Origin of the sequence: Streptomyces sp. NPDC090119 (assembly GCF_044747085.1) — a bacterium.
Taxonomy (GTDB): domain Bacteria; phylum Actinomycetota; class Actinomycetes; order Streptomycetales; family Streptomycetaceae; genus Streptomyces.
The window spans coordinates 782,156-838,718 of record NZ_JBIVDK010000002.1 but is presented as its reverse complement, the minus strand read 5'-3'; the positions used below and the strand labels follow the sequence as shown (position 1 = coordinate 838,718).

The window sequence follows — 56,563 nt, the reverse complement described above, 5'->3', positions numbered from 1 at the left end:
TGCTGCTCGGGGGAGTACGCGGGCAGGTTCAGGCCCGCGGCCTCGGGGCCGGAGCGCTGCATCATCGCCATGAAGTAGTCGCGGTCCGGGCCGATGGTCGCGGTCCAGGTGGCCGGTCCCTGCGGGCTCTGCGGAGCCTGCGGGTAGCCCTGCGACTGGCCGGTGCCGGGCTGCTGCGGGTAGCCGTAACCGCCGCCCTGGTTGCCCGAGGGGCCGTTCGGCGGCGGCGGGGAGATCACCCAGTCGTCGTCGGCGAAGGACGGGCCTCCGGCCGGGGTACGCCCGCTCTCCGGCGGGAAGCCGGTCGGCGCGGACGGGCCGGACGGCGGGGGAGCCTGCCGGGAGGGAGCCGCGCCGAAGGCGGAGGACTCGCGCCCGAAGGGAGCACCCTGCCCGGCGGGACCGTTGGGGCCGCCGGGGGCACCCTGGTTGCCGGGCCCGCGCTGGCCGTCGAAGCCACCGGGAGCACCGGGGCCACCGGGTCCGCGCTGGCCGCCGAAGTCACCGAAGTCACCGGAAGCGCCGGGGCCGCCAGAGCCGCCAGGGCCACGCTGGCCACCGAAGTCACCGGAAGTACCTGGGCCACCAGGACCACCGGGCCCACGCTGGCCACCGAAGTCGCCCGAAGCACCCGGACCACCCGGCCCGCGCTGACCGCCGAAGTCACCGGAAGCACCCGGCCCCCCAGGTCCGCCCTGGTTGCCCGGACCGCGCTGGCCTCCGAAGCCGCCCGCAGCCCCGGGGCCGCCAGGACCACCAGGACCGGTCGGGCCACCAGGACCGCTGGGGCCGCTCGGACCACCGGGACGACCGGGACCCCCCGGACCGCCGTAACCGGGCCCACCAGTGCTGCCAGGTCCACCCGGACCCCCGGGCCCGCCAGGAAGGCCGGGCTGCCCCGGCCCCCCCTGCTGACCAGGACCGGAACCAGGGCCGGAAGGACCGGAAGGACCCGGCCCGCCGGGACGGCCGGGCTGGCCCGGACCCTCGTCGAACCCCGGCGGAGGCCCCTGGCGGCGGTTGCCGAAGGGGGAGGGGCCGCCCGTGGTGGGCGGCGGGGAGGCCGGACGGCGCTCGGCGCCGAACGGCGTCGGGCCCGAGGGCTCGGTGTCGAACGGGGGTATCGGCTCGGCGGGCCGGTTCACCTGCGAGGGCCGCGAGCCCTGGTACTCGTACCCGTCACCGCCGCCGCCGAAGGGCTGGCTCGGCGGCTGGTAGCGGGGCTGCTGCTGCCGGGGCGGGGCCGCCGGGGTGTACGAGGTGGCGGTGTTGGTCAGGAAGTTCCACCGGCACTCCTCGCAGAAGGGCGCGCCGCCCTCACGGGGCGTACGGCACTGCGGGCACAGCTCGGCCTCCCCGCCGGACGCGGGGCGGGGCGGCGGGAACCCGTAGCCGCCGCCGGACGGGGGCGGGGGCGGAGGCACGGCACCGGCCATGCGGTGACCGCAGACCTCGCACCAGTCGTCGGAACCCGACTGGTGTCCGTTCGGGCAGGTCGGCATGTCGGTGGTACCCCTTCTGCTGAGGTATCGGTGTCTACAGGGGCCCTGTCGCCAGGGTCACTTCACTTCTTGACGCGAACAGTCTTCGTGGACCGGGTCTCGAGAGTCATCTCGTCGGCCTCCGCGACCTTCGCCTTCAACCGCACAGTACCGGTCGGGGCGTCGACCACGTCCACCACCTTCGCAAGCAGTTTCGCAGTATCGGCGTTCCCCGACACCCCCGCGAGCTGAACGGCACGTCCCAGTTTGGCCGTTGCTCCATCCATATCGCCCGCTTTGCGAAGGTCGAGACCTTCCTGGATGGCCTGTGCCAGTTCGGCCTGGCCGGTGTAGTGGGCCACTTGGGAGTTGAGCGAGGTCGAGGCCGCCATGTCGTCGGTCCACACGGCCCGTACGAGACCCTGGGCGCCGAGGTTCTGTACCTCTCTGTCCGGTTGGGCCGCCACCAGGGAGACGCGCGCGGCCAGCATCTCCTGGCCCACTCCGGCCGCCGGGACCTCCACACAGAGGTGGTAGTCGCGGGACTCGTCGCCCCAGGAACCGGTGGGGTAGTCCCCGGCGCGCGGGCCCGCCTCGGTGCGCCGCTCGGTCAACTCCTCGACCGTGGGCGCCACTTGCTTGACGAACTTGATGGTCGCGCCGAGCGGCGTCCACACCCGCAGGGCGACGTCGGCGACCTCCTTGCCCATCGTCGACTCCATGATCCGGGTGAAGTCGTCGGTGAGCTGGGCCGGGTCGGCGACGATGTCGGCGGTGCCGAGCAACGCCGAGGCGATGCCTGTGACTTCTTTCACTTCCCAGTCGGTGCCCACGCCCCGCGCGTCACAGGTGAACCGTCCGGCACACGCGTCGAGGGTGTCCTTCAGCTCCGCCGCCGACTCGTGCTCGTTGCGCCCGTCGGTCAGCAGGATGCCGTGCCGGATCGACACGTCCGCCCCGGCCAGCAGTCGGTCCGCCAGCCGCAGCCAGGTGCCGATCGCGGTGCCGCCGCCCGCGCTCAGCCTGCGCAGCGCCTGCTTGGCCTGGGCGCGGGTGGTGGCGTCGGCCACCGCGAGCCGCCCGCCGCCCGGATAGACCTCGCGGGCCACATGGGTGCCGTCGACGATCCCGAAGTGCGTCCCGTCGCGCAGGGTGTCGACGGCGGCGGCCGTGGCGTTCCGGGCGTTGCGCATCTTGGTCGGCGGGTAGTCCATCGAACCGGAGCAGTCCACCATGAGGACCACCGCGGCCGAGGCGGCCGGTGCCGCGGCGGTCGTACCGCCGCCGGTGGCCGTCACGGTCACGATGGCGTTGACCTCGCGGCCGTTCTCCGGCAGGAACTCGTTCTGGTAGACGTCCACCGCGAACCGCGGACCGCCCGGTCTGGCGAAATTGGCCATGCTGGTTCACATCCCCCTCGGACACGCCCCGCTCCCCGCGAGGCGGTGCGATCGGGCGGACCGGTCCCCTCCGCGTCCGCCCGTCCTTTCCCGTGCCTGTCCGTGCTTCCCTGCGCTTCCCCGTGCGCGAGGCCCCCGCGCCGTCCGGCGCGACAACGGCCTCAGGCCGATCCTGCCCCCTGCGGCGGCGCGGGGAACGGCACGACGGCCACTGTTACGTTGTCGTGGCCCCCGGCGTCCAGCGCGTGCCCCACCAGTACCCGCGCGGCGTGCAGCGGGCGGGCGGCCGCGTCCGGCGGCAGCACCTCGGCCATCTCCTCGGGCGTCTCGGCGTAGTTCCACAGCCCGTCGGTGCATACCAGCACCACACCGGACCGGTCGGGCTTGAACGACGCGGTGTGCGGCTCCAGTTCATACGCGTCGGCGCCGAGCCAGCCGGTGATGGCGTGGGCCCGCTCGTCGGCGTACGCCTCCGCCTCGTTCATCAGGCCGGCCGCCACCATCTGGGCCGCCCAGGAGTCGTCCTCGGTCAGCCGGGCCGCGGGCGCGGAGCGGTCGTCCGGCACCCAGTAGGCGCGGCTGTCCCCGACCCAGCCGACCACCAGCAGGCCGGAGGCGACCACCGAGGCGACGATCGTGCAGGCCGGGGCGTTCTGGTGCGGGGCGTGCTCGCGGGCGCCGTCGGGCTGCTCGGCGAGCGCGTCCACGGCCTTCGCGGCCGCCACGATCGCCTCGTGCATCGCCGCCTGCGGATGCGTGCCGCGCGGCAGGGCGGCCAGCAGCACGTCACCCGCCGTACGGGAGGCGGCGGTCGACGCCTCGTCGGGGCGGGTCGCGGAGGACACGCCGTCGCAGACCACGGCGAGGGTGGCGGGCGAGCCGTCGGGCAGCGCGGTGTGCGCCACGGCGAAGTCGTCCTCGTTGCGGTGGTGGCGCAGGCCCCGGTCGCTGATCGCGGCCACCGGACCCGACTCCCGCTCCATGTGGTCGCGTTCGCGGGGCTGGGCGTGCCCGCAGTTCTCGCAGTAGCCGTCGCCGTCCACCCGGCCCGCGCGGCAGGCCACGCACACCTGCGCGGCGGCGGCCTCGGTACGCGGGTCGGGGGCCTGCAGCGGGTACTCGTCGGGCTCGGTGGGCTCCGTCGGCTCGGTGGGTTCCGTGGGCTCGGTGGGTTCCGTGGGCTCGGTCGGCTCGCTCAGGTCGGCGCGCCGGTCGAAGCGCACCCCGGACGCGGCCGGTTCGGGTACGTGCAGCGGGGAGCCGCCGGAGTCGGTGCCGGGCACGTCCGCGGCCCGGTGGGCGCGCGGCTCGGTGCTGCCGGTGGTGACCGGCTCCGGCTCGGGCCAGTCGACGTCCCCGTCCGGCGCGCCGGTCATGGTCAGCGTCGGCTGGTCCGCGGGCGGCGCGGGCACGGCGGACAGGTCGTGTCCGCACGCGCCGCAGAAGAGGTCGCCCGGTTCGAGCGGCTCCGCGCAGCTCGGGCACTTGGGCAGTGCGGCCTGCTGGGGCATCTGTGACATGACTACACCCACGTCCGGGGGCGGTAACGGTTGGCCCGTTCCACCAGTTCGATCCTCTCCTCGCCGCCGGGCGCCAGCCGGGCCAGCGTGCGGTAGGCGCGCTCCAGTCCGAAGCGGAGGCCCCGCTCGTCCAGACCGCTGCCGAGCAGCACCCGCCCGCCGGTGACCGGTCGAGCGGTGTCCTGACCCCTGGAGAGTATCCAGTCCAGGGCGCAGCCGAGGACTTCGGCCGACAACCGCTCGCGTCGCGCCGGGTCCAGCCCGTACGCGTCCAGCGCCTCGACCTGGCCCGCCGCGGCGGTCAGGTCGTCCAGGAACGGTACGTCACCCGCGGCCGCCGTGCGTTGCCGCAGCCGTGCCCGCACCGCCGCGACCCGCGCGGCCGTGTAGTGGATGGACGACTCCGGCACCGACTCCAGGGTCCGTACGGCGCCCGCCCGGTCCCCGCTCGCCAGCCGCACCCGCGACAGGCCGAACGCGGCGCTGACGAAGCTCGGGTCGGTCGCCCACACCAGCCGGTAGTACTCGGCGGCGTTGTCCAGCTGGCCCAGCACCTCCGCGCACAGGCCGAGCGCCAGCTTGGGCGCGGCCTCGCCGGGAAAGGCGTCGTAGATCGCGTCGAAGGCGAGCGCGGCGCTCTCGAAGTCGCCGGTGACCAGGGCGGCCACGCCCCGGTACCAGACCACCCGCCAGTCGTCGGGCCGTTCCCCGTCCAGTCGGGCCAGCGTCGTCCGCGCGGCCTCCCGGTCGCCGTGCTCCAGCAGGGCGCGCACCCTTCTCAGCCGGGTCTCCACGCTCTGGCCCGGTGCCGCCTCCAGGGCGCTGAGCAGCTCGCCCGGCGCGGAGGCGACGAGGCCCGCGAGGAAACCGGCGTCCGGGTCGTTCGGGTCGACCAGCGGCACCGGCAGCGCCAGCGCGGCGGCCGGGATATCGACCGGCCTGACCAGCGCGGGTGGCAGGCCGGGCGGACGCCCCGGTCCGGGCAGCGCGCGGGCGCCGAGCCGGGACACGTCCCCGTCCAGCGCCGGGAACAACTCGGTGTCCGTGACCCGGACTTCGGGCCCGAACAGCGTGGACAGCGCGGGCCGGGCCTGCCCGGTGCTCAGCGAGACGACCTCGCGGAGCACGCCGGTCAGCTGATCGGCCATCTCCTGCGCGGAGGCGAACCGGCGGGCCGGGTCGGGGTCGGTGGCGCGGACCAGGAAGCGGTAGAAGGACTCGTAGCGCTGGAAGACCTCGATGGTGTCCGGGTCGGGCAGCGAGTCGGAGTGGACGGTGGTGTAGCCCTGGAAGTCGAAGGTGAGGACGGCCAGGGTGCGGCCCACCGTGTACAGGTCGCTGGCCGGGGAGGGGCCGACGTCGGCGACCTCGGGGGCCTGGTAGCCGACCGTGCCGTAGATCGCGGACTCCTCGTCGTCCACGCGGCGCACGGCGCCCATGTCGATCAGCTTGAGCTGGTCCTCGCTCTGGATGGCGTTGTCGACCTTGAAGTCGCAGTACAGCAGGTTGCGGCTGTGCAGATGACCGAGCGCCTCCAGCGCCTCGATGCCGTACGCGCACGCCTGCTCCACCGGCAGCGGGTCCCGCCTGCCGTCCGGGGTGCGGCGGCCGTTGGCGATCTCCTTCAGCGACTTGCCGCCGACGTACTCCATGACGATGTAGCCGTCGAGCGAGCCGGTGCGCTGGTCCAGGTGCTCGACGAAGTTGTAGATCCGCACGATGCCCGCGTGCTCGATCTCCGCCAGGAACCGGCGCTCGGAGATCGCCGCCGCCATCGCGTCCTGGTCACCGGTGTCCAGCAGGCCCTTGAGCACCACCCAGCGGTCGGACACCGCCCGGTCCACCGCGAGGTAGATCCAGCCGAGCCCGCCGTGCGCCAGGCACCCCGCCACCTCGTACTGCCCGTGCACGATGTCCCCGGCGCGCAGCTTGGGCACGAAGGAGTACGGGTGCCCGCACTTGGTGCAGAACCCCTCGGTGCGGCCCGGCCGTTCGCCGCGCGCCCGGCCCACCGGCGCCCCGCAGTCCGAGCGGGAGCAGTACCGCTTGCGCTCGGGCACCTGCGGGTCGTCCAGCACCATCGCGCGCGGGTCGGGCCTCGGCACCTGCGGCACCACCACCAGACCGGCGCCCAGCCGCCCGCGCCCCGACGGTCCGGACGCCGAGCCCGAGCCGCGCACCGACACCGAACGGCCGCCCGACTTCCCCGACACCGAGCGGGACAGCCGCCCCGACACCGAGCGCCGGGAGCGGGCGGACTGCGAGGAGCTGCGGGTGGCACCGCCGTTGATCCCGGTCGGCGCCGAGCCGACCGAACCCACCGGCTCCGGGGCCGGCGCGGCCTTCGGGGAGACCACCGGGGCCAGCCCGCAGGTGTCGCAGTACAGCCCGCCGCCGCCCATGTCCTCGTAAGCGCCCGCGCAGTCCGGCCGCTGGCAGGCACGCCGTTCCTCGCTCACTCCCCGTCCCCCTTGCCGTCCTCGGGCGCGTACTGCTCCGGGACCCTCGGCGGGGCCAGCAGTTCGGCCGCCGCCTGCTGGTAGCGCAGCACCGCCTGTTCGGCCACGCGCAGATCGCAGGGCGCGCTCCACAGCATCCGGCGGGCCGCGTCGTACCGCTCGATCAGCAGCCGGTCCTCGGCCAGGCCGTGCCGGGTGACCTTCGCGCGGTAGGCGTCCAGGCGGCCGCGCAGCTCGGCGCGGACCGCGAGCGGCGCGGTGACGGCCGTCAACGACTCGCGGGCGCGCAGCAGTTCGTCCTCCGCCCGCTGCTCCAAGGACTCCAGCAGCGGGGACAGGCGGTGCCAGCGGGCATGGCGGCGGTACTCCGCCGCCGTGGCCAGCTGTTCCTGCAGCACGGTCGGCGGGCCGCTGACCACCGGGACCTCGGTCGCGGCGATCTTCGCCAGCACCTCCCCGCGCGCGGTACGCGCCTCGGCCAGGGTGCGGTCGGCGCGGGAGAGCACGTCCCGCAGCCGGATCAGCCGCTCCTCGGCGTCCTGCCGGACGGTGAGCACCGCCTCGATCTCCCGGCGCACGTCCTCAAGGGCCCGCGCCTCCCGGTCGTACACCGTGGTGTCCGGGCGGCCGCCGCCGGGCGCGGAGCTGCCCCCGGCCGGCACCCAGTGCGCGAGCGGATCGCGGACGACCTCCTCGCGCAGCGCGGTCAGCGTGGCGGTGATGCCCTCCAGGTCGTCCCCGGAGGGGTGTTCGCCGGGACGGACGCCGACGGAGTGCGCCAGCCTGCGGGTGCGCTGCAACTCGGCGGCCAGCAGGTCGATGCGGGCGGGCAGCGCCGACCACACCGCGTCGGCGGCCACCACCATGTCCAGCGAGGACGCGTACAGCTCGTTCATCCGGTCCACCAGCGCGGCCAGCGTGAAGCTCTCGCTGAGCACGGCCGAGCCCGAGGCGCCGCCCGCCACCGTGACCGACTCCCCGCGCAGCAGACCGGTCAGCTCCACCAGGTCCTCCCGGCTGGACCAGCGGCGCCGGGCGCGGATCTCACGGGCCTCGCGCACGGCGGCCGTGTACGCGTCGAAGCAGGTCCACAGCAGGGTGATCGACGCCTCCGTGGCGGCCCACCGCTCCTTGGTGACACCGGTCAGCTCGGCGCCCTCGAGGAGGCGGCGCCCGGCATGGTCCTGGAGCGCGAACAGCGAGGTCTCGATGGCCTCGTGCTCCTGGCCGAGCCGCGCCAGCGCACGGTCCACCTCGTCCCGGTCCATCACCGGCCCGGCGGGGTCCGTGACGCCCATCGATCACCTCTCGCTGCTGTGTGGTCGGTATGGCCCGTGCGTGCTTCGCTCTAGCTCTCGCGCAGGTACTTCGGGGCGGGCGGTCTGGAGGAGCGCGCGTCCTTGCCCAGTGTGGCCGACAGCCACTTGTCGTACGACGCCTGCCAGCCGTCGGCCCGGTAGTCCACCAGGACGCGGTTGACGCGGCGTACGAGGTCGGTGGCGTCCTTCTTCATCGCCACGCCGTAGTACTCGGTGGTGAACGGCTTGCCCAGCACCCTCACCGTGGGGTCCTGCGCGGCCTGGCTGGCGGCCAGCGCGCCGTCGGTGACCACCGCGTCCGCCTCGCCCAGCTGGAGCCGCACCAGGCAGTCCAGCTGGTTGGGGACGGTCGCGGAGAAGTCGGTGGTGGCGGGCAGCGTCCCGCTCGCGCGGTCCGCCTTCAGCTTGCCGTAGGCGGTCGAACCGGCCGCCGTGCAGACCCTCTTGCCGGCCAGCGTGCCGTCGTAGCCCTTGATGGCGGAGGCGTCGGGGACGAGGAGCTGCTGGCCGGTCTTGAAGTAGGGGGCGGAGAACGCCACGTCGCGCAGCCGGTCGCAGGTGATGGTCATCGTGCGGACCACCATGTCGACCGTGCCTTCCTGGATCGCGGGGATGCGCTGGCTGGTCGGGATCGCCTTGAACTGGACGTCGTCCGGGCTGCCGAGGATGTCCTTCGCGATGCGGTGCACCAGGTCGATGTCGAAGCCCTCCAGCTCCGCGCCCTCGGTGTTGGGGTTCCGGTAGCCCCAGCGGTAGCTGTTCTGGTCGATGCCGACGACCAGCTTGCGCTTGTCGCCCTTGCGGGCCTTGATGGCGTCGATGGTCGGGCCGTCCGCGCCGGACGGGGAGGGCGTACGGTCCTGCGCCGCGCTCTCCACGCAGTCGTCCGCGCGGGCCGGGCTGCCCGTGACCAGGCTCCGGCCCGCCGGTCCCGCACCGGTCGCCGGGTGCGCCTGGGTACGGGGCAGCAGCAGCACGAACGCCAGTGCCAGCGCGCACAGCACCGCCATCGCGCCGACCCCGCCCCAGCCGCGCAGCCGGGTGCGCGTCCGCGCCGCCTCCATCGCCAGCCCCCCTGTCACCGGTACTCCGAAAGCCTGCGCCCGATGCCGAACACCGCGCCCGCCGCGCCCAGCACGCCGAGCACGGCCGCGCCCTCGGGCAGCCCGGCCATGGCGTCGCGGCCGTCGGCGGCGGCCCGGTCGAACTCCGTCTGCTCATGGCCGAGGGCGCGGGTCAGGCTGCCGTCCACGCCGTCGAAGGCCGCGCCGGTGGTGTCGTCGGCGCCGATCACCTGGTCCAGCGCGCGCTGGTAGTTGCCGCGCTCGTCCTCGGTCCGGGCCGCCTTGTGCCGCTTCTTCCACTCGGCCGAGTCGCCCAGGGCCGAGTCGACCGGCGCGCCGCCCTTGTCGTCGTCGGCGAGCCGCCGCGCCTCGGTGAGCCGGGTCTGAAGCGTGCCGAGGTCCCGGTCGAAGGCGTAGTAGTACGCGTCCTGCTTGACGCCGTTCACCTCCACGGTCTCCGCTCCGCGCGCCACCAGGCTCAGGTTCTCGTTGCCGCGCGCCTTCAGGGCGGCGATCTGGGCGTTGTGCAGCACGTTCAGTGAGCGGATTCCGTGGTCGTAGGAGCCGAACAGGCCGGAGCGGGCCACGGTGTGGCCGACGACCAGCCACAGCAGCACCACGACGGTCGCGGCCGACGCGGCGACCAGACCGTGGTTCAGGACGCGGTTGGTGCGGCGGTAGTCCCGGTACTGGGCCAGCCCCAGCGCGGCCAGCGCCAGCAGGCCGAGCGCGATCGCCGCCCAGGGGTAGGGGGTGGCGTCCGCGTAGTCGGCGTCCAGCCGCTGGTTCTCCTTGGTGTACAGGTCCTGGGCGGCCGGGAGCATCTCCGTCTGCATCTTCTCGTTGGCGTACCGCAGATAGGCGCCGCCCACCGGGTAGCCCTGGCGGTTGTAGACGCGGGCCCGCTCGATCAGGCCCTTGTACTCGGGCAGCAGCCGGTTCAGCTTGCGGACGGTGGCCTCGGAGGGGGAGCCCGGCTCGGTGTCGGCGGCGGCGCGGATCAGGCCGGAGGCGGCGGTACGGATGTCGTCCTCGTACCGCTCCCGGTTCGCGGTGGTCTCCCGCGGGCCCGCCAGGAAGCCGGTGGACGCGGCGGTGTTGGCGTCGGCCAGCGAACGGTAGATGGCGGCCGCACCCGAGCTGAGCGGCTGGCTCCGGGTCAGCACGTCGTCGGCGGCGGTCGCCCGCTCGCCGCTCTGCCAGGCGGTGACGGCGCCGAACGCGACGACCAGCAGGGCGAGTACGGCCCCGATGACCCGCAGCCGCCCCGGCTCGGTGGTCGCGGCGTCCCGCAGCCGCTCGGCGCCCTCGACGAACGCGGTGCGCCGCACGGGCGGCAGGCCGGAACCGCCGCGCTGGGCGGGGATCGTAGCGGTGGCAGAGGTGGCCGGTGGTGCGAACGCGGCTCTGCTCTGCGGCGGTTGTGTCACCCGACCTCCCCCATGGTCATCCGTTGGCCGCCAGTATCGCCGCCCCCGCCCCCCTTCGCACCAGCCTTCACCGCATCTTGATCGGATCGGGCAGAGAAGCGGGCTCTACCCCCTCTGTCCAGGAACACGCCGTACCATTCCCCGACGGTTCCCCACCGGTCATCACTGGGAGAACGAACACGCCATGTGGCCCGAACTGATCGCGACACTGCCCGAATCCGCGCCGCCCGCCTCCGAGGCCGCGCTCGCCGACTGCGCCACCGCGCTCGGGCACCCGCTGCCCGCCGACCTCACCGGGCTGCTCGCGGCGGCCGACGGCGTCACCGACGAGTACGGCACCGAACTCGTCTTCTCCGCCGAGCGGATCGCGGCGGAGAACCTGGCCCTGCGCGGCGGCGCCGGGTTCGCCGAGCTGTACAGGCCGTTCGACCCGCTGGTCTTCTTCGGCGAGACCGGCGGCGGTGACCTCTTCGCCCTCCTCGCCCGCATCGACCGGCCGGATGTGTTCGTCTGGGACCACGAGACCGACAGCCGTACCTGGGTCGCGCGGAGCCTCGCCGACTACCTGGAGCGGTCGGTCAGCGGGGCGCTCGACCGGTAGCCGACTCCCAGTGCGCGCGGGCCCGCGCCTGGGCGCCGGGCGGGGAGCCGAGGTGGTCCAGGCCCAGCAGGGCCGCGCCCAGGACGGGGGGAGCGGCCACCAACTGGACCTGTGCCAGGGGGGCTTGGGTGGCGAGGCGGGTGCGGATGCCCTGGTCGAGCTGGGAGTGGCCCGCCGTCAGGACGCCGCCGCCCAGCAGGACCGGGGTCGGCTCGCCGAGGAGGTCCAGGCGGGTCAGGGCGACCGTGGCCATCAGGGTCACCTCCTCCGCCAGCCGGTCGACCAGGGAGCGGGCCACCGGGTCGCCGTCGGCCGCCGTGGCGAAGAGGACCGGGGTCAGTTCGTGACGGCGGTCCCCGGCGAGGTGGCCCAGGTGCAGGGACTCGACCAGGGCGGCCGTCGTGGGGAGGCCGAAGTGGGCCGGGAGCGTGCGGGCCAGCTCGGTCGGCCCGCCCCGGCCGTCCTCCGCGCGGGCCGCGTGCCAGAGGGCGTCCTCGGCCAGACCCCAGCCACCGCCCCAGTCCCCGGAGAGTCTGCCGAGCGCCGGGAAGCGTGCCGTACGGCCGTCGGGGCGCATGCCGACGCAGTTGATCCCGGCCCCGCACACCACCGCCACGCCACGCGGCTCGGACACCCCCGCGCGCAGGATGGCGAAGGTGTCGTTGCGCACCTCCACCGAGCCACCCCAGGCCCGCGCGGTCACCGCCGCCGCCAACCGCTCCTCCTCCACCGGGAGATCGGCGTTGGCCAGGCAGGCGGAGACATGGGAGACGGACCCGACCCCCGCCTCTTTCAGCGCCCGCTCCACCGGTACGGCGAGCGCGTCCATCGCCCGGTCCACGCCGACCGCCGGTGGCCGGAAGCCCCCGCCGCGTGCCGTCGCCAGCACCTCGCCGACCGCGCTCACCACGGCCACGTCGGTCTTGCTGTTGCCCGCGTCCACGGCGAGGACGGTCCCGGTCAGGCCCACGCGAGGTGCTCCCGGTTGTGCGCGAGGAGGAGGTCGGTGAGCTTCTCGGCGTACGCGTACTGACCGACCAGGGGATGCGCCAGCAGCGCCCGGAACACCCGCTCCCGGCCACCGCGCAGGGCCGCGTCCAGCGCGAGTTCCTCGTACGCCGTCACGTTCGCCATCAGCCCCCCGAACAGCGGGTCGACGCCCGGCACCGGAAGCGGCTTCGCCCCCGCCGGGCCCACCGCGGCGGGCACCTCGATCACCGCGTCGTCGGGGAGGAACGGCAGCGTGCCCCCGTTGACCGTGTTCACCACCTGGTACGGGCTGCCCCCGCCGCCCAGCAGGGCCGCCGCCACGTCCACGGCCGCCTCCGAGTAGAAGGCCCCGCCGCGCCGGGCCAGCAGCGCGGGCTTCTCGTCCAGTGCCGGGTCGGCGTACATCGCCAGCAGCTCCCGTTCCAGCGCCGCGACCTCGGCCGCCCGCGAGGGCTTCACCCGCTGCTCACCCACCACCTCGTCGTGCAGGTAGTAGTAGCGCAGGTAGTACGACGGGATCGCGCCGAGGCGCTCCAGCAGCGGGCGCGGCAGTCGCAGGTCGGCGGCGACCGCGTCGCCGTGCTCGGCCAGGAGGCGGGGGAGGACGTCCTCGCCGTCGGGACCGCCGAGGCGGACGGCGGTCTCCCAGGTGAGGTGGTTGAGGCCGACGTGGTCGAGGTGGACCTCGCCCGGCTCGGTGCCGAGCAGCGCGGCGAACTTCCGCTGGAGCCCGATCGCCACGTTGCACAGGCCGACCGCGCGGTGCCCCTCCTTCAGCAGGGCGCGGGTGACGATGCCGACCGGGTTGGTGAAGTCGATGATCCACGCGTCCGGGTTGGCCCGCCGGACCCGCTCCGCGATGTCCAGGACCACCGGTACCGTGCGCAGCGCCTTGGCGAGGCCGCCCGCGCCGGTCGTCTCCTGGCCCAGGCAGCCGCACTCCAGCGGCCAGGTCTCGTCCCGCTCGCGTGCCGCCTGCCCGCCCACCCGGAGCTGGAGCAGCACGGCGTCCGCGCCCGCCACCCCGGCGTCCAGGTCGGAGGTGACGACGACCCGGCCCTCGTGCCCCTGCCGGGCGAAGATACGGCGGGCCAGACCGCCCACTAGCTCCAGCCGGTCCGCCGCCGGGTCCACCAGCACCAGCTCGGTCACCGGCAGCGTGTCCCGCAACCGGGCGAAGCCGTCGACGAGTTCCGGGGTGTAGGTCGAACCTCCGCCGACCACGGTCAGTCTCACGGGCGAACTCCCTCGCGTACGACGGGCTCCTCGGGCAGCAGGAACCTAGGCGCAGGCAGGAGAGTCCGTCAACGAAGCGCGCCTCTACTTCACCGGAGGCTTAGGGGTGGTCAGCGGGTTGCTCGCCAGGGACTGCGGGGAGGTGGAGTTGGCGAACGCCGAGGGCGCGGCGACGGTGGCCGAGGGGTCCGGGGTGTCCTCCGCCGGGACCACGGCCGTGGCACCGCCGACGATCGGGATGCTCGCCTTGTCGAAGGCCCGCTTGATCCGCCAGCGCAGCTCACGCTCGACCGACACCGACTTGCCCGGCATGGTCTTGGCGGAGACCCGGATGACCATGGAGTCGATCAGCACGCTGTCCAGGCCGAGCACCTCGATGGGGCTCCAGAGCAGCTCGTTCCACGGCTCCTCCTTGCCCATCTTCTCGGCGACCTCGTCCAGCACGGACTTGACCTTGTCCAGGTCCTCACCGGCGCGGACGGTGACGTCCACGTTGGCGGTGGCCCAGCCCTGGGAGAGGTTGCCGATGCGCTTGACCTCGCCGTTGCGGACGTACCAGATCTCGCCGTTGTCGCCGCGCAGCTTGGTGACGCGCAGGCCGACCTCGACGACCTCGCCGGTCGCCACCCCGGCGTCGATGGTGTCGCCGACCCCGTACTGGTCCTCGATGATCATGAAGACGCCGGACAGGAAGTCGGTGACCAGGTTCCGGGCGCCGAAACCGATCGCGACACCGGCGACACCGGCCGAGGCGAGCAGGGGCGCCAGGTTGATGCGGAAGGTGGAGAGCACCATCAGCGCGGCCGTGCCGAGGATGGTGAAGGACGCCACCGAGCGCAGCACCGAGCCGATGGCGGCCGAGCGCTGACGGCGCCGCTCGTTGTTGACCAGCAGCCCGCCGAACGCCGTGTGGTCCACCGCCTGCACGGTGCGGTTCATCCGCTCGATCAGCTTGGTGATCGCCCGGCGCACCACCGCGCGCAGCGCGACGGCGATGACCACGATCAGCAGGATCTGCAGCCCCATCGCCAGCCAGGTCGACCAGTTCTGCTCCACCCAGCTCGCCGCGTCCGCCGCGTTCTGCTGGGCGTCCTGGAGCGAGGGCACGGCCGGGTCCGAGCCCGATGGCGAGGGAGACGGCGAGGCTCCGGCGGCCAGCAGGGCGACGGGCAGGGACACGGCGGGTACCTCCATGGTGCTGCGGTCCGCTCCGGCGGGGGCGGGCAAGGTCACGGAAAGGTCACCGGAGGGACAGAACCACCACACTAACGGGGCATCGCGCGCCCACTCGCCGCTTCACCGGAGGCCACCTGCCCCGACCGCGCCTGAACAGGCCCTGCCGAGCGCGGGACACCGCTCATGTGGTCGAAAACACTTCGAGCCCGTTACCGGCACATGGTGGCGCTCGGAGCAGGCATGAGGGGAGACTGAACCAGATCGTCCCGGCGCGAGCCACGCGCCGCCGACGCCCAAGGAGGCCCCTGTGCCGCATGTCCTGGTCCTCAACGCGTCGTACGAGCCCCTCGGCGTCGTACCGCTCCGCCGCGCGCTCGTCCTCGTCCTGGAGAACAAGGCCGTCTCCCTCGAGGAATCCGGCGCCTATCTGCACAGCGCGTCCGTCACAGTCCCCGCACCCAGCGTGGTCCGGCTCAAGCGTTTCGTGCGGGTTCCCTACCGGGGGCCCGTTCCACTCACCCGGCGCGCGCTGTTCGCTCGGGACGGGGGCCGGTGCATGTACTGCGGCGGCATCGCGACCAGCGTCGACCACGTCATCCCGCGCAGCCGCGGCGGCAAGCACGTCTGGGACAACGTGGTGGCCTCCTGCCGCCGCTGCAACCACGTCAAGGCCGACCGGCACCTGGTCGAGCTGGGCTGGCGCCTGCGCCACCAGCCCGCCCCGCCCACCGGCCTGGCCTGGCGCATCATCGGCACCGGCCATAGGGACCCGCGCTGGCTGCCCTACCTGCAGCCCTACGGCGCGGACGCCGCCCTGGCCCGGATCGACGGCATCTCCGCCTGACGGTCCGGGCCTTCGCACACCCCGTGGCGGGCCCCGCACGCCCGGCCACGGGAGGTCAGCCTCCCGGGCGCTCCGGGCGCGCGCCGCGCAGCGCGTACAGCACGGTCCCCAGCGCGAAGGCGGCCAGCGCGGCGGCCCAGGCCCCCGGCTGCGGGCCGGGCTGCACCGGCCACGCCCACACCGTGGCGGCCCGGCCGCGCGCGCCGGAGGAGACCAGGCAGACGGCGGACACGTACGCGAGGGCGGGCAGCCAGCTCAGGCGCGCCCCGACGACCACGGCCGCGAGCGCGGTCACGCCCACGCAGCCCAGCGTGTTGCGGATCATCGCCGGGGCCCCGAAGGTCTCCGCGTGCCCGGCGACGGCCGGCGGCAGCAGCGCCGAGGCGAGCACGGTCAGGGTGAGAAGGTGCGCCAGCCGCCGCGGCCACCAGGGGCGTACGGCCGTACGGTCCAGCTCGGCGGAGTCGGAGTGCAGGCTCGCCCCGATCACGGCGGCGACCGCCAGCGGGGCCAGGACGATCACGGGCGTCCGGCGGGCCGGGTCCAGGAAGGCGTCCTGAGCCCCGGCCGCCCACACGGCGGCAACGGCGGTCGCGGCCAGCGCCGCCAGGGCCAGGGGGAGGGAACGGGAGCGGACGTAGAGCACGAGGCCGGGATTCACAGGGAAGGCACCCCCGCGTCGTCGCAGGCCGCGCGGGCCGTGAAGTAGGCGGACAGCCAGACCCGGCGCCGCTCCTCGTCCATGCCCGCCAGCTTCGCCCGGGCGGCCAGGCTCGCGCGGAGGTGGGCGCGCTCGGCCGCGTCGCCCCTGGCCTCGATGGCGTCGAATTCGCGGTAGGCCGGATTCGGCGCGAGATACGACATCACGGCGTCGTCCGCGAACGCCACCCGCTCGGACTGGCGCTCGCACTCGCCCCGGTTCATCAGTGCGGCGACCGCCTCGTACGCGTACTGGTCCGGACGGACCAGCCGCCCCCGGACGAGCGCCCAGCCGACCGGTGTCAGGATCGGCAGCTGTGCCTCACCGGAGCGCGGGCCGTTCTCCCGGTCCGCCCAGCGCACCGGCAGCCCCTCGACGCCCCGGAGTCTGCCGGTGATCCCGGACAGCGCGGTGGTGACCTGTGGAAGCACGGCCCCGTACCGGGCGTTGACACAGATCGCCGGGGTCGTGGACGTGTCGCACACCTGTCGGCGCAGAAGCGGGTCGGCCTGCCATGTGGCGTCCCCGCCCTGCACGAGCAGCGCGGCCCCCGTGAGGGCGGCGGCCAGCGGCAGCAAGGCGGTCGCCCGGCGCCGGGCCGCGTACGCCAGGGCGACGGCGAGGGCCAGGCCGAGCGTCCAGGCGGCCATGGCGAGCGGCTGCCACCACACGGGCCAGCTGCCGTTCAGCGTGAACGAGGCCGGGTCGAGCGGCTGGACGCCGTCATGCGGCACCACCCCGGCGAGCCCCGCGTACCCGGCCACGCCCAGCAGCGGGGCCGCGAGCAGGCTGGGGACGATCCGGCCCACCACGTGTCCCAGCAGCACCGCCGCCATCAGCGCGGCGGTGTCTCCCGGCACCAGGATCAGGTGCGGATGGTCACCCGGGGAGTACGGCCAGGTGGCGAGGGACGCGCAGGCGACGACGAGCAGGTAGCCGACGGCCACCCAGAGGGCGACCGGGACGGCACTGGCCAGCAGCCTGGTCAGAGGCGGGCGGACGGCCGTACCCCACAACTCCTCGGTGCGCCGCCGCCGCTCGCGGCCGCCGTGCCAGCAGCCGGCCGCCGCGGCGACCGGCACCGCCATCAGCAGACCGTCGTGCATCCGGCCGGCGGTCTCCGCCCAGTCGCCCTGCCATGTCCGGGCGGTGGCGATCATCATCACCCCGACCGCCACCATGACGGCGATCCCGGCGAGCGGTGGGAATCCCCGGACGGCCTCGGCGCGCAGCGGATGCGGGGCCGCCTTCGGCGTCGCCGCGGTGAGGGTGTCGGTCGTGGTCGTCACACCGTCTCCCGCGCGTCCGGGGCGCCCTGCGCACGGTGGGCCCGCAGCGCCGCCGTGTAGCCGCGCTCGATCGGGTGGTCGCCGGGGCCGTCGGAGGCCTCGCCGAGCCGGGTCAGGGAGGCGGGGGTGCCCTGGTAGGCGATCCGGCCCGCGTCCAGCAGGGTGACCTCCGTGCAGGCGGCGGCCACGTCCTCCACCAGGTGGGTGGAGACCACCACCGTGGTCGAGGCGCCGAGTTCGCGCAGCAGCTCGCGGAACTCCACCCGCTGCTCGGGGTCGAGCCCGGCGGTGGGCTCGTCCAGCAGGAGCACGCTCGGGTCGTTGACGACGGCTTGGGCGATGCCGACCCGGCGGACCATGCCGCCGGACAGCGTCCGGATCTTGGCGTCGGCACGGTCGGTGAGGCCGACGCGCCCCAACGCCCGCTCCACGGCGGCCGGGACCCGGTCGGCCGGGACCTCCTTCAGCCAGGCCACGTACGCCACGAACTCCCGCACGGTGAAGGCCGGGTAGTACCCGAACTCCTGCGGCAGATAGCCGAGCCGCCGCCGGATCTCGGAGCGCTCGCGCTGGTCGGCGCTGTCGTGGCCGAGCAGCTCGACGCCGCCGCCCGAGGGGCGGGCCACGGTGGCGAGCACCCGGATCAGCGAGGTCTTCCCGGCGCCGTTCGGCCCGAGCAGGCCATGGACGCCGGTGCCCAGCTCCAGATCGACGGAGTCGAGGGCGACGGTTCTGCGATGCCGGACCCGCAGGCCGGTGACGCGGATGGACAAGGGAAACCCCCAGAGGTCTGTATCAAGTGCGGTCGTACGCGATCAAGTGCGGTCGTACGTGCTCAAACGCGGTCGTAGGCGCTGCGGCGGGCCGCCAGCAGCAGGGCGCCCAGGGCGACCGCGGCCGCCCACGCGGACTGGGCCGGGGCGCCGTCCAGGCACCAGGCCAGCCGCTCGGTGAGCCGGGTGAGGACCTGGTCCGCCGGGGCCCCGGGCGCGGGCGCCACCACCGCGCACAGCCAGCCGCCCGCCGTCAGGGCGGACGCGGTACGGAATCCGGTGAGCGGGCCCAGCGCCAGGGTGGCCAGCGTCAGCGCCAGCCCCGGCAGCAGCCACGCGGCGGCGGCCGGGACGCCGGAGGCGGGCAGCAGCAGCCCGGTGAGGGTCAGCACCGGCAGGCTCACCCCGAGCACGGCCGCTGTCCGGGTCAGGGCCAGCCGGAGGCCGCCGCCCGGTGTGGAGGCGGTCAGCTCGTACAGCGGGTCGGCGTGCGGGCCGTAGGACAGGGCGACCCCGGCCACAGGCACCACCGGGGCGAAGGCCAGCAGCAGGGTGTGCGCCTCCGGGGCGCCGCCGAGGTGGCCCAGCAGCAGCGCGGCCCCGGCCACCAGCAGCAGGGCCGCCGACCAGGCACCGCGCACGGCGGGCCCCACCGCCCACAGCAGCCTGCTGAACCGGGTGGCGCCGGTCGCCGACCCCCGTACGGCGACCGGCGCCACCTCCGGCACGGCGGCGGCCAGCACCGCGGCCCGTACGTCCATGAGCACCGGGCCCGCCGCCGTCCCGCGCACCGCCTCCGAGACACGGGACGCGCACCCCGTGCAGGTCTCCAGGTGCTTCTCCAGGGACCAGGCGTCCGGCTCCGGCAGGGAGCCGTCGGCGTACCGGGCGGCCAGGGCGTCGCCCACGTGCCACTGCTTGCTCATGCCGGGCCTCCCAGCGGGGACGGGTTCAACTGGGCCAGCGCGGCCCGTAGTTCGGTACGGGCACGCCGGGCGCGGGACTTGACCGTGCCCTCGGGTATGCCGAGCAGCCGGGCCGCCTCACGGGTGGTCAGGCCGTCCACCACCGTCGCGCGCAGCACCTCGCGCAGCTCGGGGGAGATCCGGTCCAGGGCGGTGCCGACATCGCCGTACTCCAGAGCGGCCAGCACCCGGTCCTCCGCGGACGGCGCGAGGGCGGCCGCCTCCGGCTCCGGCACGGTCCGCGCGGCCCGCTCCTGGGCGCGGTGGGCGTCGACCAGGCGCCGGGCCGCGATCGTCCACAGCCAGCCGCCCGCCTCCTCGCCCCGGTGCGCGGCGGCCGAACGCCACACCGTGACGAAGGTGTCCTGGAGCACCTCCCGGACCACCTCCGGATCGGCGCAGCGCCGGGCCAGCCGGGCGTGCAGCCACCCCGCGTGCCGGTCGTACAGGTCGGCCAGCGCCGCCTGGTCGCCCGCCGCGACGGCCCGCAACAGCGCACCGTCGCTCTTCTCCCGGTGGCCCCCCATGGGGCGGAACAGTCTCACACCCCCTCTATCGCCCCGCCCCCGAGCGATGGATCACTCCCGCGCGCGGGCGTGGCCTCCGCGTCTCTGGGTAGGGCTGGGTAATCCGGCAAAACGCACCCGCCCCCCGTGACACCCCGTGACAAAGGAGGCTCTCGTGGCCGCAGCGGTTCACCTGTTCCTGCCCGCCCAGTGGAAACCCGAGGCGGAGACGCCCGCCGACTGCGCGTTCAGCGCGGAGAGCGCCTGCGTGGAGGCCCCGCTCACCAGCGAGCCCCCGCTGCCCGGCGCCGAGCCGCTGACCAGCGAGCCCCCGCTCGCCGAGATCGTCCCGCTCACCGGTGACGCCGACCCCGTCCCGGTCCGCTTCGGCCCGGCCGAGTAGATGGCCCCGGCGCTGGAGGACGAAGAGCTGCGCGCGCTCGCGGAGCTGCACGGCGTCGCCACCTCGTACAGCCCCGCCCCGGAGATCGTCGTCGCGGTGCCCGCCGCCGCCGTGACCGCCGCCCTGGCCGCCCTGGACATCGACGCGAGCACCCCGGCCGCCGTCCGCGCCGCGCTCGCCGAGCGGGAGCGCGAACTGCGGGAGCGGCTGCTGCCGCCCACCGTGGTCCGCTGGACCGGCCAGCCCGTCGCGGGCACCGGCACGCCCGCCCTCCCCGACCCCTTCGAGGTCCTGCCGCCCGGCACCCGGCTCGAGATCGACACCGAGCAGGGCGAGCGGCACACCGGCATCGACGACCTGCCCACCGGCGTCCACCACGTCACCGCCACCGCGCCCGACGGACGCACCGGCCACGCCCATCTCATCGTCGCCCCCGAGCGCCTCCCGGCCCCCACGGGCCGCTCCTACGGCCTGCTCGCCCAGCTCTACTCGGTGCTCTCGCACCGCTCCTGGGGCATGGGCGACCTCGGGGACCTCGCCGAGCTGGCCGCCTGGGCCGGACGCACCCACGGCGCCGGATTCGTGCAGGTCAACCCGTTGCACGCGGCCGTACCCGGCGCCCCCACCGACCCCTCCCCGTACCGCCCCTCCTCCCGGCGCTTCCCCGACCCGGTGCACCTGCGCGTCGAGGACATCCCGGAGTACGCCTACACCGAGCTGAACCCCGGCTTGCGCGAGCGGGCCGAGCGGCTGCGCGCCGACGTGCTCGACAAGGGCGCCCTCATCGACCGCGACGCGGTGTGGGAGCTGAAGCGCCAGGCACTGGAACAGGTCGTACGGCTCCCGCTCGGCCCCGGCCGGCAGGCCGCGTACGACGCCTTCCGCGCGGAGGAGGGCCAGGCGCTGGAGGACCACGCCACCTGGTACGCCCTCGCCGAGGAGCACGGCCCCGACTGGCGGACCTGGCCCGAGCCGCTGCGCGACCCCCGCTCCGCGGACACCGCGCGCGCCCGCGCCCGGCTCGCCGACCGGGTCGAGTTCCACACCCGGCTCGCCTGGCTCACCGACGGGCAGCTCCGCGCCGCCCAGCGGGCCGCTGAGGAGGCCGGGATGCCCATCGGGATCGTGCACGACCTCGCGGTCGGCGTGCATCCGGTCGGCGCCGACGCCTGGTCCCAGCAGGACCACTTCGCCGCCGGGATGTCGGTCGGCGCCCCGCCCGACGCCTTCAACGCGCGCGGCCAGGACTGGGGCCTGCCGCCCTGGCGCCCCGACCGGCTCGCCGAGTCCGGCCACGCCCCCTACCGCCAGCTGCTGCGCGCCCTGTTCCGCTACGCGGGCGCGCTGCGCATCGACCACGTGATGGGCCTGTTCCGGCTCTGGTGGGTCCCCGAGGGCAGCCCGCCCACCGACGGCACCTACGTCCGCTACGACGCCGAGGCGATGCTCGCCCTGCTCGCCCTGGAGGCGTCCCGCGCGGGCGCGCTGGTCATCGGCGAGGACCTGGGCACCGTCGAGCCCGGCGTACGGGAGACGCTCCAGCGGCGCGGGGTGCTGGGCACCTCCGTGCTGTGGTTCGAGCGGGACTGGACCGGCGACGGCCGCCCGCTGCCCCCCGAGGGCTGGCGCGAGGACTGCCTGGCCACCGCCACCACCCACGACCTGCCGCCCACGGCGGCCCGGCTCACCGGCGAACACGTCGACCTGCGCGAGAAGCTCGGCCTGCTCATCAAGTCCGGCGCCGACGAACGGGCGGACGCGGTCGCGGACACCGCCGAGTGGCTGGCCCTGCTCGGCAGCCTCGGCCTGCTGGACACCCCGGCCGCCGGGCTGCCCGGCAGCGACGAGGAGGCCGAGATCCAGGGCTTCCACCGGTTCCTGCTGCGCACCCCGGCCCGGCTGGTCGGCGTCTGGCTCCCGGACGGCATCGGGGACCGGCGCCCGCAGAACGTGCCCGGCACCTGGGACCAGTACCCGAACTGGCGCCTGCCGGTGTCCGACCCCCAGGGGCGTCCGGTGCCGCTGGAGGAGCTGACCGCGTCCCCGAGGCTGGGGGCGCTGCTGGCCTCGGTGCGGGCGGGGCTGGGGCACAGCGGGCCCTGAGAGCCCGCAGGGGCCGCGCGTACGGGCACCCCGGACGCGCGGCCCGTACGGCAGTTCGCTAACTTGGGGAACGTGGACAAGAAGAACGCACTGCGCGCCGGAGCCCTGGCGGCCGGCACGACGCTGATGATGCTGCTCATGTCGTCCCCCGCGCTCGCGATCACCCGCGACGACGGCGACGACCCCGGTGTCGGTCTCTCCGCCTGGGAGACCGTCGGCCTCTACGTGCTGATCCCGCTCGGCCTGTTCGTCCTCATCGCCGGTCTGGTGATGGTGCTGGACAAGTCGCGGCCGTCCTCCTCCAAGAACTGACGGACCCCACGGTCCCGCCCGCCGGGGGCGCCGGTCCGCCCGCCTCGCGCGGGGCTGGACGGCGCCCCCGGCGTACTTGTTTCCCCGTTCCCCCGAGGAGCCGCGGATGGCAGGCACCACCACCGGCGTCGTCGTAGTGGGCTGCGGCCCGACCGGACTGCTCCTCGCCGGTGACCTGGCGGAAGCCGGGGTCCCGGTCACCGTGCTGGAGAAACGCCCGCCCGGCATCAGCAACCTCACCCGCGCCTTCGCGCTGCACGCCCGCACGCTGGAGCAGCTCGACATGCGGGGCCTCGCCGACGAACTCGAGTCCCTCGGCCACCCCATGACCCGGCTCGGCCTCTTCGACGGCCTCACCCTCGACCTCGCCGAACTCCCCACCCGCTTCCCGCACGTCCTGGTGATCCCGCAGTACGAGGTGGAACGGGTACTGGAGCGCCGGGCGCGGGAGGCGGGCGCCGAGTTCGTCCACGAGGCCGAGGTGACCGCGCTGACCCAGGACGCGTCCGGGGTGACGGTCCTCGGACGGGGCATGGAGCCGCTGCGGGCCGCGTACGTGGTGGGGACGGACGGGATGCGCAGCGCGGTACGGGAGGCGGTGGGCCTGCCCTTCCCCGGAAGGTCGGTCATCCGCTCGGTCGTCCTCGCGGACGTACGCCTCACCGAGGACCCGCCCGACCTGCTCACGGCGGGCACGACGGGCGACGCCTTCGCCCTGCTGATCCCCTTCGGCGACGGCTACCACCGGGTCGTCGGCTGGCACCGCTCGCACGACGTCCCCGACGACGCGCCGCTCGACCTCCCCGAGATCCAGGACATCGTCCGCACCGCTCTCGGCCGCGACTACGGCATGCGCGACCCCCGCTGGCTGTCCCGCTTCCACAGCGACGAACGCCAGGCGCCGTCGTACCGGGCGGGCCGGGTCTTCCTGGCCGGTGACGCCGCCCACGTCCACTCCCCGGCGGGCGGCCAGGGCATGAACACGGGCCTCCAGGACGCGGCGAACCTGAGCTGGAAACTGGCCGCGGTGCTGTCCGGCCGCGCGGACGCGTCCCTCCTGGACACCTACTCCGCCGAACGCCACCCGGTGGGCCGCACGGTCCTGCGCAGCAGCGGCGCCCTGATCCGCCTGGCCATGGCGAACCGCCCCTGGACGCGGGGACTTCGGTCCGCCCTGACGACCCTGGTGACCCACTTCCCCGCCCTGCGCCGTAAGGCGATGCACCAGGTGACGGGCCTGGGCTACTCCTACGGCCCCGGCCCCCTGACCGGAAAACGAGCCCCGGACATCCCCTTGCCGGGTGGAACCCGCCTCTACGAGGCCCTGCGCACAGGCAACTTCGTCCTCCTGACCCAGACCCCGTTCGAGTCCACGAGCCGCCCCCACCTCACCACCTCGCAGTGGGCGGGCCCGCAGACCCTCCTGATCCGCCCGGACGGCTACATCGCTTGGTCGGCGAAGTCGCCGTCTCCAAGGGCGTTGGAGGAAGCCCTAGTTGGTTATGTAGGGGCGCCCGTTCACCCGACCTGAATCTCGTAGCGAAGCCGCTGCCGGTGGGCGGGCATCACCATCAGGTCCGCCTGGATGGGCCGGTCGGTGTCGTCGAAGGTGACCCTGCTCAGCCGCATGACGGGCTCGCCGGTGTCCAGGCGCAGGGTCTCGCGCTCGTCCGGACCGGGCATCCGGGCCGTCACGTCCTCGCGCACCCGGACGCCACGATGACCGAGTTCGGCGAGCAGCGTCACCGCCCCGCCGGGAATCTTGCCCCGCTCGGCGAGACGGGTGCCCCGAGCGATGGCGGCCGGGTAGTAGGTGTCGGTCAACTCGACCGGCAGGCCGTCCAGTTCGATGACCCGCCGTCGCACGACGACGTCTTCCCCAGGAGCCACCCCCAGCAGCCCGGCCACCTCGTCCGATGCGGGGACCTCCCCGGCATGCACGATCCGCTGGCCGCCCTTCCCGCCCCGCGCCGCCGCCTCCGCACCCCAGGCATCGGCCTGCCCCCGCTCCCGCGGCGTCAGATACGGCATCGACGTGCTGGTCCAAGTGCTGTCGCTCATGTGTCCTCCTGAGTCACGTGGCTATGCGACGGCGCCCGCGCGTTGAGCGAACGCCCGTACGCCGGGGAGGACGCGGTCATGCCGCAGCAGGGTGGCGGCCATGCTCTGGACGGAGCCACGGCGGACCTCCTGCGGCGCCGCCTGCTCGGCGGCCAGAAGCGCCCGGTAGCAGCGGTTGGGCTTGCCCCACTGGTCGAAGGCACGGGCGACGTCGATCCAGTACCGGGCCCGGCGTTCGGCGGTGGGCAACGCGGCCGGGTCGATCCTACGGGCGTGCTCGATGGCCTGGCCCGCGTCACCGAGCAAATAGCTGACCGACACCCGATGGAGAAGAACCTGGCTGGGCCCGAAGACGGTGCCGCGCAGCAGGGCGTCGCCGCCGAGTTGCCCGGCGGTGGCCTCGGCCTCGGCGATGAGGGCCTGCGCAGTGTGACGGTCGCCCTGCTTCGCCGCGGTGTAGGCGGCGGTGGCGTACAGGTTGCCCTGGACGGAGAGCCGGTTGGTGCGGTCGGTGGAGCGGTCCGTGGTCAGGTGCTGGGCGGCGGTGACGGCGACATCGGTGGCGCGTGCGAAGTGCCCTTGGCGGCGCCAGGCGGAGGAGACCATGCGGTGGGCTTCGGCGACGGTGAGCGCGTCCGCGCCGCCGAGGGCCGCGGTGAGGGCCCGGTCGGCGGTGACGGCGGCCATACCGTCCTCACCGAGCTTGATGCACAGGCGGGCTGCGGTGGTGTATAGCTCCGCGACGGCGGTCGTGGCCCGCACCGGGTCGCCGAGAGCTTGGGCCAGGGCGATCCGGCCGGGGAGCATCTGGGCGAGGGCGGTATATCGGCGGCACTGAAGTCGGCCCGAGAGGCGTCCACGGCCGTGGTGACTGTTGCCGGGGTGGGGTCCTGGTCCCAGGGGTGACCAAGGGGCCGGGGAACCAGGAGGTCTTCCAGCCCTGCCAGGCTCGGCCCCGCCGAGGCTTGAGCATCGGCAAACGGCCCGAGCACCGCACCGGCGGTGGCTCCGGCCAGTCCCGCCAGGAGCTTTCGGCGTCGCACCGGGTCATCTCCCTCATCGCCGAACGGGGCGTGCCTGCCTACCGTAGACGAGCTAGTCCGCCTGCCGGGCGTCGATCGTGTCTGCGCCCTCCTCCCAGGAGTGCTGCCCGGTGTGGTGGGCGAACAGGCAGCAGCCCTCGCTGGCGGGGCCCCGGGTGACGGTCGGGCAGTCCGGGAGGGTGAACAGTCCCACCTCGGACCTTCCGTTCCAGCGGAGCCACAGCGCGGTGCCACGCTCACCGGAGTCGTCGAGGAGGCCGTAGTGCTCGCCGTGGTCGTGTGCGGCCAACTGGCACTGCGACGCCGCGTCCACGTAGTCGGCCGACCAGTTCTCCTGTGCTTCCCTCATCAGGCGCAGTGGCACTCGGCGCCAGTGTGCGCACCGCATCACGGCATCATCCTCAGGGAGCCGACGGAGGTCCGCGCCGCGCAACGACGGCACGCACACGGCGGGAACCTGCCGGGGTTGTCCGGTGGCACCGGGTCCTTGCCCACACGTACCTCGGTGCGTGGGCCCCAAGTTCGGCCCGAGTCGAGGGAGACCCGTAGCGTCATTCGTACGTTGTCCTGTCCGTTCGCCATGGTCAGGAGCATCGCGATCCGCTGGCTCCACCAGAAAGGCCCAGTGGGTTACCCAACTTGGGTACGATCACCCTCGGTTCATCATGACCAACGATCCGTAGTGCTCATGCCGGAGCGTGCCCGATGCCCCAGCCACCAGGTTCGAAGGAACTCCCGGTCAGCCTTCTCACGGACCCGGCGATGATCGGGGCGTGCCGGGCCAGGGACTTCGCCCACGTCTTTCACCTGGTGAAGGTGCGTGCGGGCATCTATCCGTCGACGATCGCGCGGCGGTGCGACCTCACTCCCAGCCGGGTGGGAGAAGTGATGGCAGGGCGGCGGCACCTGCTGCACATGGACGTGATCGAACGCATCGCGGACGGACTGCGCATCCCCGGCCACATGCTCGGCCTGGCCCGGCGATCGTGGGAGACCCCGGAGATTCCGGCCGTCACTTTGCGCGAACGACCCGAGGACCCGCACCCTTTCGGCGTTCACCCGGCCGCAGGACTGCCCGGCGCGGACGTCGACAGCATCCTCGCGCTCGCGTCGGAGCGGGACATGAGCCCGTCCACGCTGGAGGCCCTCCACTCGTCCATCACGGACTACTGGCGCCGGGACGACGAGCACGGCGGCGAGGCCTTACGGCCGGCAATCGTCGGGCAACTCCGGTACGTCGTGGGTCTCCTCAGGGAGCAGCGGCCCACGCCCATGCGGGACGGTCTGCACAGTGTCGCCGCGGAGCTGGCCCGGCTCACCGGCTGGACCTACTTCGACGCACGCCAGTACCACCAGGCTCGCGCGTACTTCACCGAAGCCCTCGGCCTGGCCAAAGCCGTCGACGACTGTCAGCTCATGGCCAATGTCCTGGCCTGCATGAGTCTTCAGGCCACGTACCAGGACAAACCCGGGGACGCTCTCGCCCTCGTCAGCGCCGCCCAGGACCAAGTGCGAGGAGCCAGGGGGACGACACCGCGCGTGCTGGCCATGCTCGCTACGCGCGAAGCGTTCGCCCACGCCACACTGGGGAACCACATCGCCACCCATGCCGCGATCTCGGCAGCGCATCGCCAGTTCGAGCTGATCAGTGCGGGCGATCCGGATCCTGCGTGGGTCGCCTACTTCGACGAGCCGAAGCTGATGGTGGACACCGGCATCGCGCACGGACGCCTGGGCGAAGCTGCGGAAGCTGAGCCCATCGTGGAGAACGCGCTCCGGCACGAGTACCGGTCGAACCACCGGGGCCGCGCCTTCCATTCCTTCTGGCTCGCCCGTATCCAGCTCCAGTGCGGCAAGCTCGATGAGGCGTGCCACACGGCCATGGACGCCCTGGCTCCCACGGTGGCCGTCGGCTCGCAGCGAGTCGTCGGCCACCTCCGGGAGTTCTGCGAGCAGTTGGAGCCCCATCGCCGGGAACCAGTCGCCGTGGCGTTCGAGTCCCGGCTCAGGGAAGTTCTGCCCAGGCAGGTCAGCGGAGTGACTCGTCCATGAGTACGTAGAGCAGGCCGACCAGGGAGCCGCTGCTGACGATCTCTCGGCGGTCGATCATGCCCCGGATGTCGGCAAGGGGGACCCATTCGATGCGGTCCGACTCGTTCTTCTCGATCGGCGGGCCCACGTGTGTCGCTCCGTCGGCTCGGAAGACGTGGTGTTGGGAGTCGGTGATGCCGTTGGCGGGTTCGGCGTAGATCAGGGGCTTCATCGGGCCGGGTCGCCAGCCCGTCTCCTCCAGGACCTCACGGGCGGCCGCTTCGGCGGGGGTTTCGCCCTCCTCGACCAGGCCCATGGGCAGTTCCCACGCCCAGGTGTCCGTGATGAAGCGGTGCCGCCACATCATCAGCACCTCGCGGCGCTGGTTGACCACGGCGGCCACGGCCAGGTGCCGGAGCTTGACGACGTGGTGCTCCCAGCGGTTGCCGTCCGGCGTCTCCACATCGGTGAGCCACAGGTTGACCCACCTGTTCTCATAGATCGGGCGTTCCCCGTGGATCTTCCACTGCATCGCTGCGGCCCCTCTCGATCGGCCTTCAGGATCGCAGAGAAGCGGCTGACTTCGGCTAGGTTCGAGCCGGTTCGTGTCAGGGTGACGAAAGGGGGCGCCCGGCACAACGCCGGGCGCCCCATGCCTACCTCAGCCGAGCTACGCCGAAGCCGCGTCCGCCCGCTGCGCCTTCAGCGCCCGCTCCACGCCCGCGCGGGACTCGGAGATCAGGCGGCGCAACGCCGGAGTGGGTTCTACGGCCGTCAGCCAGGCGTCCGTCGCGCGGAGGGTCTCCTCGGAGACCTGGACCGACGGGTAGAGGCCGACCGCGATCTGCTGGGCCATCTCGTGGGAGCGGGAGTCCCAGGCCGTCTTCACGGAGTCGAAGTAGCGGTCCGTGTAGGGGGCGAGGAGTTCGCGCTGGTCGGTCTGGACGAAGCCGCCGATGACGGCCTCCTGGACCGCGTTGGGCAGCTTGTCGGACTCGACGACCGACGCCCACGCCTCGGCCTTCGCCTCGGCCGTCGGGCGGGCCGCGCGGGCGGTGGCCGCGTGACGCTCACCGGCGGCGGTACGGTCGCGCTCGTACTCCGTCGCGATCTCCGCCTCGTCGAACCGGCCCACCGCGGCGAGGCGCTCCACGAACGCCCAGCGCAGCTCGGTGTCGACGGCGAGGCCCTCGACGGTCTGCGAACCGTCGAGCAGCGCCTCCAGGAGGTCGAGCTGCTCCGGCGTACGGGCCGTCGCCGCGAACGCGCGGGCCCAGGCCAGCTGGTGGTCGCTGCCCGGCGCGGCGGTGCGCAGGTGGGCGAGGGTCGCCTCGGTCCAGCGGGTCAGCAGGGTCTCGCGGGCCGCCGGGTCGGCGTACAGGTCGATCGCCAGCTTGGCCTGCCGGTGCAGGGACTGCACGACACCGATGTCGGACTCCTTGCCGATGCCGGACAGCACCAGCGAGAGGTAGTCACGGGTGGCCAGCTCGCCGTCACGGGTCATGTCCCACGCGGACGCCCAGCTCAGCGCGCGCGGCAGCGACTCCGTGAAGTCACCGAGGTGCTCGGTGACGGCCGCGAGGGACTCCTCGTCCAGGCGGACCTTCGCGTACGACAGGTCGTCGTCGTTGAGCAGGATCACGGCCGGACGGCGGACGCCGGTCAGCTCGGGCACGGCCGTCAGCTCGCCGTCCACGTCCAGCTCGACCCGCTTGACCCGGACCAGCTTGCCCGCATCGTCCAGGTCGTACAGGCCGATCGCGATGCGGTGCGGGCGCAGCGTCGGCTCGCCCTTGGCACCGGCCGGGAGCGCGGGGGCCTCCTGGCGGACCGCGAAGGAGGTGATGACACCGTCCGCGCCGGTCTCCAGCTCGGGACGGAGGATGTTGATCCCGGCCGTCTCCAGCCACGCCTTCGACCAGGTCTTCAGATCGCGCCCGGAGGTCTCCTCCAGCGCGCCCAGCAGGTCGGACAGGCGCGTGTTGCCGAACGCGTGCCGCTTGAAGTACGCCTGCACGCCCCGGAAGAACTCGTCCTCACCGACGTACGCCACGAGCTGCTTCAGCACCGAGGCGCCCTTGGCGTACGTGATGCCGTCGAAGTTGACCAGCACGTCGTCCAGGTCGCGGATGTCCGCCATGATCGGGTGCGTGGACGGCAGCTGGTCCTGGCGGTACGCCCACGTCTTCATCGAGTTGGCGAACGTGGTCCACGAGTGCGGCCACTTCGAGCCCGGCGCCGACGCCTGGCAGGCGATGGAGGTGAAGGTGGCGAACGACTCGTTCAGCCACAGGTCGTTCCACCACTCCATGGTGACCAGGTCGCCGAACCACATGTGCGCCAGCTCGTGCAGGATCGTCTCCGCCCGCACCTCGTACGCCGCGTCGGTCACCTTGGACCGGAAGACGTACTGGTCGCGGATGGTCACCGCGCCCGCGTTCTCCATCGCACCCGCGTTGAACTCCGGTACGAACAGCTGGTCGTACTTCTCGAAGGGGTACGCGTAGTCGAACTTCTCCTGGAACCAGTCGAAGCCCTGCCGGGTGACGTCGAAGATCGCGTCGGAGTCGAGGAACTCCGCGAGCGAGGGACGGCAGTAGATGCCGAGCGGCACGGACTGCCCGTCCTTCTCGTACACGCTGTGCACCGAGTGGTACGGGCCCACGATCAGCGCCGTGATGTACGACGAGATGCGCGGGGTCGGCGCGAACGCCCAGACGTTGTCCTTGGGTTCCGGCGTCGGGGAGTTGGAGATCACCGTCCAGCCCTCGGGCGCCGTCACCGTGAAGCGGAACGTCGCCTTGAGGTCCGGCTGCTCGAAGTTGGCGAACACGCGCCGCGCGTCCGGCACCTCGAACTGCGTGTACAGGTACGCCTGTTCGTCGACCGGGTCCACGAACCGGTGCAGACCCTCACCGGTGTTGGTGTACGCGCAGTCGGCCACCACCCGCAGGATGTTGCGGCCGTCGAGCAGACCGGGCAGCGCGATCCGCGACTCCTTGAAGACCTCCGCCGGGTCCAGCGCGTCCCCGTTCAGCGTCACCTCGCGCACGGCCGGTGCGACCAGGTCGATGAAGGACTCGGCGCCGGACTCGGCCACGTCGAAGCGCACCGTGGTCACGGACCGGAAGGTGCCGCCCTCCTGCGCACCGGAGAGGTCGAGATCGATCTCGTACGAGTCCACGGTGAGCAGCTCAGCCCGCTGCTGCGCCTCTTCCCGAGTCAGGTTTGTGCCAGGCACGCGGTCATCTCCTCGTTATGTGTGGGTTGCGCCATCCTTCCACGGGAGATCCGCGAACGCGATGTCCTTATCCCGCCGGTCACCGGGCCCTCGCGGGACCAGTCTGGGACACATGACGACACACGCCACCACCCGTCACACCGCGCGCGCCATCGCGGACCAGGTCCTCGCGGAACTGCGGGCGTCGGACGACGCCGGACGCCCGATAACGGCCGTCACTGATACGGAGGGCGGCGCCCCGCTGCGCTGCTGTCTGCGCAGGAGCGAAGCGGGCGAGCGGATCGCCCTGGTCTCCTACGCGCCCCTGCGCCGCTGGGCGGCGGAGACCGGTGCCGAACCCGGCGCGTACGACGAGCAGGGCCCGGTGTTCATCCACGCCGACCCCTGCGGCGGACCGGCGCCCGACGGCGGGCTCGCCTTCACCGACGCCCACCGCGTCCTGCGCCGCTACTCCCACGACGGCCACATCCTCGGCGGCCGCCTGGTCACCCCGCCCGAGGACTTCGAGGGTGCACTGACCGAGGCGTTCACCGACCCGGAGGTGGCGCTGGTGCTCGTCCGGGCGGTGGAGTACGGCTGCTTCCTGTACGAGGTGCGCAGGGCATGACGAAGGGGGCGCGCACCGAGCCGGCACGCGCCCCCTCCCGAAAGCAGACTCAGCCCTTCAGCTCCGCCGCCACCAGCTCCGCGATCTGTACCGCGTTCAGCGCGGCGCCCTTGCGGAGGTTGTCGTTGGAGATGAACAGGGCGAGGCCGTGGTCCACCGTCTCGTCGGCGCGGATGCGGCCCACGTACGACGGGTCCTGGCCGGCCGCCTGGAGCGGGGTCGGGATCTCGGAGAGGGCGACACCCGGCGCCTGCGCCAGCAGCTCGGTGGCGCGCTCGACGGAGATCGGGCGGGCGAAGCGGGCGTTGACCTGGAGGGAGTGGCCGGAGAAGACCGGGACGCGTACGCAGGTGCCGGAGACCTTCAGTTCCGGGATCTCCAGGATCTTGCGGGACTCGTTGCGGAGCTTCTGCTCCTCGTCGGTCTCGTTCAGGCCGTCGTCCACGATGGACCCGGCCAGCGGGAGCACGTTGAAGGCGATCGGGCGCTGGTAGACGCCCGGCTCGGGGAAGTCCACCGCGTCGCCGTCGTGGGTCAGCTTGTCGGCGTCGGCGACGACCTTCTGCGCCTGCCCGTGCAGCTCGGCCACGCCCGCGAGACCCGAGCCGGAGACGGCCTGGTAGGTGGCGACGACCAGCGCCTCCAGCCCGGCCTCCTCGTGCAGCGGGCGCAGCACCGGCATCGCGGCCATCGTGGTGCAGTTCGGGTTGGCGATGATGCCCTTCGGGCGGTCCGCGATGGCGTGCGGGTTCACCTCGGAGACCACCAGGGGCACCTCGGGGTCCCGGCGCCAGGCCGAGGAGTTGTCGATCACGACCGGGCCCTGTGCGGCGACCTTCTCCGCGAGCGCCTTGGAGGTGGCGCCGCCCGCCGAGAAGATCACGATGTCCAGGCCCGAGTAGTCGGCGGCCGAGGCGTCCTCCACCGTCACGCCGTCCAGCACGGTCCCGGCCGAGCGGGCGGAGGCGAACAGGCGCAGCTCGGTGACCGGGAAGTCCCGCTCCTTGAGGATCTTGCGCAAGACCGTGCCGACCTGACCGGTGGCTCCGACGATTCCGACCCTCACGACGACTCCCTCTGTCTGTCCCAGTACCGGGTCACTTGCTTGACCGGCACTTTTCCATCATGCGGCCGACACAGGGCCGCGTGTCCAATTCTTTGCGCGGGTGTGCCCGATGTGAGGGACACCCGCGCCCGGCGGACGGTTCCGGACCTGCGGTTCCGTGCGGGTCGGGACCGCAGAAGTTCCCTCCCCCGGCCCCGTGGGCCGCAAGCCGTGCTGTCCGGCTCCCTGCCCGTCCGGCCTCCCGCCATACGGAGGTGTGACGCACGCCGCACACGCCGAAGGGGCGGGCGCCCACCAGGACGCCCGCCCCTCGGTCAGGAAGATCCTCCGGCTACGGCGTGACCTTCGCGATCTGCACACTCGCGCTGCCCGCGACCGTGCCGCGCGCGTTCACGAGCTGGACGCGGCCGAAGAACTCGCGGCCCGCCGGGGCCTCGGCGGCGGCCGTGACCTGGCCGGTCACCGTGGCGGAGGCGCCCGTGGCGAGCTTCACCGGGGCCGAACCGTCGACCGTGACCGCGCCGAGGGTGTCGGAGAAGAACACGTCCCGGTAGTCGTAGTCGGTGGAACCGGCCGGGACCGAGTAGCCCACGACCTCGACCGTGTACGTGCCCGCGGCGGGGGAGGGGATGGAGACGGCCTCCTCCGAGTCGCCGTCGGCGGACTTGCCGACCTCCTTGCCGGAGGAGTCGTACACCGCGAGGTCGAGGTCGGCGGCCGGGTCGGAGACCTTGCCGATGGCCACGTCCAGGGACTTGGCACCGGCCGGGACGTCGACCGTGGTGGTCGCGGTCTCGCCCTCCTTGATCGCCGGGCGGGCGGCCTTCGCGGAGCCCAGCGGGCCGCCGACCAGCTTGCCGTCGAGCGCGGCGTACTTGTTGGTGACCTTCCAGGACGCGGTGGCCGGGACGCCCACCTTGGCCTCGGGCACCGTCACGGTCTCCGGGTCGAAGACGGCGCCGAGCACGGAGACGTCCAGCTTGTAGGGGTTGTCCAGCAGGGGCGAGGTGCGGCGCGCCTCGACCTCGACCTCCCAGACACCGGCCTGCGGGTCGGCGTACGAGCGCACGTCGGCCTTGCAGCCGTTGCCGTCGAGGTAGTTGTTGTAGCAGTACGGGGTGCCGGTGTTGTCGACCGGAGTGCCGTAGGGGTGGATGGCGATGAACCGGGTCTGGCTGCCGGACTTCAGGCCGCCGATGGCCACCTCCAGCGACTTCGCGCCCTCGGGCACGGTCAGGAAGTACGAGCGGGTGCTGTTGCGCTGCACCGAGCCGGAGACGGAGCGGGTGTAGTCCACCGGGCTCGCCACCACGACCGTGCTGAGGATCTGCTTGTCGACGCCCACGGTCAGCGGGTCGTCCACGCGCAGGATCGCGCTCTTGAGCCCGGCCGACTTCGGGGCGGCCTCCACCTTGACGGTGACCGGCTGGTTCAGCGGCAGCTTCACCAGGGGGCTGCCGACGACGCGGAAGGTGTGCTCCGGGTCGTTGCCGAAGCTCAGCAGGTGCCAGATCGCGCGGTCGGCGCCGGTGGTGCGGGTGACCGTGACGTCGTACGTCTTGCGCTGGCCGGACTTCAGGCCGCCCTCGCGGTCGTAGAGGCCGGTGCCGAAGCCGGGGGTCTTCAGGGCGTCGTCGAGCGCGGTGTCGACCGGGGCCTTCACCGTGTACTCGTGCGCCGAGGCGCCGAGCCGGATCGCGGTCCAGGCGTCCACGACGTCGATCAGGCCGGAGCCCTCCTCGTACGCCTGCGCGCCCTTGATGTGGTGCGCGGTCGAGGTCAGCGCGGTGCGCAGCACGGCCGGGGTGAGGTCGATGTTCTTCTGCTTGGCGGCGCTGAGCAGCAGCGCGCTCGCGCCCGCGGCCTGCGGGGACGCCATCGAGGTGCCCTGGAGCATCGAGTACCCGGCGGGCAGGGTGTAGCCGGACTCGGCGACCGGGGAGCCGGGCAGCCAGGTCTGGGTGGTGTTGATCGCGGCGCCCGGCGCGGTGATGGTCGGCGTGAACCCGCCGTCCTCACGCGGGCCGCGCGAGGAGAACGGCATCAGGGCGTAGGGGGTCTCCACGGCCGAGCCGTAGTTCGACGCCCAGGTCTCCTTGGAGATCGCGGCGCCGACCGAGATGACCTTGTCGGCCAGGCCGGGGTCGCCGATGGTGTTGGCGCCGGGGCCGGAGTTGCCGGCCGAGATGACGAGCTGCACGCCGTAGGTGTCGATGAGCCGGGTGTACAGCTCGGCGCGGGCGTTGTTGCCGTCGTTCAGCGCCGGGAGGCCGCCGATGGACATGTTGACGATGTCCACGCCCCGGTTGGTCACCAGGTCGATCATGCCCTCGGTGAGGGCGACGTTGGTGCAGCCGCCGGACCAGGTGCAGGCCCGCGAGGAGACGATCTTCGCGCCGGGCGCGGCACCGTTCATCTTGCCGCCGAACAGCCCGTTGGCCGCGGTGATGCCCGCGACATGGGTGCCGTGCTCGGACTCGATCACGCCGATGTTGACGTAGTCGGCCTTGGCGCCCGCGGCGTTGTAGACGACGTCCTTGCGGACCTCGACCACGAACGGGATGCGCTCGACGACGTCCGTCTTCGGGTCGTCGGTGCCGAAGTAGCCGACCTGGTAGCCGTCCTTGTACGCCTTCATCGGCGCGTTGTTGCTGAAGTCCAGGTCGTCGTCAGTGTCGACGCGGACCGTGCCGGTGGCCGGGTCGTACAGCACGCCCCAGGCGTCGGTGGTGTCACCGTCGCGGTTGAGGTCGCCCTGCATGTCGCCGCCGGTGGTGGCGGACTCGTACAGGTAGTTGAACTTGTAGGCACCGGCCGGGGCCTTGAAGGTCTCCGCGGTCGCGCCGGAGCCGACGGAGAAGGAGGGGCCGGAGACCGCGGCGGTCATCCGCCGCCAGGTGCCGTCGCCGTCGCTCACCGGGTCGGTGGAGGTGACCCAGTCCACGATCTTGCGCTCACCGGTGGTGGTCTTCTGCAGCGCCGGGTGCCCGAGGTCGACACCGGAGTCCAGGATGCCGATGGTGACTCCGCGCCCGTCCGCCTTCGGGTTGTTCTTCACGAAGTCGACGGCGCCGGTCTCGAAGGACGGGTTGTACGGGTTCTTCGCCGGGGTCTTGCTGTCGGGCGCCGGGTAAGTGGCGGCCGTACGGGCGTTCTTGGCGTCCTTCGCGGTGTCCGCGCCCGGCGCCGGGTCGTCCAGCGGGATCTCCTGGCGCAGGTCGATCGCGTGCACCGAGGACAGCTTGGCCGCGGCGGCGATGACCGAGTCCGCCTGGGCGGTGGGGACGGTGGCGCGGACGTAGCCGACCTTGTCGAAGGTGCGGCCCACGGTGCCGGCCGCGTCCAGCTGCGAGGCGACCTGCTCGGTGGCGCCCGGCGCGGTGGCGATCATCATCGTGACGCTCTTGGCGCCGTCCGCCTTGGCCTCCGCGAGCCGGTCGGCGTCGTCCGGACCGAGCTTGCGGGGCGCGGACTTGGCACCCGGGTCGGCGGGCGGCGCGTCGGCGGCCAGCGCCATCGGCACGGGGCCGGCCGCACACAGGGCGGCCACCACGCCGACGGCCACGCTCAGACGCGCCAGGCGTCTCGGGCCGGATATCGGATCACGGTCGGGGGAGTGGGTCATCGCATCCCTTAGTCGGTGAGGGTTGTCCGCGAGGTCCAGTGCCGGACCAGCGCAGCCTTTCCCAAGCGACCGATTTTTGGGGTTCGTTGACCGAATCGAAATCCATGTATGGGGAAAACCCGCGATGCGATGTGTGCGGTTGGGGACCGAATAAGCACGAATTCACTCGGTTCCCCGGTGGAGCGCGCTAACGTCCCGGCATGCGACGTAAGTTGAGGGTGGCGGCCTACGCCGTGTGTGTCCGGGACGGACAGCTCCTGCTCGCCCGCTCGCCCGCGCCGGGCGGCGGCCACGAGTGGGTACTGCCGGGTGGCGGGGCCGAGTTCGGCGAGGACCCGTACGACACCGTGCGCCGCGAGGTGACCGAGGAGACCGGCTACCGGGTGGCGGTGACCGACCTGCTCGGTGTGCACACCGGCCGGGTGGTGCTGCCCGGCCGCTTCCCCGGCCGCGCGGTCGACCACCACGGCGTACGGCTGCTGTACGCGGCGCGTGTCACCGGCGGTGAACTCCGGTACGAGGTGGGCGGTTCCACCGACCTCGCCGCCTGGCACGACCTGGCCGCCGTGGCCGGACTCACCCGCGTGTCCCTGGTCGACACCGCCCTGCGCCTGTGGCGCGAACGCCCGCCCACCGGCCGCCTGGACGCGCTGAGCGAGACCGGCTAGCGGGGCAGCACCACCACGTACGCGGCCGGGTCGCGGTCACCGGCGGCCATCAGCGCCGTACGGACCACCGCGGCCTGCTGCTCCGCCGACTCCCGCAGCTTCCTCGGGGTGATGTGCACGACCGTGATCCCGAGCCGCTCCAGGTGCTCCCGCTTGCGGGCGTACTCCGACCAGGTCGCGTCCTCGTCCTGGCGCGGGGCCCGGGTGTCCAGCTCCACGGCGACCGCCTGCTCCGGCCAGTAGGCGTCGAGCCCGCCCAGATGGGGGCCGCCGGGCAGACGCAGGTCCACGTTCCACACCGGGTCGGGCAGCCCGTACCCGGTGACCATCCGGTACAGCCGGTCCTCGGCGGTCGCGCGGCCCTCGGCCACCAGCGAGTCCACCGCGTCCACCACATGGGCCCGGCCCATCAGCCTCGCCTCGGTCAACTCCCGTACCAGCGCGGCCGGATCGCAATGCCCGTCGCGCACCGCCTCGGCCAGCAGCCGCCGTACCGTGTCCGCGTCGCTCAGGTGGGCCACCGCGTCCGCCACCGCCCGTGCCACCGGCGCCACCGGCAGACCCGCCACCGGCCGGGCGACGGGGAGGTCCGGGGTGCGCACCACCCGCACGTACCCGGTCGAGCGCAGTCGGCGCAGCCTCGGGACGAGGACGTCGATCCGCTCCAGGGAGACCAGCGAGGGAGCGGACGGCAGGCCGTGCAGGGCCAGCGCGGCCGGGCCGGTGAGCATCGCCTCTGCGTAGGCGCCCCGGTGCGGGTCGCCCGCACCCGGCTGGGCGGGCACCCCCGGCACCGACTCGCGGGAGGCGTACAGCAGCGCGCCGTGCAGGCGCTCCTCGCTCGTGGGCGCCCCGGAGTGCAGCAGCACCACGTTGGGCAGCAGCAGCCGCCAGGGGCCGTCGGCCCGGCACCGCTCGTTCAGCTCGGCCGTCGTCACCCCGTGGGTGCGCAACTGGGCGGCGGTCAGGACCCGGCGGTGGACCTCGGTGAGGTGGCGGAGCGGGCGGGGGGAGAGCGGGGTGTCGTGCGTCATGGCTCTGGAATGCCCTACTTCCGGCCCACCCGTAACCGCTGTTACACAGCCGTCGAAAAATGCGGACAACACGGTACTAAAGGACGGGTGTTCGGGTGCCGAATAGGCCGCGAAAACCCCTGGTCCGTTCGGGGGAGGACCAGGGGTTACGGGTCGCGGTGCCCGGATTCCGTAACGGTCACCGGGCGACGAAGCTCAGGCCAAAGATCAGGCGTCGGCGTCGCACTCCTGTGCGCGCAGCGCCCGCGCCAGGTCGTCCCGCGCCTCCAGCACCAGCCGCCGCAGCGCCGGGGCCGCGTCCGCGTGCTCCGTCAGCCACGCGTCCGTCGCCGCCAGGGTCCCGGGCCGGTCCTGGTACGCCGGGAACAGGCCGCTGACGATGTGCATGGCGATCTGGATCGACCGCTCCCGCCACACCCGCTCGAGCACGGCGAAGTACTTCTCCGCGTACGGCTCCGTCAGCTCCCGCTGTCCCGGCCGGCCGAAGCCCGCGATGGTCGCCTCCACCAGCGCGTTGGACAGCGCGTCCGACTCCACGACCTGCGCCCACGCCTGGGCCTTGACCGCCGCCGACGGCCGTGCGGCCAGGCAGCGCACCTGGTGCCGCTTGCCCGACGCGGTGTCGTCGCGGGCCAGTTCGGCCGCGAGCACCTCCTCGTCGGCCACCCCGTGCGCGGCCAGCGGCTCCAGGAACGCCCAGCGCAGCTCCTGGTCCAGGGCCAGGCCCTCCACCGTCTCGGTGCCGTCCAGCAGCTCCTTCAGCAGGGCCAGGTCGGCCGGGCCGGAGGCGACGGAGGCGAAGAACCGGGCCCAGGCGAGCTGCTGTTCGCTGCCCGGACCGGCCGCCCGCAGCTCCTTCAGCGCGCCCTGCGCCAGCAGTTCGCCGCCCGTCGCCCGCCACTCGGGCGCCGCGTACCGCTCCAGGGCGGTACCGGCCCAGGCGTGCAGCATCTGCAGCACGCCGATGTCGGACTCCCGGCCCGCGAACCGCAGCACCAGCGCCACGAACTCCCGCGCGGGCAGCAGGCCGTCCCGCGTCAGGTTCCACAGCGCGGACCAGCACAGGGCGCGGGCGAGGGGGTCGGACAGCGCGCCCAGGTGCTCGCGGAGGGTGGCCAGGGAGGTCTCGTCGAACCGGATCTTGCAGTAGGTCAGGTCGTCGTCGTTGACCAGGACGAGGTCGGGAGCCTCGGCGCCCGCCGCGTACCCGGCGACCGTGCGGGGCCCGTCGACATCCAGCTCCTCGCAGGAGTACCGCTTCAGCTCCCCCTCGGGGGTGAGGCGGTACAGCCCCACCTTCACCCGGTGCGGGCGCAGTTCGGGATGCGACTCCGGCGCCTCCTGCACCACGGCCAACTCCGCGATCCGGCCCTCGTCGTCCAGCAGCACCTGCGGCGTGAGGGAGTTGACCCCGGCGGTCTGGAGCCAGGAGCGGGACCACGCCGACATGTCCCGCCCGCTGGTCTCCGCCAGCACCGACAGCAGGTCCGCCAGCCGGGTGTTGCCGTAGGCGTGCCGCTTGAAGTAGCGCCGGGCGCCCTCCAGGAAGGCGTCCTGGCCGACGTAGGCCACCAGCTGCTTGAGGACGGAGGCGCCCTTGGCGTAGGTGATGCCGTCGAAGTTGAGCTTGGCGTCCTGGAGGTCGCGGATGTCGGCGGTGATGGGGTGCGTGGAGGGGAGCTGGTCCGCGCGGTACGCCCATGCCTTGCGACGGTTGGCGAACGTCGTCCACGCGTCCGTGAAGCGGGTCGCGCCGACGTTGCCGAAGGTGCCCATGAAGTCCGCGAAGGACTCCTTCAGCCACAGGTCGTCCCACCAGACCATGGTGACCAGGTCGCCGAACCACATGTGCGCCATCTCGTGCAGGATGACGTTGGCCCGCGCCTCGTACGACGCCTGCGTGACCTTGCCCCGGAAGATGTACTCCTCCCGGAAGGTCACCAGCCCCGGGTTCTCCATCGCCCCGAGGTTGTACTCGGGCACGAACGCCTGGTCGTACTTCCCGAAGGGGTACGGGTAGTCGAAGTGCTCGTGGAAGAAGTCCAGGCCCTGCTTGGTGATCAGGAAGATGTCGTCGGCGTCGAAGTAGGGCGCCAGACCCTTGCGGCACATCGCGCCGAGCGGGATCTCCAGCTTGGACCCGTCCTCCAGCACCCGCTCGTAGGAGTCCGTGACGTAGTGGTACGGGCCCGCGACCACGCAGGTGATGTACGTCGAGATGGGCTTGGTCTCCGCGAACCGCCAGACGCCGTCGCTGAGTTCACCGGCGCCGTTGCTCCACGCCGTCCAGCCCTCGGGCGCGCGCACCTCGAAGCGGTAGGGCGCCTTGAGGTCGGGCTGCTCGAAGTTGGCGAACACCCGCCGGGAGTCGGCCGGTTCGTACTGGGTGTAGAGGTAGACCTCGCCGTCCTCGGGGTCCACGAAGCGGTGCATGCCCTCGCCGGTGCGGGAGTACGCGCACTGGGCGTCCACGATCAGCTCGTTGTCGGCGGCCAGGTCGGTGAGCGCGATCCGGGTGCCGTCGAACACCTCGCCGGGGTCGAGGTCGCGGCCGTTCAGGGACACCGAGGTCACGCTCGGCGCGATCAGGTCGGCGAAGCTCGTCGCGCCCGGCTCGGCGCAGCGGAAACGGATCGTGGTCACCGAGCGGAAGGTGCGGGGCTCGCCGTCGGACCCGCCCACGGCGGAGCGCAGGTCCAGCGCCACGTCGTACCCGTCGACGGACAACAGGGCGGCTCGCTCGCGAGCCTCGTCGCGGGACAGATTCTCACCGGGCACGGGCGGCACTCCCTTGGGGACGCAGGATCAGGCTCTGAACGGCACGATCCTGCCATGCGGCCCTGACCGGCGGCATCGGGGAATGGCGAGGCCGGGGGTGCTGTTGCCGCTGGAAAAGACCATCTCGCGAGGAGAGACATGTCCGAGACCGCGACCACGTCGGGCAAGACCCCGGTGGACTTCTGGTTCGACCCGCTCTGCCCCTGGGCCTGGATGACCTCCCGCTGGGTGCTGGAGGTGGAGAAGGTCCGTGACATCGAGGTGCGCTGGCACATCATGAGCCTCGCCGTCCTCAACGAGCCCCGGATCGACGAGCTGCCCGAGGAGTACCGGGAGATGCTCGCCACCAAGGCGTGGCAGCCGGTCCGGGTGGTCACCGCCGCCTGGCAGAAGCACGGCGCGGACGTCCTCGGCCCGCTGTACACCGCGCTCGGCACCCGTATCCACAACGAGGGCGAGGGCCCGACCCGCGAGGCCGTCGAGGGCGCGCTCGCCGAGGTCGGCCTGCCCGCCGACCTGATCGACTACTTCGACCAGACCGACTTCGAGTTCGACGCCGAGCTGCGCGCCTCCCACAAGGAGGGCATCGAGAAGGTCGGCCAGGACGTGGGCACCCCGGTCATCGCGGTCCCCGGCCCGGACGGCGAGCAGATCGCCTTCTTCGGCCCCGTGGTCACCCCGGCCCCCAAGGGCGAGGCCGCGGCCCGACTGTGGGACGGCACCGTCGCGGTCGCCTCGGTGCCGGGCTTCTACGAGCTGAAGCGCAGCCGCACGGTCGGCCCGGACTTCAGCAACCTTTAGCCAATACAGGAAGAAGCCCCCCGCGAGTCACGTCCTCGCGGGGGGCTTCCCTCATCCGCCCGCCGGTGAAGGTTGAGAAGACGATCACGAGGCGGGAGCCTTGTTGCAAGTAACTTGCAACTACACGCTAGCAACAAAACCCGCTCGCGGGTACGGGATGACACGAAGGCCCCCACGTGCGCACGTGGGGGCCTTCGGCGAAGGTCGGGGTCAGCGCCGGGCGCGCGCCCGCTGCCGGACGTACCCGGCCGCCGCCAGGGCCAGCGTCAGGCCGCCCGTGGAGTACAGCTGTACGCGCGTGTCGGGCTGCTCGGCCATCAGGACCAGGATCACCACCATGCCCAGCAGCGCGGCCCAGGTCAGCCACGGGAACGCCCACATCCGCACGGCGGGCGGCGCCTCACCGGCCCGCTCGGCACGGCGGCGCAGCAGCAGCTGGGAGACGCCGACGAAGATCCAGACGACCAGGATGACCGCGCCGATCATGTTCAGCAGCCACATGAACACGTCGTCCGGACGCCAGTAGCTCAGCAGCACACAGCCGAAGCCGAAGACGGACGACACCAGGACAGCGATCCGGGGCACCCCGCCGGACACCTTCGCCAGCACCTTCGGGCCCAGGCCCCGCTGGACCAGGGAGTGCAGCATGCGCGAGGAGCCGTAGATGTTGGCGTTCATCGCGGAGAGCAGCGCGGCCAGCACCACGACGTCCATCACCCGGCCCGCGCCGGGGATGCCGAGGGTGTCCAGGGCGGCGACGTACGGGCCGCGCTCCACGACCTCCTTCGAGTCCCACGGGACCAGGGTGACCACGACCGCCATCGAGCCGATGTAGAACAGCGCGATCCGCCACATCGTGGTGCGCACCGCGCTCGCCACGCCCCGCACCGGGTCCTCGGACTCGGCGGCCGCGATGGTGACCGTCTCCAGCCCGCCGTACGCGAACACCGACGCGAGCAGGCCGAGGACCAGGCCCTGGCTGCCGTTGGGCAGGAGGTCGGTGAGGTTCGAGGTGCCGGGGGAGTGGGTGCCGGGCAGTACGCCCGCGATGGCCAGCACACCGAGCAGCAGGAACGCGCAGATCGCGGCGACCTTCAGGGCGGCGAACCAGAACTCGAACTCGCCGAAGTTCTTCACCGCGGTCAGGTTCGCGCCGCAGAAGATCAGCATGAACAGCGCGACCCAGGCCCACTGCGGGGTCCCCGGCAGCCAGCCGCTGACGATCTTCCCGGCGCCGATGCCCTCCAGGCCGACCACCGTGCACTGCATGACCCAGAACGACCAGCCGACGGTGAACCCGGCCCACGGCCCGATCGCCCGCTCGGCGTGCGCGGAGAACGAGCCCGACGACGGGTACGCCGACGACAGCTCGCCCAGCATCCGCATCACCAGCAGGACCAGCAGGCCGGAGAGGGTGTAGGCGACCACGATGGACGGGCCCGCGGCGGCGATACCGGCGCCGGAGCCGACGAAGAGGCCCGCGCCGATCACACCGCCCAGGGCGATCATGGACAGGTGGCGCTGTTTGAGGCCGGAGGAGAGCGGGACGCCCTGCTGCTGCTCCTGCGGCGCTTGCGTGGTGGTGCTGGGCATCGGCGCGGCTCGTCCAGTGCGGTAGGTGGGTAAAAACTCCCCCAGTCTGGGCGAAGTCGGCCGCCGAGTACGGGATGTGTCCGGTATGCGGACGTATCGCTTACGGAATGCTTACGTCCGTTCACCGCGCGGCAGGGCGCTCGGTGACCGGTATCACGCCGCTTCCGGTGTAAGCCGCATCCTTTGTGCGAAGCCCACCAAGCCGCTGTTCACGCCTTTGTCGAGCACAGACGGTGATCGGTGCGTGCGGGCCGGTATAGCGTCCAGATGTTGTCACCTGTCCCTGTCCACACACCCGCGGAGTCCCCATGAGCACCGCCAGCGTCACCGCCCGGCCCGGCGCCGTCCTCGCCGACCTCCTTCCCTCCTCGCGCGTGCGCGACGCCGCCCTCGTGCTCGGCGGCGCGGCGCTCACCGGTCTCGCGGCCCAGATCGCGGTGCCGGTGCCCGGCTCCCCGGTGCCGGTGACGGGACAGACCTTCGCCGCACTGCTGGTCGGCTCGGCGCTCGGCGCCCGCCGCGGTGTCGCCGCCCTCGCGGTGTACGCCGCCGCGGGCCTCGCCGGGGTGCCGTGGTTCGCCCAGGGCGGCTCCGGCCTCTCGGTCTCCTTCGGCTACGTCCTCGGCATGCTGCTCGCCGCCGCGGCCGTCGGCGCCCTGGCCCGCCGCGGCGCGGACCGCTCGCCGCTGCGCATGGCCGGGACGATGCTCCTGGGCGAGGCCATCATCTACGCCGTCGGCGTCCCCTACCTGGCCCTCGCCGCCGACATGTCCGCCACGACGGCCATCGCGGCGGGCCTCACCCCCTTCCTCATCGGCGACGCCCTGAAGGCCGCCCTGGCGATGGGCGTCCTGCCCACGGCGTGGAAGCTGACGAACAAGAGCTGACCCCCCCCACACCAAAGAGCCCCAGGACCACGGTGGTCCTGGGGCTCTTTCATGCTCACGTCACGTCCGTGCGAAAGTGATCCACCGAGCGATCTCGGCGCACCGGGCGGCCGGGCGTCGTCCCGAGGGGGGCATGTCGTGCTTGGTTCCGATGTGATGCCGGTGGGGGCGTGGTGGGGGCTGGCCGCCATGGCGGTGGTCGTCCATCTGGGGGTGTACGTGCCGTGGATGCCGACACCGGGGACGAGGACGCAGGCGCTGCTCGCTCCCGTGGTCCTCGCCGTGATGGCCGCGGGCTTCCACGTGGGTGAAGGCCATGCCGTCTCCGGGTGCCTGGGCGCATACGTCGGGGCGATGCTCTCCATGACGCTGTGCGTCGCCGGCCGGCAGAAGGACGTGGCGCGATGGGCCGTGGCCAAAGAGGCGGGTGTCCCGGAAGCCGATCTGCCGCACATACCCGCGAGCGTGCCGATGAGGCTGATCCTCCTGGCACCGCTCCTCACCGGCGCGGGACTCGTGCTCGGCGGCTGACCGGACGACGCGGGTGACGGGAGACGAAAGGAGGGGGGAGGGAGCCCGGCCGGGCTCCCTCCCCCCTCACGCTGTCGTGGTGCCGAAGGCTAGGCCGCCGGGACCTTCTCCGGGTCCTCCGTGGCCGGGAGCTCCGACCGGCCCTTCTTCGCCGTGATCGACTGCTTGACGAAGGCGATGATCAGGACGACCGCCGCCACCATCAGGGACAGCAGGACCGTCTCGCGGCCGTCGTGCTCCGTGTCGGTCAGCATGTAGCCGAGGACGAAGACGATCATCGCGGCCGTGGCCCAGGTGAGGTACGGGTACAGCCACATCTTCACGACGAGCTTCTCCGGCGCCTCCCGCTGGATGATCTTCCGCATCCGCAGCTGCGAGAAGCAGATGACCAGCCACACGAAGAGCGCGACCGCACCGCTGGAGTTCACCAGGAACAGGAAGACCGAGTCCGGGAACTTGTAGTTGAAGAACACCGCGACGAAGCCGAACAGCACCGAGGCCAGGATGGCCGCCATCGGCACACCGCGGGAGTTGGTCTTGGCGAACGCCTTGGGCGCGTCACCCCGCTGACCGAGCGAGAACGCCATGCGGGACGCGGTGTACAGACCCGAGTTCAGGCAGGACAGCACCGAGGTCAGCACGATGAAGTTCATGATCTGACCGGCGTGCGCGATACCGAGGGAGTTCAGCGCGGCGACGTAGGAACCGTCGGTCTTGATCGACGGGTCGTTCCACGGCAGCAGCGAGACCACGACGAGGATCGAGCCCAGGTAGAAGACCGCGATGCGCCAGATGATGCTGTTGGTCGACTTGGTGACCGCGCGCTGCGGGTTCTCCGACTCACCGGCCGCCAGCGTGGCGATCTCGGAGCCCATGAAGGAGAAGACGACCAGCAGTACACCGGTGAGGATCGCGCCCGGACCGTGCGGCAGGAAGCCGCCGTGGGCGGTGAGGTTGGACAGGCCCGCCTTGTCGGTGTGGGCACCCGGCAGCACACCGAAGATCGCGAGCGCGCCGACGACGATGAACGCGCCGATCGCCACGACCTTGATCCCGGCGAACCAGAACTCGAACTCACCGTAGGAGCCGACGGAGACCAGGTTGGTGGCCGTGAGCACCAGCATCACGATCAGCGCCCAGCCCCATTGCGGGACGGCCGGTATCCAGCCCTCCAGGATCTTCGCGCCGGCCGTCGCCTCGACGGCGAGCACCACGACCCAGAAGAACCAGTACAGCCAGCCGATGGAGAAACCGGCCCAGCGGCCCAGCGCACGGTCGGCGTGCGCGGAGAAGGAGCCGGAGGTCGGGTTCGCCGCGGACATCTCGCCCAGCATCCGCATCACGAGGACGACGAGCGTGCCCACGAGGGCGTAGGACAGCAGGATGCCGGGGCCCGCCGTGGCGATACCCGTACTGGAGCCGACGAAGAGGCCGGCGCCGATCACACCACCGATGGCGATCATCGACAGGTGGCGGTTCTTGAGACCTGCTTGCAGCCCGGAACCTTGGGACATGGGCGGAATTCCTTTGCGCCAGGTGGAGCGGTTCCCGTACGGACGGCGAAGCAGTCGTACGTCGTCGTACGGGCCCTCGTACGAGCGGTGTACGAGGCGGTCCAGTGAATCTGAGGGGAACGAATTCGGGAACCTCTGAATCCGGATTGTTACTTGAGGTTCCCTTGAGGTTCTATGGTCTGCCTCACATATCCCCTGTCGAACCCGGAGCTGCTGCCCGCAATCAGGCGTGACACACTCGGTGCATGCGCGTGTATCTCGGCTCCGACCATGCGGGCTACGAACTCAAGAACCACCTCGTCGAGTGGCTGAAGGCGGCGGGGCACGAGCCCGTCGACTGCGGGCCGCACATCTACGACGCCCAGGACGACTACCCGCCCTTCTGCCTGCGGGCGGCTGAGCGCACGGTGGCCGACCCCGGCTCCCTCGGCATCGTCATCGGCGGTTCCGGCAACGGCGAGCAGATCGCCGCCAACAAGGTGAAGGGGGTGCGCGCCGTCCTCGCCTGGAGCGAGGCCACCGCCGCGCTCGGCCGCGAGCACAACGACGCCAACGTCATCGCCGTCGGCGCCCGGCAGCACACCGAGGACGAGGCGACCAAGTTCGTCGAGATCTTCCTGAACACCCCGTTCACCGGCGAGGAGCGCCACGTCCGCCGCATCGACATGCTCGCGGACTACGAGAACACCGGCGACCTCCCGCCCGTCCCGGCGCACCACCCCCAGCAGTAGCACCGCGCCGCCCCCGCCGCCGACCCGCGGCGGGGGCCCGCGCCCCCAGGAAGGACGCCCGGCCTTGCCAGAAGGGCACACGATCCACCGGCTGGCGCGGGACTACGCCGAGCGCTTCCGCGGCACCACCCCGCTGGTCACCAGCCCCCAGGGCAAGTTCGCCGACGCCGCCGAGCTGCTGGACGGCGCCGAGCTGACCACCACCGACGCCCACGGCAAGCACCTCTTCCTCGGCTTCCGCGACAGCGACTGGGTCCACATCCACCTCGGCCTCTTCGGCAAGGTCGCCTTCGGCCCGGCTCCCGCGCCCCCGCCGACCGACACCGTCCGGCTCCGCCTCGCGAACGACACCTCCTACGTCGACCTGCGCGGCCCCACCACCTGCGCGCTGATCACCGACGCCGAGAAGCGTGCCGTCCACGACCGCCTCGGCCCGGACCCGCTGCGCCCCGACGCCGACCCGGCCGCCGCCTACCGGCGGATCAGCCGCAGCCGCACCTCCGTCGCCGCGCTGCTGATGGACCAGAAGACCATCGCCGGGGTCGGCAACGTCTACCGCGCCGAGGTCCTCTTCCGGCACGGCATCGACCCCTACCGCACCGGCCGCGACCTCACCCCGGCCGAGTGGGACGCGATCTGGGCCGACCTCGTGGCGCTGATGCGCGACGGCGTCCGCGACAACCGCATCGACACCGTCCGCCCCGAACACACCCCCGAGGCGATGGGCCGCCCGCCCCGCGTCGACGACCACGGCGGCGAGGTCTACGTCTACCGTCGCGCCACCCTGCCCTGCCACATCTGCGGCACCGAGATCCGCACCGCCGACCTCGCCGCCCGCAACCTCTTCTGGTGCCCCGCCTGCCAACTCGGCTGACCCGTGCGCCCCATGCGCATCCGTGAACCGGGCGTGCGCCCCGTTCCGTCGTGCCAGGCCCGCGGCCCGACGCCGAACAGGGCGGGGAATTTCCGCCGGGTGGCAGCGCGACGGCCGTTCGTGCCGTTCACTGTGTAGTCGGACCGCGTGGTCGTGACGCGGGGCCGGAACGCGAACCGGAGCCTCGCACGGGGGACAAGTGGGACCTCCCGTGCCATGCGGCCGGTTGGATGGATAGGGTCCCGAACTGATGGCAGCAGGACGAGAACGGCGCGCGAAGGCCGAGACGTTCACGGCCCGGTGGAAGATGCAGTGGCACCGGGTCCGCGTCGCGCTGCGCAGAAGCGCCGTGGACTACTTCCGCGGCGACGGCCCCGACTGGATCGCCCTGGTCGGCCTGCTCCTCACCATTCCCGCCCTCATGGCCCTCACACTGGCCAACTCCGTCTGGATCTCCCCGGCCACGCTCGTCATCCCGATCGTCGCGGGCGGACTGGTACTGCGCCCGGCCAGCCTCCTCGGCCTGTACGCCACGGCCGCCGCCGCCCTCATCGTGGAATCGGTGCAACTCGGCCCGTACACCGAGGGACCGTCCCGGGTCACCCCCGGCATCGTGCTGGTCGTCGCCGCCTGCGGCCTCTTCGGGCTGCTGACCGCGCAGTTCCGCAGCCGGGTCGGCGTGCCCTGGCGGCGCGGCGGCACCATGCTCTTCGACCTGCGCGAACGCATCCGGGCCCAGAGCGAGCTGCCCAAGCTGCCCCGGGGCTGGCACCAGGAGATGGCGCTGCGTCCGGCGGGCGGCCAGTCCTTCTCCGGTGACTTCGTCGTCGCCGCCCGCACCAACAACGGCCGCACCCTGGAGGTCGTCCTCACCGACGTCTCCGGCAAGGGCATGGACGCCGGTTCCCGCGCCCTGCTGCTGTCCGGCGCCTTCGGCGGCCTGATCGGCTCACTGCCCCCGCACTCCTTCCTGCCCGCCGCCAACGGCTACCTGCTCCGCCAGGACTGGGACGAGGGCTTCGCCACCTCCATCCACCTGGTGCTCGACCTCGACTCCGGCGACTACGAGCTGTACTCCGCGGGCCACCCGCCCGGCCTCCAGCTCAGCGCGGGCACCGGCCGCTGGGAGGAGACGGCCGCCGAGGGACCGCTGCTCGGGGTGTACGACGGCGCCCAGTTCGACTCCAAGAAGGGCACCCTGCGGCCCGGCGACGTCCTGATGCTCTTCACCGACGGCCTGGTGGAAGCCTCCGACCGGGACATCGCCGAGGGCATCGACCGCCTCACCGGCGAGGCGGACCGCTATGTCGCGGGCGGCTTCCACGGCGCCGCCTGGCACCTCATCGAGGCCGTCGCCAAGGACGTCAACGACGACCGCGCCCTGCTGCTGATCTGCCGCGAGGCATCCGCGCCCGTCCGCTGAACTCCCGGTGCGAGACTGGCCCGATGACACCGCTCACGCTCGCCCAGGTCGAGGACCTCGCCCGCCGCGCCCACGCCGGACAGACCGACAAGGCGGGCCGCCCCTACACCGAACACCTCGCCGCCGTCGCCGAGGGCGTCCGGGCCCGCGGCGGTGACGAGGAACAGATCGCGGCGGCCTGGCTGCACGACGCCGTCGAGGACGACGCGCTCACCGAGGAGTGGCTGGCCGGTGCCGCGCTCACCGAACGCACCAAGGCCATCGTGCTCGCCCTCACCAAGCGGGCCGGAGAGGCGCCCGAGGAGTACGCGCGCCGCATCCTCGCCACCCCGGGTGCCCCCCTGGTCAAGCACTCCGACCTCGCGCACAACGCCGACCCGGCCCGCCTCGCGGTGCTGGACGAGCCCACCCGTACGCGACTGGCCGGGAAGTACGCACGGATGCGCGCGCTTCTCGGCCAGTCGGAACAGGAATGAGGGGAGGCGCTACACGCTCGCCTTCTCCCGCACGGGCTGCCTCCTCGGCTCCTCATGCTGACGCTCCCGCGCCTGCTGGGCGGGGTCCTGCTTGAACGCCCACTCCAACTTCGGCTCCATCACGAAGCGGAACACCCGGCGTACCGGAGCCGTGCACAGCACCGTGACGACCGCGACCGCGAAGGACGTCACCAGGATCGCGCCGAGCGGGCTGTGCAGCCAGTGCGCGTCATACCAGCCGTGCCAGCGGGTGTACTTGAGGACGAAGCCGTGCAGCAGATAGCCGCAGATCGTGCCCGTGCCCAGCGAGGTGAACCACATCCGGCGCCCCGGCACCCAGGCCAGGAAGCAGGCCGTCAGGACCACCGAGCAGGCGAACAGGGCCAGCGCCATCAACGGCCCGTACCACCACGGGGCGCCCATCTCCTGGGCGGCGTCACGGCGGTAGAACCAGCCGAAGTTCAGGTGGGGCACCACCAGCCAGGCGAAGGCCAGCGCACCCGCGAAGACCGGCACCGAGGCGATCCGCATGGCGCGGGTGCGCACCCGCCGGAAGTGCTCCGGCTTCAGGCACAGCCCCAGCACGAAGCAGGGCAGGAACTGCAACAGCCGCTGGAAGTCCAGGTCGTTGCTGATCGCGGGGGAGACGGTGGCCAGCATGGCGATGCCGAGGGCCAGCGGCAGCGGCCAACGCACGACCTTCCACAGCGGGGTGGTCAGCCGCCACACGAACAGCGCCGCCAGGAACCAGCACAGGAAGTACGGGTCGAGCAGGGTGACCCCCGTCTCGGAGTCCTCGCCGAAGTGGTCGCGGAAGAGGGAGTAGACCGTCTCGAAGACGACGTACGGCACGGCGACACCGGTGATCAGCCGCTTCAGCCGGTCCGGCCGCATGTCGAAACTGCGCGAGAAGTAGCCGGAGATGATGATGAACGCCGGCATGTGGAAGGTGTAGACGAAGATGTAGAGCGCCCGGAGTATCCGGCTGTCGGAGTACAGCGCCTCCCACGAGTGCCCCATCGCCACCAGCACGATCGCCAGGTACTTCGCGTTGTCGAAGAACGAGTCGCGCTTCCCGGCGGATCTCTCCGGCACCGGCTGGGGAGCCGGGAGCGGGCGCGCGCGGGTCTGGCCGGGGGACGGGGAGGCGTCGAACATCTCAGGCACCCTAGCCTCGCGTGTGTGAGTCCGTAAAACCATCCAGGTCATTCACGTTTATCGGCTTCGGATACCCCGGAAAGCGCACAACTTGCCGATGCGATCAGGGTGATGGCGAGCACAATAGGGCGGGATCTTTGTTGCTGGATGTCCCGATTAATCCAGCCTAATTAGGTCATGGTCGACCGGTCGCCGCGCAATTCGAATTACCTGCCCCGCCGATGTGTGGGTATGGAAATGATGTTGGGCAATTACCGTCGCCGACACCCCTGGTGGGGCCCGGTGTCGGCGGCCGGGCCGGGCCTCGCGACGGGACGGTTGGCCGACGATGTGTCACGAGCCGCATACAGAGGGCTGGTTGGTGGCACGATGGTTCTGGCGGAGGTGTGCTGCACGGTGCCTCCAGGCCGGGAGAGCGAACCGACCGAGGGTGTGATCAGTTGTGGCCATTTCACTGTCCGTCGTGCTGCTGTTGGCGATCATCCTGGTGGTGTTGATGCGAGGAGGGAACATCAAGGCGGGCCCGGCCATCGTGGCCATCCTCTTCGGTTTCTTCCTCGCCTCCACCGGGATGGCGCCCTCCATCAGCCGCTTCCTCAACTCGATAGCGGAGATGGTCAACTCGATCAGCTTCTGAGGGGGGGCGAAGCGCCCCCGGAAACGGCTCAGGGGCCCGGCACCGCCGAAGCGGTTGCCGGGCCCCTGAACCATGAAGAGCGGGCGACGGGAATCGAACCCGCGTAGCTAGTTTGGAAGACTAGGGCTCTACCATTGAGCTACGCCCGCGAGGAGCGCACCGCGCGTCGATGACCGCGGTACGTGGAGCATCGTAGCGGGTACCTCGGCGCGGAGGCCAACCTGACGTGCCACGGAGCACCCGCGGCACGTCACCGGAGTGCCGCGCGCGACGCGGAGACGCGCCCGTCCGGGGCATGTACCCTACGACTCGCACCAGACGGGGTGTGGCGCAGCTTGGTAGCGCGTCCGCTTTGGGAGCGGAAGGCCGTGGGTTCAAATCCCGCCACCCCGACCACTTGGCCCACGGTGTCGTGAAGATCGCCTTTTGGGGCGCTGACCGGCTGCGGTTACTATGCAGGTTGCGCGCCCGTGTGTCCGGCCTCATGGCCTGCTACTCCTCCGGGCGGCTATCCGCCGGGACCGTCTGGCTCCGGCAGAACCCCAGAAGTCAGCCACAAGGAGACCGAACCGTGAAGAGCGCCGTGGAGACCCTGAACCCGACTCGGGTTCGGCTCACTGTCGAGGTGCCCTTCGAGGAGCTCAAGGACAGCCTCGACGCGGCGTACCAGAAGATCAACCAGCAGGTCACGGTGAAGGGCTTCCGCAAGGGCAAGATCCCGGCCCGCGTCATCGACCAGCGGTTCGGTCGTGGTGCGGTGCTCGAGGAGGCTGTCAACGACGCGCTCCCGAAGTTCTACACCGAGGCGGTCAACGAGGCCGAGCTGACCCCGCTGGGCCAGCCCGAGGTCGACATCACCGAGCTGAAGGACGGCGAGACGCTGAACTTCACCGCCGAGGTCGACATCCGCCCGACCCTGGAGATCCCGGACTACTCCGGCATCGAGGTCGAGGTCGACGCCATCGAGGTCAGCGACGAGGACGTCGAGAAGTCGGTCGAGCAGCTCCGTGAGCGCTTCGCCTCCACCTCCCCGGTCGAGCGTGCCGCCGAGGACGGCGACGTCATCACGATCGACCTCGAGGCCAAGGTCGACGGCGAGGTCCTGGAGGACGGCGTCGCGAGCGGCGTCTCCTACACCATCGGCTCCGGCGAGCTGCTCGACGGCATCGACGACGCCGTCAAGGGCCTGTCCGCCGGCGAGGAGGGCACCTTCACCTCCGAGCTGAAGGGTGGCTCCGCCGCGGGCCGCGAGGCCGAGGTCACCGTCAAGGTCACCCAGGTCGCCGCCCGCGAACTGCCCGCGCTGGACGACGACTTCGCGCAGCTCGCGTCCGAGTTCGACACCCTGGACGAGCTGAAGGCCGACAGCACCAAGCGCCTGGCCAACATGAAGCAGTACGACCAGGCCACCCAGGCCCAGGAGCGCGTGCTCGACAAGCTCCTGGAGCTGGTCGAGGTCCCCGTCCCCGAGAAGCTCCTCGAGGACGAGGTCAACACCCGCAAGCACAACCTGGAGCACCACCAGCTCGGCCAGATGGGCCTGACCCTCGACAAGTACCTGGAGATCCAGGGCAAGACCGCCGAGGAGTTCGACACCGAGACCCGCGAGGCCGCGGTCAAGGGCATCAAGACCCAGTTCGTCCTCGACGAGCTGGTGAAGAAGGAGAACCTCGGCGTCAACCAGGAGGAGCTCACCGAGCACCTCATGCGCCGCGCCGCCTCCTCCGGCATGTCCCCCGACCAGTTCGCCCAGGCCGTCGTCGAGGGCGGTCAGGTTCCGCTGCTCGTCGGCGAGGTCGCCCGCGGCAAGGCCCTGGCCGTCGTCGTCGAGGCCGCCACGGTCAAGGACACCAACGGCGAGATCGTCGACCTGGACGACGAGGACGAGGAGACCGAGGAGACCACCGAGGTCACCGAGGTCACCGAGACCACCGACGAGAAGACCGAGGGCTGACCCCGAGGTACGTCGACCTGACAGCAGGCCCCCGGGAGCGAGTCTCCCGGGGGCCTGTCGCATCACCACACAGCACTACGCCCCCGGCGAACACCTGCTTCCACGGGATTCACCCGGGGGAGCAGAGCGTTAGGGTCCATGAATACGAGGGGCAGGGGAGCCCACCCGAGCCCCCCGCGAAGCCCCGGCAGGACAATGCAGGACGACGTGAGACGGCCCGGCGCCGTCGTAAGACGAGCAGGTGGATACGTGACGAATCTGATGCCTACCGCCGCCGGCGAGCCCTCCATCGGTGGTGGCCTCGGTGACCAGGTCTACAACCGGCTGCTGGGCGAGCGGATCATCTTCCTCGGCCAGCAGGTCGACGACGACATCGCCAACAAGATCACCGCACAGCTGCTCCTCCTCGCGGCCGACCCCGAGAAGGACATCTACCTCTACATCAACAGCCCCGGCGGCTCGGTGACGGCCGGCATGGCGATCTACGACACCATGCAGTACATCCCGAACGACGTGGTCACGATCGCGATGGGCATGGCGGCCTCGATGGGCCAGTTCCTGCTCACCGGCGGCGCGGCCGGCAAGCGCTTCGCGCTGCCGCACGCGGACATCATGATGCACCAGGGCTCCGCGGGCCTCGGCGGTACGGTCTCGGACATCAAGATCCAGGCCGAGTACCTGCTGCGCACCAAGAAGCGGATGTCCGAGCTGACCGCCCAGCACTCCGGCCAGACCGTGGAAGCGATCATCCGAGACGGCGACCGCGACCGCTGGTTCACCCCGGAAGAGGCCAAGGAGTACGGTCTCATCGACGAGATCATCACGCACGCCTCGGGTGTTCCGGGAGGCGGCGGCACCGGCGCCTGACCGGCCCGGCAACGCCACGCGACGACGCCACCGACAGCTCCCAGAACGCCACCAGGACGGTGAACACCCCATGAGCAACTTCTCCGGCGCCAGCGGCATGTACGAGGGCCCGCGCCCCGACAGCCGTTACATCATCCCGCGCTTCGTCGAGCGCACCTCCCAGGGCGTCCGCGAGTACGACCCGTACGCGAAGCTCTTCGAGGAGCGCGTGATCTTCCTGGGCGTCCAGATCGACGACGCCTCGGCCAACGACGTCATGGCGCAGCTGCTGTGCCTGGAGTCGATGGACCCCGACCGGGACATCTCGATCTACATCAACAGCCCCGGCGGTGACATGACGGCCCTGACGGCCATCTACGACACCATGCAGTTCGTGAAGCCGGACATCCAGACGGTGTGCATGGGCCAGGCGGCCTCGGCCGCGGCCATCCTGCTCGCCGCCGGTACCCCCGGCAAGCGCATGGCGCTGCCGAACTCGCGGGTGCTGATCCACCAGCCGGCGGGCTCCACGGGGCGCGGTCAGCTCTCCGACCTGGAGATCATCGCCAAGGAGTTCACCCGGATGCGTGAGCAGCTGGAGGACATGCTGGCCACGCACACCAACCGGCCGATCGAGAAGATCCGCGAGGACATCGAGCGCGACAAGATCCTCACGGCCGAGGAGGCGCTGGAGTACGGCCTCGTCGACCAGATCATCTCCACCCGCAAGATGAACAACGAATCGGTCCGCTGACCGCGGTTGCGCACGTCCGGGCCTTCTTGGCAGGGTGCACGTCAAAGTGAACCCTGCCAAGGGGGGCCCGAACACGGTGCCCGGCAAGGTACCGTCGACATAAGGCAGCACCAGGAGCCGCTGGATCTTCAGTGACCAGTCGTCTCCCAGGCGAAGGGGAAGCACACCGTGGCACGCATCGGTGACGGCGGCGATCTGCTCAAGTGCTCGTTCTGCGGCAAGAGCCAGAAGCAGGTCAAGAAGCTCATCGCAGGTCCCGGTGTGTACATCTGCGACGAATGCATCGATCTCTGCAACGAGATCATCGAGGAAGAGCTGGCCGAGACCAGCGAGGTGCGCTGGGAGGAACTCCCCAAGCCCCGCGAGATCTACGAGTTCCTCGAGAGCTACGTGGTCGGTCAGGAACCGGCCAAGAAGGCCCTCTCCGTCGCGGTGTACAACCACTACAAGCGCGTCCAGGCCGGTGAGAACGGCGGCGGCCAAGGCCGCGAGGACGCCATCGAGTTGGCGAAGTCCAACATCCTCCTGCTCGGCCCCACGGGCTCCGGCAAGACCCTGCTGGCCCAGACCCTGGCCCGCATGCTCAACGTCCCGTTCGCCATCGCGGACGCCACCGCGCTGACCGAGGCGGGGTATGTCGGCGAGGACGTCGAGAACATCCTGCTGAAGCTCATCCAGGCCGCCGACTACGACGTCAAGAAGGCCGAGACGGGCATCATCTACATCGACGAGATCGACAAGGTCGCCCGCAAGAGCGAGAACCCGTCGATCACCCGCGATGTCAGCGGCGAGGGCGTCCAGCAGGCGCTGCTGAAGATCCTGGAGGGCACCACCGCCTCGGTGCCGCCGCAGGGCGGACGCAAGCACCCGCACCAGGAGTTCATCCAGATCGACACGACGAACGTGCTGTTCATCGTGGGCGGCGCCTTCGCCGGACTGGAGAAGATCATCGAGGCGCGGGCGGGCGCGAAGGGCATCGGCTTCGGCGCCACCATCCGCTCCAAGCGCGAGCTGGCGGCCAAGGACATCTTCGAGGACATCATGCCCGAGGACCTGGTGAAGTTCGGGATGATCCCCGAGTTCATCGGCCGTCTCCCGGTCATCACCTCGGTGCACAACCTCGACCGCGAGGCCCTGCTGAAGATCCTCGTCGAGCCGCGCAACGCCCTGGTCAAGCAGTACCAGCGGCTCTTCGAACTCGACGGTGTGGAGCTGGACTTCGAGCGCGAGGCGCTGGAGGCCATCGCGGACCAGGCCATCCTCCGCCAGACCGGCGCGCGCGGTCTGCGCGCCATCATGGAGGAGGTCCTGATGTCGGTGATGTACGAGGTGCCGTCCCGCAAGGACGTGGCCCGCGTCGTCATCACGGCCGACGTCGTCCACTCCAACGTCAACCCGACGCTGATCCCGCGGGACTCCCGAGGGCGCGGCCAGGGCGAGCAGAAGACCGCGTAACCCCCGCAGCACGAAGAAGGGCCCCGGCCGACCGGCCGGGGCCCTTCCTCATGTGCGCGCGGTCACGCCTTGACGCGCACCGCCGAACGGAACTTGGCGGTCAGCTCCGCGTCCTGCGCCGGGTCGCTGGTGCGACCCGCCGCCAGGGTGGCGATGTCCATCGGCATCACGAAACCGACGGTGCTGTGGTCGCCCCACACGCAC

49 protein-coding genes and 2 tRNA genes (2 of these 51 cut by a window edge) are annotated in these 56,563 nt (G+C 72.1%); 22 read left to right on the top strand and 29 right to left on the bottom strand.

Going from position 1 to position 56,563, the window contains the following annotated elements:
• The 7 genes from ACIPPM_RS11190 to ACIPPM_RS11160 form a co-directional block, all read right to left on the bottom strand.
• On the bottom strand, positions 1-1,502 hold the 5' portion of the coding sequence (locus tag ACIPPM_RS11190; RefSeq protein ID WP_401445765.1) for an FHA domain-containing protein. 292 nt of this gene lie to the left of the window's left edge; the window shows 1,502 of its 1,794 coding nt (coding positions 1-1,502); it begins with the start codon at positions 1,500-1,502; its stop codon lies beyond the left edge, outside the window.
• Between the two features lie 62 nt (positions 1,503-1,564).
• The gene (locus ACIPPM_RS11185; RefSeq protein WP_401445762.1) at positions 1,565-2,881 is read right to left on the bottom strand and encodes a VWA domain-containing protein; all 1,317 of its coding nucleotides are present in this window, start codon (positions 2,879-2,881) and stop codon (positions 1,565-1,567) included.
• A 161-nt stretch (positions 2,882-3,042) separates the two neighbouring features.
• Complete coding sequence (locus tag ACIPPM_RS11180) at positions 3,043-4,401, bottom strand: PP2C family serine/threonine-protein phosphatase (RefSeq protein ID WP_401445759.1); 1,359 nt, start codon at positions 4,399-4,401, stop codon at positions 3,043-3,045.
• A 2-nt stretch (positions 4,402-4,403) separates the two neighbouring features.
• Complete coding sequence (locus ACIPPM_RS11175) at positions 4,404-6,803, bottom strand: tetratricopeptide repeat protein (RefSeq protein WP_401446440.1); 2,400 nt, start codon at positions 6,801-6,803, stop codon at positions 4,404-4,406.
• 53 nt (positions 6,804-6,856) lie between these two features.
• On the bottom strand, positions 6,857-8,158 hold the full coding sequence (locus tag ACIPPM_RS11170) for a hypothetical protein (protein WP_401445757.1): 1,302 nt from the start codon (positions 8,156-8,158) through the stop codon (positions 6,857-6,859).
• A gap of 50 nt (positions 8,159-8,208) precedes the next feature.
• Positions 8,209-9,243, bottom strand: a complete 1,035-nt coding sequence (locus ACIPPM_RS11165) for a glutamate ABC transporter substrate-binding protein (RefSeq protein ID WP_401446437.1) — start codon at positions 9,241-9,243, stop codon at positions 8,209-8,211.
• A gap of 14 nt (positions 9,244-9,257) precedes the next feature.
• Entirely contained in the window at positions 9,258-10,673 is a 1,416-nt protein-coding gene (locus ACIPPM_RS11160) for a hypothetical protein (protein ID WP_401445754.1), read from the bottom strand.
• 184 nt (positions 10,674-10,857) lie between these two features.
• On the opposite strand from ACIPPM_RS11160, the gene ACIPPM_RS11155 reads away from it, so the two are divergent.
• Positions 10,858-11,274 (top strand): SMI1/KNR4 family protein, encoded by a 417-nt coding sequence (locus ACIPPM_RS11155; protein WP_401445751.1) that lies wholly within the window; start codon positions 10,858-10,860, stop codon positions 11,272-11,274.
• On the opposite strand, the gene ACIPPM_RS11150 is transcribed toward ACIPPM_RS11155, so the two are convergent.
• The 3 genes from ACIPPM_RS11150 to ACIPPM_RS11140 all read right to left on the bottom strand — a co-directional run bounded on the left by ACIPPM_RS11150 (position 11,252) and on the right by ACIPPM_RS11140 (position 14,694).
• Entirely contained in the window at positions 11,252-12,244 is a 993-nt protein-coding gene (locus ACIPPM_RS11150; RefSeq protein ID WP_401445749.1) for an N-acetylglucosamine kinase, read from the bottom strand. The genes ACIPPM_RS11155 and ACIPPM_RS11150 overlap by 23 nt on opposite strands.
• Positions 12,235-13,500: a 6-phospho-beta-glucosidase gene (locus ACIPPM_RS11145; protein ID WP_401445747.1), complete on the bottom strand. Its 1,266-nt coding sequence runs from the start codon at positions 13,498-13,500 to the stop codon at positions 12,235-12,237. Before ACIPPM_RS11145 ends, ACIPPM_RS11150 begins: the two co-directional genes overlap by 10 nt.
• An 84-nt stretch (positions 13,501-13,584) precedes the next feature.
• A complete protein-coding gene (locus ACIPPM_RS11140; protein WP_401445744.1) occupies positions 13,585-14,694 on the bottom strand; it encodes a mechanosensitive ion channel family protein in 1,110 nt (369 codons plus the stop codon).
• A 289-nt stretch (positions 14,695-14,983) separates the two neighbouring features.
• Here ACIPPM_RS11140 and ACIPPM_RS11135 point away from each other — a divergent pair, with 289 nt between their 5' ends.
• On the top strand, positions 14,984-15,520 hold the full coding sequence (locus tag ACIPPM_RS11135) for an HNH endonuclease (RefSeq protein WP_388993734.1): 537 nt from the start codon (positions 14,984-14,986) through the stop codon (positions 15,518-15,520).
• 55 nt (positions 15,521-15,575) lie between these two features.
• Here the strand turns inward: ACIPPM_RS11135 and ACIPPM_RS11130 are convergent, their stop codons facing one another.
• The 5 genes from ACIPPM_RS11130 to ACIPPM_RS11110 all read right to left on the bottom strand — a co-directional run bounded on the left by ACIPPM_RS11130 (position 15,576) and on the right by ACIPPM_RS11110 (position 19,774).
• Positions 15,576-16,181, bottom strand: coding sequence for a hypothetical protein (locus ACIPPM_RS11130; RefSeq protein WP_401445741.1), 606 nt, complete (start codon positions 16,179-16,181; stop codon positions 15,576-15,578).
• Positions 16,178-17,509 (bottom strand): hypothetical protein, encoded by a 1,332-nt coding sequence (locus ACIPPM_RS11125; RefSeq protein WP_401445738.1) that lies wholly within the window; start codon positions 17,507-17,509, stop codon positions 16,178-16,180. Before ACIPPM_RS11125 ends, ACIPPM_RS11130 begins: the two co-directional genes overlap by 4 nt.
• The gene (locus ACIPPM_RS11120) at positions 17,506-18,282 is read right to left on the bottom strand and encodes an ABC transporter ATP-binding protein (protein ID WP_401445736.1); all 777 of its coding nucleotides are present in this window, start codon (positions 18,280-18,282) and stop codon (positions 17,506-17,508) included. Before ACIPPM_RS11120 ends, ACIPPM_RS11125 begins: the two co-directional genes overlap by 4 nt.
• Before the next feature lie 62 nt (positions 18,283-18,344).
• Positions 18,345-19,208 carry a zf-HC2 domain-containing protein gene (locus ACIPPM_RS11115; RefSeq protein WP_401445734.1) on the bottom strand — a complete coding sequence of 288 codons (864 nt, stop codon included), beginning with the start codon at positions 19,206-19,208 and terminating at the stop codon, positions 18,345-18,347.
• Entirely contained in the window at positions 19,205-19,774 is a 570-nt protein-coding gene (locus ACIPPM_RS11110; RefSeq protein WP_401445732.1) for an RNA polymerase sigma factor, read from the bottom strand. Before ACIPPM_RS11110 ends, ACIPPM_RS11115 begins: the two co-directional genes overlap by 4 nt.
• A 154-nt stretch (positions 19,775-19,928) precedes the next feature.
• On the opposite strand from ACIPPM_RS11110, the gene ACIPPM_RS11105 reads away from it, so the two are divergent.
• From ACIPPM_RS11105 to ACIPPM_RS11090, 4 genes are all read left to right on the top strand, one after another.
• Positions 19,929-20,156: a hypothetical protein gene (locus tag ACIPPM_RS11105; RefSeq protein ID WP_393598710.1), complete on the top strand. Its 228-nt coding sequence runs from the start codon at positions 19,929-19,931 to the stop codon at positions 20,154-20,156.
• The gene (gene malQ / locus ACIPPM_RS11100) at positions 20,157-22,259 is read left to right on the top strand and encodes a 4-alpha-glucanotransferase (RefSeq protein WP_401445731.1); all 2,103 of its coding nucleotides are present in this window, start codon (positions 20,157-20,159) and stop codon (positions 22,257-22,259) included.
• Between the two features lie 72 nt (positions 22,260-22,331).
• On the top strand, positions 22,332-22,571 hold the full coding sequence (locus ACIPPM_RS11095) for a hypothetical protein (protein WP_401445730.1): 240 nt from the start codon (positions 22,332-22,334) through the stop codon (positions 22,569-22,571).
• Positions 22,572-22,677: 106 nt separating this feature from the next.
• Entirely contained in the window at positions 22,678-24,102 is a 1,425-nt protein-coding gene (locus ACIPPM_RS11090; RefSeq protein ID WP_401445728.1) for an FAD-dependent monooxygenase, read from the top strand.
• Here ACIPPM_RS11090 and ACIPPM_RS11085 read toward each other — a convergent pair.
• The 3 genes from ACIPPM_RS11085 to ACIPPM_RS11075 form a co-directional block, all read right to left on the bottom strand.
• Positions 24,090-24,632 (bottom strand): GntR family transcriptional regulator, encoded by a 543-nt coding sequence (locus ACIPPM_RS11085; protein ID WP_401445727.1) that lies wholly within the window; start codon positions 24,630-24,632, stop codon positions 24,090-24,092. The two genes, ACIPPM_RS11090 and ACIPPM_RS11085, sit on opposite strands and share 13 nt — an antisense overlap.
• Positions 24,633-24,653: 21 nt before the next feature.
• Complete coding sequence (locus tag ACIPPM_RS11080; RefSeq protein WP_401445725.1) at positions 24,654-25,439, bottom strand: XRE family transcriptional regulator; 786 nt, start codon at positions 25,437-25,439, stop codon at positions 24,654-24,656.
• 288 nt (positions 25,440-25,727) lie between these two features.
• Positions 25,728-26,024 carry a hypothetical protein gene (locus tag ACIPPM_RS11075; RefSeq protein ID WP_401445724.1) on the bottom strand — a complete coding sequence of 99 codons (297 nt, stop codon included), beginning with the start codon at positions 26,022-26,024 and terminating at the stop codon, positions 25,728-25,730.
• 356 nt (positions 26,025-26,380) lie between these two features.
• On the opposite strand from ACIPPM_RS11075, the gene ACIPPM_RS11070 reads away from it, so the two are divergent.
• Positions 26,381-27,727: a helix-turn-helix domain-containing protein gene (locus ACIPPM_RS11070; RefSeq protein ID WP_401445723.1), complete on the top strand. Its 1,347-nt coding sequence runs from the start codon at positions 26,381-26,383 to the stop codon at positions 27,725-27,727.
• Here the strand turns inward: ACIPPM_RS11070 and ACIPPM_RS11065 are convergent.
• Both ACIPPM_RS11065 and pepN (ACIPPM_RS11060) read right to left on the bottom strand, forming a co-directional pair.
• Positions 27,705-28,238, bottom strand: coding sequence for an NUDIX hydrolase (locus tag ACIPPM_RS11065; RefSeq protein WP_401445722.1), 534 nt, complete (start codon positions 28,236-28,238; stop codon positions 27,705-27,707). The genes ACIPPM_RS11070 and ACIPPM_RS11065 overlap by 23 nt on opposite strands.
• Positions 28,239-28,376: 138 nt before the next feature.
• Complete coding sequence (gene pepN / locus ACIPPM_RS11060; RefSeq protein ID WP_401445721.1) at positions 28,377-30,947, bottom strand: aminopeptidase N; 2,571 nt, start codon at positions 30,945-30,947, stop codon at positions 28,377-28,379.
• Between the two features lie 112 nt (positions 30,948-31,059).
• Between pepN (ACIPPM_RS11060) and ACIPPM_RS11055 the strand changes: the two genes are divergently transcribed.
• Positions 31,060-31,554: a DUF1203 domain-containing protein gene (locus ACIPPM_RS11055; RefSeq protein WP_401445719.1), complete on the top strand. Its 495-nt coding sequence runs from the start codon at positions 31,060-31,062 to the stop codon at positions 31,552-31,554.
• 49 nt (positions 31,555-31,603) lie between these two features.
• On the opposite strand, the gene ACIPPM_RS11050 is transcribed toward ACIPPM_RS11055, so the two are convergent.
• Both ACIPPM_RS11050 and ACIPPM_RS11045 read right to left on the bottom strand, forming a co-directional pair.
• Positions 31,604-32,620 carry an aspartate-semialdehyde dehydrogenase gene (locus ACIPPM_RS11050; protein WP_393606871.1) on the bottom strand — a complete coding sequence of 339 codons (1,017 nt, stop codon included), beginning with the start codon at positions 32,618-32,620 and terminating at the stop codon, positions 31,604-31,606.
• Positions 32,621-32,951: 331 nt separating this feature from the next.
• Positions 32,952-36,245: a S8 family serine peptidase gene (locus tag ACIPPM_RS11045; protein WP_401445715.1), complete on the bottom strand. Its 3,294-nt coding sequence runs from the start codon at positions 36,243-36,245 to the stop codon at positions 32,952-32,954.
• A gap of 200 nt (positions 36,246-36,445) precedes the next feature.
• On the opposite strand from ACIPPM_RS11045, the gene ACIPPM_RS11040 reads away from it, so the two are divergent.
• The gene (locus ACIPPM_RS11040) at positions 36,446-36,913 is read left to right on the top strand and encodes an NUDIX hydrolase (RefSeq protein ID WP_401445713.1); all 468 of its coding nucleotides are present in this window, start codon (positions 36,446-36,448) and stop codon (positions 36,911-36,913) included.
• Here ACIPPM_RS11040 and ACIPPM_RS11035 read toward each other — a convergent pair.
• Complete coding sequence (locus ACIPPM_RS11035) at positions 36,910-37,947, bottom strand: hypothetical protein (protein WP_401445711.1); 1,038 nt, start codon at positions 37,945-37,947, stop codon at positions 36,910-36,912. The two genes, ACIPPM_RS11040 and ACIPPM_RS11035, sit on opposite strands and share 4 nt — an antisense overlap.
• Positions 37,948-38,154: 207 nt before the next feature.
• Positions 38,155-40,725 carry an aminopeptidase N gene (gene pepN / locus ACIPPM_RS11030; RefSeq protein WP_401445709.1) on the bottom strand — a complete coding sequence of 857 codons (2,571 nt, stop codon included), beginning with the start codon at positions 40,723-40,725 and terminating at the stop codon, positions 38,155-38,157.
• Between the two features lie 138 nt (positions 40,726-40,863).
• On the opposite strand from pepN (ACIPPM_RS11030), the gene ACIPPM_RS11025 reads away from it, so the two are divergent.
• Entirely contained in the window at positions 40,864-41,526 is a 663-nt protein-coding gene (locus ACIPPM_RS11025) for a DsbA family protein (RefSeq protein ID WP_401445706.1), read from the top strand.
• Between the two features lie 210 nt (positions 41,527-41,736).
• On the opposite strand, the gene ACIPPM_RS11020 is transcribed toward ACIPPM_RS11025, so the two are convergent.
• A complete protein-coding gene (locus ACIPPM_RS11020) occupies positions 41,737-43,119 on the bottom strand; it encodes an amino acid permease (RefSeq protein WP_401445704.1) in 1,383 nt (460 codons plus the stop codon).
• A 308-nt stretch (positions 43,120-43,427) separates the two neighbouring features.
• On the opposite strand from ACIPPM_RS11020, the gene ACIPPM_RS11015 reads away from it, so the two are divergent.
• Both ACIPPM_RS11015 and ACIPPM_RS11010 read left to right on the top strand, forming a co-directional pair.
• A complete protein-coding gene (locus ACIPPM_RS11015) occupies positions 43,428-44,006 on the top strand; it encodes a biotin transporter BioY (protein ID WP_401445701.1) in 579 nt (192 codons plus the stop codon).
• Between the two features lie 138 nt (positions 44,007-44,144).
• On the top strand, positions 44,145-44,537 hold the full coding sequence (locus tag ACIPPM_RS11010; RefSeq protein WP_401445699.1) for a hypothetical protein: 393 nt from the start codon (positions 44,145-44,147) through the stop codon (positions 44,535-44,537).
• 89 nt (positions 44,538-44,626) lie between these two features.
• Here the strand turns inward: ACIPPM_RS11010 and ACIPPM_RS11005 are convergent, their stop codons facing one another.
• Positions 44,627-46,051, bottom strand: coding sequence for an amino acid permease (locus ACIPPM_RS11005; RefSeq protein ID WP_401445696.1), 1,425 nt, complete (start codon positions 46,049-46,051; stop codon positions 44,627-44,629).
• A 245-nt stretch (positions 46,052-46,296) separates the two neighbouring features.
• On the opposite strand from ACIPPM_RS11005, the gene ACIPPM_RS11000 reads away from it, so the two are divergent.
• The 4 genes from ACIPPM_RS11000 to ACIPPM_RS10985 all read left to right on the top strand — a co-directional run bounded on the left by ACIPPM_RS11000 (position 46,297) and on the right by ACIPPM_RS10985 (position 49,555).
• The gene (locus ACIPPM_RS11000) at positions 46,297-46,782 is read left to right on the top strand and encodes a ribose-5-phosphate isomerase (protein WP_401445694.1); all 486 of its coding nucleotides are present in this window, start codon (positions 46,297-46,299) and stop codon (positions 46,780-46,782) included.
• A 64-nt stretch (positions 46,783-46,846) separates the two neighbouring features.
• Positions 46,847-47,656 (top strand): Fpg/Nei family DNA glycosylase, encoded by an 810-nt coding sequence (locus ACIPPM_RS10995; protein WP_401445692.1) that lies wholly within the window; start codon positions 46,847-46,849, stop codon positions 47,654-47,656.
• A 250-nt stretch (positions 47,657-47,906) separates the two neighbouring features.
• Positions 47,907-49,079, top strand: a complete 1,173-nt coding sequence (locus ACIPPM_RS10990) for a PP2C family protein-serine/threonine phosphatase (protein WP_401445689.1) — start codon at positions 47,907-47,909, stop codon at positions 49,077-49,079.
• Between the two features lie 23 nt (positions 49,080-49,102).
• A complete protein-coding gene (locus tag ACIPPM_RS10985; protein WP_401445686.1) occupies positions 49,103-49,555 on the top strand; it encodes an HD domain-containing protein in 453 nt (150 codons plus the stop codon).
• A 9-nt stretch (positions 49,556-49,564) separates the two neighbouring features.
• On the opposite strand, the gene ACIPPM_RS10980 is transcribed toward ACIPPM_RS10985, so the two are convergent.
• Positions 49,565-50,713 carry an acyltransferase family protein gene (locus ACIPPM_RS10980; RefSeq protein ID WP_401445684.1) on the bottom strand — a complete coding sequence of 383 codons (1,149 nt, stop codon included), beginning with the start codon at positions 50,711-50,713 and terminating at the stop codon, positions 49,565-49,567.
• Between the two features lie 442 nt (positions 50,714-51,155).
• Here ACIPPM_RS10980 and ACIPPM_RS10975 point away from each other — a divergent pair, with 442 nt between their 5' ends.
• Entirely contained in the window at positions 51,156-51,350 is a 195-nt protein-coding gene (locus ACIPPM_RS10975) for a hypothetical protein (RefSeq protein WP_030814126.1), read from the top strand.
• 78 nt (positions 51,351-51,428) lie between these two features.
• On the opposite strand, the gene ACIPPM_RS10970 is transcribed toward ACIPPM_RS10975, so the two are convergent.
• Positions 51,429-51,499, bottom strand: a tRNA-Gly gene (locus ACIPPM_RS10970).
• A gap of 170 nt (positions 51,500-51,669) precedes the next feature.
• Here ACIPPM_RS10970 and ACIPPM_RS10965 point away from each other — a divergent pair.
• From ACIPPM_RS10965 to clpX, 5 genes are all read left to right on the top strand, one after another.
• Positions 51,670-51,746: transfer RNA gene (locus ACIPPM_RS10965), tRNA-Pro, on the top strand.
• A 175-nt stretch (positions 51,747-51,921) separates the two neighbouring features.
• Positions 51,922-53,304, top strand: a complete 1,383-nt coding sequence (gene tig / locus ACIPPM_RS10960) for a trigger factor (RefSeq protein ID WP_401445681.1) — start codon at positions 51,922-51,924, stop codon at positions 53,302-53,304.
• 261 nt (positions 53,305-53,565) lie between these two features.
• Positions 53,566-54,171: an ATP-dependent Clp protease proteolytic subunit gene (locus ACIPPM_RS10955; RefSeq protein WP_031182283.1), complete on the top strand. Its 606-nt coding sequence runs from the start codon at positions 53,566-53,568 to the stop codon at positions 54,169-54,171.
• Positions 54,172-54,241: 70 nt separating this feature from the next.
• Complete coding sequence (locus ACIPPM_RS10950) at positions 54,242-54,904, top strand: ATP-dependent Clp protease proteolytic subunit (protein ID WP_393598637.1); 663 nt, start codon at positions 54,242-54,244, stop codon at positions 54,902-54,904.
• A 168-nt stretch (positions 54,905-55,072) separates the two neighbouring features.
• A complete protein-coding gene (gene clpX, locus ACIPPM_RS10945; RefSeq protein ID WP_384366724.1) occupies positions 55,073-56,359 on the top strand; it encodes an ATP-dependent Clp protease ATP-binding subunit ClpX in 1,287 nt (428 codons plus the stop codon).
• A gap of 62 nt (positions 56,360-56,421) precedes the next feature.
• Here clpX and ACIPPM_RS10940 read toward each other — a convergent pair whose 3' ends face one another.
• Positions 56,422-56,563 carry the 3' end of a hypothetical protein gene (locus ACIPPM_RS10940; protein ID WP_401445678.1) on the bottom strand. It continues 902 nt past the right edge of the window, so the window shows 142 of its 1,044 coding nt (coding positions 903-1,044); its start codon lies off the right edge, out of view — the gene reads right to left on this strand; its stop codon occupies positions 56,422-56,424.

Coding starts and splice junctions, on each gene's coding strand:
- ACIPPM_RS11185 (WP_401445762.1), bottom strand. CDS start 2,881: ATGGCCAATTTCGCCAGACCGGGCGGTCCGCGGTTCGCGGTGGACGTC.
- ACIPPM_RS11180 (WP_401445759.1), bottom strand. CDS start 4,401: ATGTCACAGATGCCCCAGCAGGCCGCACTGCCCAAGTGCCCGAGCTGC.
- ACIPPM_RS11175 (WP_401446440.1), bottom strand. CDS start 6,803: ATGGGCGGCGGCGGGCTGTACTGCGACACCTGCGGGCTGGCCCCGGTG.
- ACIPPM_RS11170 (WP_401445757.1), bottom strand. CDS start 8,158: ATGGGCGTCACGGACCCCGCCGGGCCGGTGATGGACCGGGACGAGGTG.
- ACIPPM_RS11165 (WP_401446437.1), bottom strand. CDS start 9,243: ATGGAGGCGGCGCGGACGCGCACCCGGCTGCGCGGCTGGGGCGGGGTC.
- ACIPPM_RS11155 (WP_401445751.1), top strand. CDS start 10,858: ATGTGGCCCGAACTGATCGCGACACTGCCCGAATCCGCGCCGCCCGCC.
- ACIPPM_RS11140 (WP_401445744.1), bottom strand. CDS start 14,694: ATGGAGGTACCCGCCGTGTCCCTGCCCGTCGCCCTGCTGGCCGCCGGA.
- ACIPPM_RS11115 (WP_401445734.1), bottom strand. CDS start 19,208: ATGAGCAAGCAGTGGCACGTGGGCGACGCCCTGGCCGCCCGGTACGCC.
- ACIPPM_RS11110 (WP_401445732.1), bottom strand. CDS start 19,774: ATGGGGGGCCACCGGGAGAAGAGCGACGGTGCGCTGTTGCGGGCCGTC.
- malQ (WP_401445731.1), top strand. CDS start 20,157: ATGGCCCCGGCGCTGGAGGACGAAGAGCTGCGCGCGCTCGCGGAGCTG.
- ACIPPM_RS11090 (WP_401445728.1), top strand. CDS start 22,678: ATGGCAGGCACCACCACCGGCGTCGTCGTAGTGGGCTGCGGCCCGACC.
- ACIPPM_RS11085 (WP_401445727.1), bottom strand. CDS start 24,632: ATGAGCGACAGCACTTGGACCAGCACGTCGATGCCGTATCTGACGCCG.
- ACIPPM_RS11080 (WP_401445725.1), bottom strand. CDS start 25,439: ATGCTCCCCGGCCGGATCGCCCTGGCCCAAGCTCTCGGCGACCCGGTG.
- ACIPPM_RS11075 (WP_401445724.1), bottom strand. CDS start 26,024: ATGAGGGAAGCACAGGAGAACTGGTCGGCCGACTACGTGGACGCGGCG.
- ACIPPM_RS11070 (WP_401445723.1), top strand. CDS start 26,381: ATGCCCCAGCCACCAGGTTCGAAGGAACTCCCGGTCAGCCTTCTCACG.
- ACIPPM_RS11065 (WP_401445722.1), bottom strand. CDS start 28,238: ATGCAGTGGAAGATCCACGGGGAACGCCCGATCTATGAGAACAGGTGG.
- ACIPPM_RS11055 (WP_401445719.1), top strand. CDS start 31,060: ATGACGACACACGCCACCACCCGTCACACCGCGCGCGCCATCGCGGAC.
- ACIPPM_RS11045 (WP_401445715.1), bottom strand. CDS start 36,245: ATGACCCACTCCCCCGACCGTGATCCGATATCCGGCCCGAGACGCCTG.
- ACIPPM_RS11040 (WP_401445713.1), top strand. CDS start 36,446: ATGCGACGTAAGTTGAGGGTGGCGGCCTACGCCGTGTGTGTCCGGGAC.
- ACIPPM_RS11035 (WP_401445711.1), bottom strand. CDS start 37,947: ATGACGCACGACACCCCGCTCTCCCCCCGCCCGCTCCGCCACCTCACC.
- ACIPPM_RS11025 (WP_401445706.1), top strand. CDS start 40,864: ATGTCCGAGACCGCGACCACGTCGGGCAAGACCCCGGTGGACTTCTGG.
- ACIPPM_RS11020 (WP_401445704.1), bottom strand. CDS start 43,119: ATGCCCAGCACCACCACGCAAGCGCCGCAGGAGCAGCAGCAGGGCGTC.
- ACIPPM_RS11015 (WP_401445701.1), top strand. CDS start 43,428: ATGAGCACCGCCAGCGTCACCGCCCGGCCCGGCGCCGTCCTCGCCGAC.
- ACIPPM_RS11005 (WP_401445696.1), bottom strand. CDS start 46,051: ATGTCCCAAGGTTCCGGGCTGCAAGCAGGTCTCAAGAACCGCCACCTG.
- ACIPPM_RS11000 (WP_401445694.1), top strand. CDS start 46,297: ATGCGCGTGTATCTCGGCTCCGACCATGCGGGCTACGAACTCAAGAAC.
- ACIPPM_RS10990 (WP_401445689.1), top strand. CDS start 47,907: ATGGCAGCAGGACGAGAACGGCGCGCGAAGGCCGAGACGTTCACGGCC.
- ACIPPM_RS10985 (WP_401445686.1), top strand. CDS start 49,103: ATGACACCGCTCACGCTCGCCCAGGTCGAGGACCTCGCCCGCCGCGCC.
- ACIPPM_RS10980 (WP_401445684.1), bottom strand. CDS start 50,713: ATGTTCGACGCCTCCCCGTCCCCCGGCCAGACCCGCGCGCGCCCGCTC.
- ACIPPM_RS10955 (WP_031182283.1), top strand. CDS start 53,566: ATGCCTACCGCCGCCGGCGAGCCCTCCATCGGTGGTGGCCTCGGTGAC.
- ACIPPM_RS10950 (WP_393598637.1), top strand. CDS start 54,242: ATGAGCAACTTCTCCGGCGCCAGCGGCATGTACGAGGGCCCGCGCCCC.